This window comes from Tindallia texcoconensis (genome assembly GCF_055383815.1).
Map to the genome: position 1 here is coordinate 230,398 of NZ_AP042431.1, position 57,671 is coordinate 288,068.

Below are 57,671 nucleotides of genomic sequence, written 5' to 3' on the forward strand. Positions count from 1 at the left end.
CATAATCACTTCTTCCATCAATTCTATGGCACTTTTATGGTAGGATTGAAACGTTGGTTCTGGTAGTTCTGGACCTTCCAAACCACTTTCGCCATGAACCTCTGGTGCAATTTGAAGCTCCCTTACCAAAGGTTGACTGGCTCCAGGGGCTATAGGAATATGAGTAATGCCCGCATAACTAAGAATTCGCATAGCATTATTGAGAGTTTTTTCACTTGTTTGATTACCACCTACCGTTGTAATAGCCTTTACATCCAATTCATCACTGGCAAGGGCTAACAGTAGGGCTAACGCATCATCGTGTCCGGGATCACAGTCCATAATAATAGGTTTTTTCATACTCTATCCTCCGTCTTATGTCTTTTGGATGCATTAGATTGTCTAATTGCATATATAATTAAACCAATAATCGTAACAAGGTAAGGTAACATTTGAACAAATTCTGACGGAATTCTAAAACGTTGCAATGAGTTAGAAAGTGCATCCGCAGCTCCAAATAGGAGAGATGCTAACAACACTCCCATTGGTCTTCCCATGCCTAATGCTTCTGCTGCTAAAGCAATAAAACCTCTGCCAGCAGTCATATCTGTTGAAAACCTAGATACGTATCCCATAGACATATAGGCACCTCCAAATCCAGCAAAGGCACCACTCATAATCAGAGCAATATACTGTACTTTTCGAACGCTAATCCCTACAGATTCTGCCGCGTGAGCATTTTCTCCAACAGCTCTAATCCTAAGTCCTAAAGGCGTTTTATAGAGTAAAATGTACACAAATAATACGGATAGCAAGGATACATAGGTTAAAATATTGTGATTGGAGAAAATATCTCCTAGTACTGGAATGCTATCAACGATTGGAATAACCACTCTCGGCAACATTTGGCTATTAATAGAAGAAGAAATTCCTCTATCTCCAGAAATAACAAATAAAGCAAATACAGTACCTCCTGAAGCCATTAAATTAATAGCGATGGCTGCCAAAATAATATTAGTTTTAAGATTCAAAGCAAAATAAGCTAACATTAACCCAAGCAACATTCCAATCAATATAGCTCCAATTAATCCAACCAAGGCACTCCCAGTATAACCACTAATCACAACACCTGTCAGGGCAGCCGTTAGCATAGTCCCTTCCATGCTAATATTTACAACACCCGCCTTTATAGAAATCATCGCTCCTAAGGTTGCAAAAAGAATGGGGGTTGTTACTCTTAATACAGAATATCCAAAAGTTGTCGAAAAAATTAAATCAAAAATGCTAGCCATTTTGAACCCCTCCATCCTTCAGCTCTTCAAGCTTTATTTGCTCCTTGACGACTACTCGATGTTTCCATCCTGCTAATAAACGTTCCGCTGTTACAAGCATAATCATGATTCCTTGAATGATGGCGACCACTTCACTGGGAACATCCGAAAAACGAGCCATGACATCCGCTCCTATTCGAAGGTATCCTAGAAAAATAGCAAAAATAGGAATGAGTAACGGATTATTCCTCGCCATGATCGCAACAATAACACCATCCCAACCATATCCAGGAGACTGAAACCAGGAAAATCTACTGTACATACCTAGTAATTCAACAGCACCGCCGATTCCCGCTAAAAACCCACCAATAATTTGTGAATAAATAATAACAGCAGTCGTATTAATTCCTGAATACTCAGCAAACTTAATGTTTTGACCTGTCATCCGAAGGGCATAGCCCCATTTTGTGCGATATAAAAAGAGGTACACGAGAATGACAACTATAATCGCAATGATAAAACCAAAATGCAATCTAGTTCCAGGAAGAATTCTAAACAATCGAGCGTCAGGGTTTAATCTATGAGATGCCATAGCACCTGCCATCTCATCACGAAAAAAATTATTAATTAAAAAAATACCCAGCCAAAATAGAATGAAGTTTAACATCAAAGAGGAAACCAATTCACTAGCATTAAGCTTTGCTTTTAAAATAGCTGGAACTGTACTTCCCAACCCACCAGCTAATCCACCGGCTAAAATCGCAAAAAATGGCAACACTATTGGCGGCATTTCAAATGTAATAGCTACGGCTGTTGCTGCCACAGCACCAATAAAAAAACCACCTTCTGCTCCAAGATTAAACTGTTTTGCTGTAAACATAATCGACATGGCCAATCCAGTAAAAATTAACGGAACAGCCATTTCCAGAATGTTACCGATGTAGCGAGTAGTCGTTAAGGGGGCCACAATGAAGTGATACAGTGCAAAGCCAGGGTCTTCACTCACAGTAAAAATGATGATCAATGCCAGAAAAAATGCGACACCAATAGCCACTAAGGTTCTGGCTGTTTCAAACAAAATCCTTCTACTCACTCATCACACCCCCTAGCTCTTCATTTGACATCCGTTTTAATCCAAGCATATACATTCCCAGTTCCATTTCAGTAACATCTGAAGCATTTTGAAAAAAAGCTACTATTTCTCCTTCATACATGACCATCAGGCTATCACTAAGTTCCATCACTTCATTTAAATCTGCAGATACCAGAAGTACGGCTGTTCCCGCATCTCTTAATTTCACTAGCTGTTTTCGAATAAACTCCGTAGAGCCCACATCAATTCCTCTTGTTGGCTGATTTGCAATGATCAAGTCTGGATCAGATGAAAACTCTCTTGCGACAACCACTTTTTGTATATTACCCCCTGATAACATCTTGACTTGCTGCTTTTCTGATGCACATTTAATACTGTAATCCGATACAAGCTGCTTGGCTAATGCAGTAAGCTTTTTCACATTCATTAAACTACCAAGATTATATCTTTTCTCATCATACCGGTCAGAAATTAGATTTTCTTCAATGCTTCCATCACCGGAAACTCCATATATCATTCGATCTTCTGGAATATGAGATACTTTCATGTCTCTCACTTCTTTGACTGAAAAGTTTGTAGTCTCTTTCCCATTTATTAATATTTGACCAGTAGTAGCTTTTTTCATCCCCGTTAGCAAATCAACTAACTCACCCTGTCCATTGCCTTCCACCCCTGCTATTCCTAAAATCTGTCCTTCTTTAATTTGAAAATCAATTTCTTTTACCACTGGTGCTTTCTTGTCCTCGTAGTAGGATATTTTTTGGACGTTCAAGACAGTTTCTCCTACTGTAGGGGGTTCTTTCTCCACCTTCAGTAATACATCTCTGCCAACCATTAACCTGGAAATTTCTTGTTCACTTGTGTCTTTTGTTTCATGAATACCCATACTTCGACCATTTCTAAGGATAGTAAGTCGATCTGTAATTTGCTTTACTTCCTTTAATTTATGGGATATAAAAATAATCGTGAATCCTTGATTTTTAAGGCTCACTAACTCTTCAAATAGTTCCTTTGTTTCTTGAGGCGTTAAAACAGCAGTCGGCTCATCTAAAATCAAAATTTCTGCACCTCTAACCAAGGCTTTTAAAATTTCCAACTTCTGTTTTTTACCTACTGCTAATGTATCCACTATGGCTTTAGGGTCAATGGCCAAATTGTATTTTTGGGAGACTTCCTCTGTCATACGAACCGCTTTTTCATAATCAAAAAAAAGATTGTTTTTTTTTGGCTCAATACCCATAACTAAATTTTCCGCCACTGTTAAGCTGGGCACCAACATAAAATGCTGATGAACCATGCCAATGCCATAATGAATTGCAGCACTTGGAGAGGAGATATTGATTGTTTTTCCGTTTAACTTAATTACCCCTTCTTCAGGTTGCTCCATTCCGAACAGTATTTTCATCAGCGTCGATTTCCCAGCACCATTTTCTCCCATAATGGCATGAATTTCTCCTTTTCGCACAGCAAAATGGACATCTTTGTTTGCCATCACACCATTTGGATACACTTTTGTTATCCCTTCCATTTTTAACAATTCTTCCATAATTTCTGGGTACACCTCCACCCTTAAAACTCCCGTCACCATGGGCGGGAGTTCTATTAATAGTATGTAAAACCAAGGACAGGCAGAACATATTTCGGCCTGTCCTTGCTCTTCTTTAATTCATTTAATTTAAGTCTAGTTAGGACTAACTGAGTCTCTTATTTCATCAAGTTCATCCGTTGTCATTCCAAGGGCTGAACGTACTGTAATTTCTCCCGAATCAATCATATCTTCGATTTCCTTAATATAATCTCGTAAATCTTGATCTACGTTTTCTTGATAGAATTCGTTATTCGCCAACCCAACAGCCTCTTCCTTGATTCCTAAAGCTTCTGCCTCACCATAGGGAAGCGTTCCTTCTATATGCATCCCAACGGCACGAAGGATGGAGTTATCCACTCTCTTTAACATAGAGGTTAAAACAAAAGCTGCTTTTTCTGGATCTGATTCCGCAAATACCAAAGCTTGATCTGAATCCACACCAATAGCATATCTTCCCACTTCTGCTGCAGCATCAATTTGTCCAAGACCTGCTTGTCCAGCAACATTAAAGCCAATGTCTACACCATCGTTATATTGGGCTAAAGCCATTTCTTTTCCACGAGGAGAATCAGAAAAATCACCGATATAAGATACATAAACTTTTATATCTTCATCCTCGTACAAGGCTCCTTCAATGTATCCTACCAAGAAATCATTAATAACTGGTATGTCCATACCACCTAAAAATCCAATTAATTTCTGACTATCATCTGCTAATTCCATATCTGAATTGGTTACGTTTGCCGCTAACACTCCAGCCAAAAATGCACCTTCATTTTGTTTGTATTGAATGGAATAAACATTATCCAATCCACCTAGGCTATAATCAACAGAAGTGTCAAAAATAATGTATCGATTATCTGGGAATTCAGGCGCTATTTCCTCCAAATATTCCTGCATTTGCCAGGTTCCTAACACAATGATATCCCAATCCTGCTCAGACACATCCCAAAGGGTAGGTTCCCAACTTGTTTGATCATAGGACATTTCAATTGTTCTTACATTTGCTCCATATTCTTCTTCCACTAATTGCATTCCATTGTGGGATGAATCAAAGAAAGATCGATCACCTAAAGTACCATTGATTAACAACACAATATCAAGTTGATCATCACTCGGTTCAGCTTCTTCACCATTTTCAGTAGGCTCTTCTGTACCTGTTGGCTCTGCCGGCTCCTCTGGCTCATCAGGACCTCCACAACCTGTTGCTACCAATGCCAAAACAAGTAGAATCATCAATAAAATACTTCCATACTTTTTCAATTAAAACTCCCCCTCTTTCTTTGTTGTCAGACAAAGGACAACGTTTTTTTTCTACATATCAATATTACTCCATTTGCAAGTACTAGTCAATCTTTAAGATTCATAAATCACTCTTCTAATAAGGAAAAATTTATCTCTCTTTGCATCATATTGACATCATCTACTCTTACCTTAACACTATCACCAATGGTATAGGTTTTTTTAGTTCTTTCTCCCGTAAGTTTCAAATGGTCCGAATCATATTGGTAGTAATCATCATCCATATCGCTAAGTCGAACCAGCCCTTCAACCGAATTATCCAGTTCTATAAAGATACCAAATGAGGTAACGCTAGAGATCAGTCCTTTAAATTCCATCCCTATTCGATCTAACATAAAGATCGCTTTTTTCAAATCAATCGACTCTCTCTCCGCTTCTTCTGCGATACGTTCCACTTCTGAAGCATGTCTAGCCATTTCTTCCAGCCTAGAAATCATTTTCTTTTCCTCTGAGCTTTCCATAGATCTCTGATGAGATATATGATTTTTAATAATTCGATGAATTGCCAAATCTGGATATCTTCTAATCGGTGACGTGAAGTGACTATAGTAGGTGGCTGCTAATCCATAATGGCCCAAAGGTTCCGTTGTATAACGTGCTTTTTTAAGAGAACGAAGCATCATAGTATTAATTACTTTTACTTCTGGCTTTTCAGCTATTTCTTTAAGGAGCAATTGTAGGGTTTTAGGATGGATTTCACTTTGTTTTCCTTTAAGTGTATATCCAAAATTAAAAACAAACTGACTAAACTTCATCATTCTTTCAGGATCAGGATCTTCATGGACTCTATAAACAAACGGATGTTTGAGCCAATAAAAATGCTCAGCAACTGTTTCGTTGCAAACCAGCATAAATTCTTCAATGATTCGATTAGCAGTCCTCCGCTTTTCCGGTACGATGTCTACAGGATAACCATATTCATCAAGTAATACCTTGGACTCTGGAAAGTCAAAATCAATGGCTCCCCGCTCTTCTCGCTTTAATCGCAATAGATGGAACAGCTCTTTCATCTTAAAAAAGTCCTCCGCTAACTCTTGATACTTTTCTATTAATGCTTCATCATTATGCTCTACAATATCACTGACATCTTCATAAATCATTCGTGCATTAGTACATATTATAGACTCCACTATATCATGGTGGAGAACCTTTCCCTCCTTATTGATATCCATAAATACAGATAAAGCCAGTCGATCTACCCTTGGATTAAGACTGCAAATTCCATTGGAAATTTGAGGAGGAAGCATCGGTATCACCCTGTCCACCAAATAGACGCTTGTAGCTCTTTGATGAGCTTCCTTATCTAAATTGCTTCCATGCCGAACATAGTGAGCCACGTCTGCTATATGAACACCTAGGCGATATACCTCTTCCTTTAGGCTTTCTATAGAAACGGCATCGTCAAGATCTTTGGCATCGGCTCCATCAATGGTTACCATACGTAAATTTCTTAAATCTTTTCGACGATTCACTTCTTCTTCAGAAATATCTTGAGGAATGAGATCTGCTTCTTTCAATACTTTTTTGGGAAAAATCTCTGAAAGCTGATGTTTTTTAATGATGGCTTTCATATCGGTTTCAGGTTGTTGTGGATCTCCAAGAATTTCGATAATTTTCCCTTCTGGATTGCGTCGGTTTTCTGGCCATGAAGTTATTTTACACACTATTTTGTGACCATTATCAGCTTTGATACTCTGCTTACCAGGAATAAAAATGTCTGCATGAAACCGCTGATCATCTGGAACGCAAAAGCCATGTTTTTTACTTTTCTCATATGTTCCAACAATTTCCACCAAACCACGCTTCAGAATACGTACAATCTCACCCTCAGCTTTATGTTCTTCCGTTGGTTCGTATTTAACTTTCACTAACACAAAATCTCGATGTAGCGCTCCTTTCATCATGTTAGGCGATATAAAAACTGAGTTTATGTCTGCGTCCACTGAATCAACAAATCCATACCCTTTCCAATGACCAATTAGCGTCCCCGTCATATAACCCATTTTTTCTGGTATTCCATAACGCTTGTGCCGATTGCGCATAATTTGGCCACTAGTTTCCATTTCATCCATGACTTTTTTAAAGATTTTTTTTTGTTCCTTATGGATATTCAGTTCTTCCATTAATTCTTCTAATAATAACGGTTTGTAGGCTTTCTCTTTCATAAACAGTATAATTGTATCTTTAATAATTGCTCCCCCTTTTCGATTTGATATGATCAATTTACTTTATATTGATGGTGGTTCTATCTTTACTTTTACCACCATTCCTTGGCATAAAACAGAAGATCCGATATTACTGGCACAATTAAAAATCTGTGCAATAAGTATAGCATAGGCACCCCTATGTAAAACAAAGGTTTTTTTGTCTTATGCTTCCATATATACATTCCTATCAATACACCTACCCCACCGCCTAATACCGGTAATAGGAGTAGCTTTTTTTCAGGTATTCTCCAATAGTGTTTGACAGATTTCCTCTTATCCCAACCCATTAATACAAAAGCACACAGGTTTATAAAAAGATAATAAATAACTCCCATGCAGTTCACTCCATTTTATTGTGTTGTAAAACAAAGAAAACCCCCTTTAAAACTGCCTAAAAGGGGGTCTGTTCCATATGCTTTAGAAAAGATTCGTTAGGGCACCACCAAAAGCTATAAAAAGAGGTGCAAACACAACAGATACAATGGTCATCAATTTTATCAAAATGTTGATTGATGGTCCAGAAGTATCTTTAAAAGGGTCTCCTACTGTATCGCCAACAACAGCTGCTTTGTGGGGCTCACTTCCTTTACCCCCATGGTGACCTTCTTCAATATACTTTTTTGCATTATCCCATGCTCCACCTGCATTCGCCATCATAATCGCCAGCAACACACCAGCACCAAGGGCTCCAGCCAAAAGTCCTCCTACAGCTGCAGGACCTAATAACAGTCCCATCAAAATCGGTGCCAAGACAGCTAATAGTCCAGGAAAAACCATTTCTCTCAAAGCTGCCGCCGTACTAATATCAACACAATTTGCATAATCAGGCTTACCTGTGCCTTCCATAATACCATCTATGGTTTTAAATTGTCTTCTTACTTCTTCAATCATTTCGTTTGCTGCTTTGCCAACCGCTTCCATGGTTAAGGCTGAAAACAAGAATGGCAACATCGATCCGATCAACATTCCAGCAATCACAGTTGGCTCTGTCAAATCAATGGAAGAAAGACCTACTGCAGCAGTATAAGTAGCGAAAAGAGCCAATGCAGTCAATGCTGCAGATCCTATAGCAAACCCTTTCCCAATAGCTGCCGTAGTATTCCCAACCGCATCTAATTTGTCTGTGATTTTTCGAACACTGCTTGGTAGTTCGCACATTTCTGCAATACCACCAGCGTTATCAGCAATAGGTCCATAGGCATCTACGGCTATGGTCATACCCGCTGTAGCCAACATTCCTACCGCAGCCAGAGCGATTCCATATAAACCAGCTGATGCGTAAGCAACTAGAATTCCAACTACAATAAATAAGATTGGCCACACTGTTGAAAGCATACCTACAGCCAAACCACTAATAATGGTTGTCGCAGGTCCTGTCTCACATTGTTTTGCAATCCTTTTAACAGCTTCATAATCACCTGATGTGTATACTTCTGTTACTTTACCAATTAACATTCCCACAATCAGGCCAATAACAACTGCTAAAAATCCTCCCAAATCTCCCAATAAAGACCGGCTGAGTAGGAAAGCTGCCACTACTGTAATAGCACCACTCACATACGTGCCACGATGAAGTGCTTTTGCTGGATCTGAATCTTCATCACCTTTTACAAAAAATGTAGCAATAACAGACGCTATAATCCCAACAGCCGCAAGTACTAAGGGAAATAGAGCACCATTCATGCCATGTGCAATCAATCCCAGTGAAATAGCTGATATGATAGACCCCACATATGACTCAAAAAGATCTGCTCCCATACCAGCTACGTCCCCTACGTTATCGCCAACATTATCCGCAATAACTGCTGGATTTCTAGGGTCATCTTCAGGAATACCCGCTTCAACCTTTCCAACTAGATCTGCACCTACATCGGCGGCTTTCGTATAAATGCCACCACCAACACGTCCAAATAGAGCGATAGAAGATGCCCCTAAGGCAAAACCGGTAATAATGGACGCCGCTGATTCAGCACCTTCTGAAGCAGTGAGAAAAATAAACAATCCTCCCACACCGAGAAGACCAAGCCCAACTACTGACATCCCCATGACAGCACCCCCAGAGAAGGCAACCCCTAGAGCTTTGTTCATGCCACCTTCCATAGCAGCATTAGCTGTTCGAACATTGGCTTTTGTTGCCACTTTCATGCCAAAAAAACCAGCAAATCCAGAAAACAACGCTCCAAATAAGAAGCACACAGCCGTTAGAAAATTAATTCCTACAGCCAATACCACAGCTAGAACCACTACAAATATTACTAGGGTTTTATACTCCCTCTGTAAGAAAGTCATAGCCCCTTCATGTATGTAGGAAGCAATTTCTTTCATCCGATCTGTTCCAGCTTCCACTTTTTCTATTTTTTGTGACAACATAAATGCAAAAATTAGTGCAATGACACCTGCCACAGGTGCAAAATAAAAATAACCCATTTTTCTGTGTCCCTCCTATTTAGTTTTTACTCTATTACTGAATTGCAACAAGTATAATTGCAACAACAATAAACAGTATCGCACCTGCTGTAGTTACTTTTTTCAAAACACTTTCATAGCCTCTGCCTTCCTTTCCGAAAAGCTGCTCGGATCCACCAGCAATTGATCCTGATAAACCTGCGCTTTTACCAGACTGCAGTAATATACTTGCGATCAGTACAATTGATGCAATAACTTGTAAAATCATTAGAACGATTCTAAATCCACCCATGCTCACACCTCCTATGCTATGTCGTTAACAAAGATATTCTATCATAGAGGTACTTTAAAATCAACAATCTTTTAATTTCAATGTATTTATTCAATCCTCCTACCATCTCTATCCAAATACTTGTAAATAAAGACTGTTCTAAGGCAGTCTTCATATGGTCTTAGCTTGCCAAAGCCTAAGCCGAAGGAAATCTCCTTCGGCTTAGGTGATGAATTAAGCTATTCTTTATTTCAGATTGTAAAAAACATTTCCACCAAACTCAGCTGTATCGGCCAACATATCTTCGATACGCAGTAATTGATTGTATTTGGCTACCCGGTCTGTTCTTGCCGGTGCACCAGTTTTGATCTGTCCAGCATTCACTGCTACCGCAAAATCTGCAATGGTATTGTCTTCAGTTTCACCAGAACGATGAGAAATAACGCAGGTGAATCCAGCTCGCTTAGCCATTTCAATAGTATCAAGGGTTTCAGTAATACTGCCGATCTGATTTAGTTTTATCAAAATTGAATTAGCACTTTTTTCTTCAATCCCTCGTTTAAGGCGCTCTGTATTGGTAACGAAGATGTCATCCCCTACAATCTGAATACGATGCCCTAAACGTTTTGTCATTTCCTGCCATCCACTCCAGTCTTCTTCTGCTAGACCATCTTCAACGGAGATGATAGGGTATTTTTCCAACAAGCTTTCGTAATAGTCAACCATCTCACTGGCGGTTTTAATAACCCCTTCACCTGTCAGTTCATAAACACTTTTTTCCTCATTGTAAAAACTTGAGGCTGCAGCATCAATAGCAATTTTCAGATCCTCGCCAGGTTGATACCCAGCTTTTTCAATGGCTTCTATGATAACTTTTAATGCTTCTTCATTGGATTCTAGATTAGGTGCAAAACCACCTTCATCCCCTACACCTGTAGCTAGACCTCTTTCTTTCAAAACTTTTTTAAGATTATGATACACTTCTGTACACATACGTAAACCTTCTTTAAAGGTCTTTGCTCCTAGTGGCATCACCATGAATTCCTGGATATCAACGTTGTTATCTGCATGGGCACCGCCATTAAGAATGTTCATCATTGGAGTTGGAAGATGTTTGCTGTTCACGCCTCCCAAGTATTGAAATAACGGCAATTCCAAACTTTTTGCCGCAGCTCTAGCAGTTGCCATGGAGACTCCCAAAATTGCATTGGCTCCTAGTCTACTTTTATTTGACGTACCATCTAATGTCAACAAATTTTTATCTAAGCTAATTTGATCCGTGGCATCCATGCCTATGATTTCTGGAGCAATAGCACTATTTACGTTATCAACAGCTTGCATAACACCTTTGCCTAGATACCGGTCTGCATCTCCATCCCTCAGCTCTACAGCTTCAAAAATTCCGGTAGAAGCACCGGATGGAACAATGGCACTTCCCATGGTTCCATCTTCTAAATACACTTCTACTTCGATAGTAGGATTTCCCCTAGAGTCCAAAACTTCTCGTGCATAAACATCTGCAATTATTGACATTTCTTTCACTCCTCATTCCTTGTATTTATGATTTTAAAAGTGATTTACCAGTCATTTCTTTAGGTTTTTCCAATCCTAAGATTTCCAATAGCGTAGGCGCCAGATCACATAGTTTTCCATTACTTAACAATTCAACACCTTCCATTCCAACTGCTATTAAAGGAACTGGATTGGTTGTATGGGCTGTTAAGGTTTTACCTGTTATCTCCTCTACTAATTCTTCTGAATTCCCATGATCCGAGGTAATCAACATCGCACCATTTTGCTCAAGTACTTTAAAAACAATTCTTCCAAGGCATTCATCTACGGTTTCCAATGCTTTTACCACCGCATCCATTACTCCAGTATGGCCAACCATATCCGGGTTTGCAAAGTTTACGATAATTAAATCCAAATCATTACTTTCCATTCGACTTAGCAGTGCCTCCGTAACTTTAGCCGCACTCATTTCAGGTTGCAAATCATACGTAGCTACTTTGGGAGATGGAACGAGAATTCTCTCTTCTCCTTCATAAGCCACTTCTACTCCACCATTTAAAAAATATGTGACATGTGCATATTTTTCGGTTTCTGCAATCCTAAGCTGTTTTTTATTAGCTTTTGACAAAACCTCTCCCAGTGTATTGTGAAGACTTTGGGGTGCAAATGCAATTTCAGGACCAAGCATAGTCTTATCATACTGCGTCATCGTAACACAATAAAGAGGGATGTATCCTTTAGGTCTTTCAAAAAAAGAAAATTCTTCATCCACAAGGGCTCTTGTCATCTGACGTGCTCTGTCTGGTCGGAAATTGAAAAATATAACTGCATCATTGTCCTTGATTTGATATAGGTTTTCTTCCGCTCCCTTAATAACTGTAGGCTTAACAAATTCATCTGTCTCTCCACGATAGTAAGACTGGTTAATAGCATCCAGAGCCGATTCTGCAACTCTAGCTTCACCTGTTACCATTGCTTTATAGGCCATCTCAGTACGATCCCAGCGTTTATCCCGATCCATAGCATAGTATCTTCCAGAAATCGTTGCTATTTTTCCAATTTCTAAAGAAATCATTTTTTCTTCTAATGCTTCAATATAGTCAAGGGCGCTTTGCGGCGATGTATCCCGACCATCTAAAAAGCAGTGGACGGCAACTTGTTCTATTTCATGGAATTTAGCCATCTCCAGAAGTGCATAAAGATGATTGAGATGACTATGTACACCACCATCCGATACAAGACCCATTAAATGAAGTGTTTTACCCTCAGAAGCTGCATAGTGCATGGCGCTCCTTAAAACATCATTTTCAAAAAAATGCCCCTCTTCTATAGATTGACTAATACGGGTTAATTCCTGGTAAACAACACGTCCAGCTCCTATGTTTAAATGGCCAACTTCCGAGTTGCCCATTTGACCATCTGGTAAACCAACAGCAAATCCACTGGCCTGAAGCTGTGTTTTTGGATTTTCTGTTATTAGTTGTTTATAAACTGGCATTTTTGCTGCTTCTACAGCATTCCCTTTTGTATTCTTACCAATTCCCAATCCATCCAGTATCAATAATACAACAGGCTTTTTCATAAAAGTTCTTCCTCTCTGATGCTTAACTACTTTAGAAATTGATAATGCCAACAAACTCCTTAGCTTTTAGACTGGCACCACCAACCAATGCCCCATCAATATCTTTAGATTCCATAATTTCTGTTATATTGTCTGGTTTTACACTACCACCATATAGAATTCTTATTTGTTCAGAAAGATCGTCTCCATATTTTGTAGCCAACCACCGTCTTATAAATCCAGTTGCTTCTGCTGCCTGATCAGGCGTTGCAGTTTTCCCTGTTCCAATCGCCCAAAGCGGTTCATAAGCAACCACCATCTTAGCTGCTTCTGCCGCGGTAACGGTTTCTGTATCCTTTTGCAGTTGTGCGTGAAGCACCTCATTCATCCGTTCTGCTTCCCGTTCTTCAAGGGTTTCACCAATACAAAGAATTGGTATTAACTGTTTCTCAAATGCTTTTTTTAATTTCATTTGAATCTGATGGTCTGTCTCTCCAAAAATCTGACGACGTTCGGAATGACCTAAAATAACATAAGAAACCCCAGCTTCCTTCAACATATCCCCCGATATTTCTCCTGTAAAAGCACCAGTATTTTCCCAGTGCATATTTTGAGCACCAAGTTTTATACCCGTATTCTTCAACGCATCATGGAGACTATGCAATAGAGTGGCTGGACAACAAACTGCCACCTCAACATCCGTATTTCCCATCCCTTTTGAGATAGATTCCACTAATTCAATCCCTGATTGACGAGTCATATTCATTTTCCAATTCCCTGCAATAAACGGAATTCTCATAAAAATCTCCTTTCAAATGGATTTCATGGTTGACTAAATCCACTACTGTTTCTCAGCTATGGCTTTTATACCAGGCAATAATTTTCCTTCCAAAAATTCCAAAGAAGCACCACCACCAGTGGAAATATGTGTCATAGACTGAGCAAAACCCATTTCTTCAACAGCCGCCGCACTATCTCCTCCGCCTATAATTGTGATGGCTTTGGATTTAGCCATGGATTCCGCCACTGCTTTTGTCCCTTTCGCAAAGTTTTTTATTTCAAAAACACCCATTGGTCCATTCCAAATTACTGTACTTGCATTCACAATTCGCTCTTCAAAAAGACCTATGGTTTTAGGGCCTATATCTACGCCAATTCCATTTTCTGGTATTTGATGAATTTCAGCTATTTCATAGGGAGCGTTTTCCGACACCTCACTAGCAGAAACTACATCTACAGGCAATATAAAGGCTACTCCCTTTTTTTCTGCTTTAAATATTAAGTCCCGTGCCATTTCTATCTTATCTTCTTCCAAAAGCGATTGTCCAATTTCAAATCCTTCTGCCTTTAGAAAGGTAAAAGCCATCCCACCACCAATTAAAACAACGTCTACTTTATCCATTAAGTTTTCAATCACACCTATTTTATCAGACACTTTTGCCCCCCCTAAAACCGCTACAAATGGTTTTTTAGGTTTTTCAAGTGCTTTTCCCATAATGTCAACTTCTTTTTCAATAAGAAAACCCATGGCAGAAGGCAAAAAATCAGCCAATCCTGCAGTGGAGCAATGGGCACGATGTGCTGTTCCAAAAGCATCATTCACATAAACTGTTCCAAGTTTAGCCAGCTCTTTACTAAAGGAAGCATCGTTTTTTTCTTCTTCTTTTCGAAATCGCAAGTTTTGAATCAACATGATTTCACCTGGCTTTAAAGTCTCTGCTATTTGTTGTGTTTTTTTCCCCGTCACTAAATCGTCATCCACAAATCGAATCTTAATCTTTAGTAATTTTTCTAGCCTTGTGGCAATAGGTTCAAGTGTTAACCCTGGCTTCGCCTCTCCCTTCGGTCTTCCAAGATGGGACATTAAAATAATTGAGGCATTGGCCTTAAGAAGATATTCAATTGTTGGTAAAGACGCTCTAATACGACTGTCATCCGTAATGCTTCCTGATTTATCCATAGGTACGTTAAAATCACATCTCACTAGAACTTTTTCGCCTTCCAATTTCATGTCTTTCATTCTTCTTTTGTTTAAAATTGACATAGCTTTCCTCCTTCATTTAAGGACTAAATTCGATTTAATAATCTTTGCGAAATGGTTCATCACTGATATTGTGAACCTTGTGTGGATAGATACCCATATTCCCCAGTTCAAGAACAGTATTTTTACTGCAAAGATATTATTCACAACATCAATAAAAAAAGAACAGGTGCATTTACACTATGCACTGCTCTCATTATATGCGAAAAGATAAATCATTTTCAAGCTGTTACTATTTAATATCGTTTTCTTTTGGAAGAGGATGGAATTTTCATATCTTCCCGATATTTTGCGACGGTTCTTCTAGATATTTTAATACCTTTTGTCGCCAATATAGTAGCAATCCGATCATCGCTTAAGGGCTTTTTAGCGTCTTCTTCCTCAAGAATTTCACGAATATAGTTTTTAATGCTTTCAGATGCAAAACCATCACCAGCATCATTCGAAACGCCACTGGAAAAGAAATATTTAAGTTCAAAAGTGCCAACAGGTGTTTCCACATATTTTCCATTCGTTGCACGGCTGACTGTAGATTCATGCACATCAATTTCTTCAGCAATTTCTTTGAGAGTCATTGGTTTCAGATGTTTTTTTCCATATTCAAAAAAGCATCTTTGCTTTTCCACTACTTTTTCTACTACTTTATAGATGGTCTGCATTCGCTGTTCAATACTCTTAATAAGCCACATCGCGTTATTAAATTTATCATTCAAAAACTTAACCGCCTCATCATTCTCCACACCATTAGACAACATTTTTTTATAATCTTTCCGAATCGTTAATCGTGGTGTATTTCGATCATTAGGAACAATATAGTAATCATTTCCAATTTTCTTTACCACTACATCTGGTACCACATACCGATTGTCAATACTGGCATATTTCCTTCCAGGTTTAGGCTCAAGGGTTTTTAAGAAATCACAGATATTCTGTACTTGTTCCGTAGAAATGTTTAATTTTTTTGCAATCAGAGGGGATTTGTTGCTGGCAACTTCATCAAGACAAGAATCAATTATGGTGTAAACGTTTTCATCTTCAATGCCTAATTGACGGCATTGAATCATCAAACACTCACTAAGATCACGAGCTGCAACGCCATGTGGATCAAAGGTTTGAATAATGCCCAAAACACTTTCCACAGTACCTACTTCCTGATGCAAGTGTTCTGCAACTTCCTTGACAGATACTCGTAAATAACCATTGTCATCTAGACTATCAATAATGTACTCGCCTATTTCATGAAACTCCGCTTCTAAATAAGTCATATTAAATTGAAATAGCAAATGATCTTGTAACGTTGGGTTTTGAAAAATAATGTTTTCATAATTGAAATCATTATCACTATTATGATGAAAAGCCTCTTTGCAATATTCGTAATTATCAAAGTCCTCGGCGTACTCTTTCCAGTCAACTTTTTGTTCTTCTACTGGCTCTTCTTTAACCTTCTTATCTTCTTCACTGATTTCAATCATAGGATTATTTTCAATTTGTTGTTCAATGTATTCTTCAAGTTCCAAGGATGTGAATTGCAATATCTTAATGGCTTGACGTAACTGGGGCGTCATAACTAATTTTTGTGTCTGCTCCAGATTAAGGTTAAAGCCCATTTCCATATTCATCGCCTCCTGATTCGACCATACAAGCTATTTTCCGCTGTTGGCTTATCAAGAACATTATACCATTTTTTTGACAAATCATAAAGTCAAAAACAAAATTATTATCAATTTGGCATATTTTTTGCATATTCACCGATTGCTTCAACACTCTTTTTCTTGATAGACTAAATAGCCAGATTTTTTCAACTGTTCTATTCCTAGATCTAGATTTTTTTCACTCACCAACAGAACTGGTCCTGTACACCCCATGCCACTTTCAGCGTAAATTTCCTCTTTCCATAAAAGCTGCATAGCATGCTCTACATCCATGATATCAATGCCAGTAATTCCATGGGTCACTGGTTCCCCCAATGGTGTTATCACTGACTTTTCCTGTGTGTTGTTATTTTTAATCATCTGCATCCCATCAAGAATATCTGTTAAGCCTGCTCTTCGAGCACTTTGAAATTCTCTTTTTGCAACAGTTATTAGATCTCCCCTCACTAATTGGGCCGCAAAACGAATAGCATTTTCTATCACTTGTTCCCCTGACGTTCTGGAAATAACCATGATAATTTGATCATAAAACTCACCAATTCCTGGTCCATAACCAGCTCCAATAGTTTCAACGTGGCCACCACTCATAAATGAAGCACACATCTTCATGGTTATATTGCCAGTAAGAGAATCCTGTACCAATACATCGGGTGTACCAGCAATAATGTCATTTCCTCTCATAATGCACCCAGAATCTGATCTCATGGACTTTGCAAATTGGATAGAATACCCACGATCATTCATCTGAAGTAATGCTTTTTCCACTTGTCTGGCGCCTTCCACGTTCAAAATTCCCACTTTAGGTTTTCTGTTTCCCATGGTTTTTGCAACAATGATGCCATATAGTGCATTCAGGGTCATAGCAACTCCTCTATTAATCGCAGATGAACCAGATGTTGTTGCTAGGTACATCTGTTCACCCTTTCCCATGGTAGTCATTTTACCTACAGATGCAACTCCCATAGGGTATGTGTAATGCGTAGTGATACACGCATCAATAATTCCGTGTTTCAGCATCGTTTCCATTTTATGATGCGCCTGCTCTTCACTTAACGCTTCAAACTGTAGTAATTCAGTTTTTTGTTTAGGACCAATTAATACCACTTCAAAGTCACAACTTTGAGCCGTAGTAATTTCAGCAGCTTTTATCCAATTCTCAATGTCCGTTTCTCTTCCATGTGTTGTCAATCCGATTTTAATCTTGCCAGTTTTTTTACTCGTTTCTAACATATCTGCCATTTCATCAAGTAGGTGGCTCATAATGTTACGAGTATCCTTTTGTTCTGTCATTGATTTACACCTCAGTCTTCATTCGTTTCTTCCTCTAATAGTTCTTTAGCCATTCTTCTCATCATCTTAGCCATCATTTTTCGCATATCTTCTTCTGACATGGTCTTATCAGATCGATCTTCTATGTCACTTTTGTTTTTTTCAAGTACAAAGGAAATGCCATCAAACTGATTTGTGAGCCTTGCTAGAAATAAGCTTCCCTTTCCAATAATCATAGCTCGTGTAATATCTCCATTCAGAATGGCTTTCCGTGCGTGTCCAATATAGGGTATTCCAGATGGTATATGCCCTTGTGTAGGTGCCCATCCTGGAAATCCATGTTTTTCAGCAAAAGTAGAGACTTCTTTTTGATCCAATTCTTCTCGTTTAACTCCTAAGGCTGCAATCATTTTATAATTAGCTTCTGGAACATCTCCTGCCCCTGCCGGCCTTGTAATGTCAGGATTTTGCATTTCTACAGAATATCGATCAACATCTTTTAACTTGAGACCTCCCTTATCTAAAGGAGTTGTAATTAATGAAGTGATGACTGCTTGAGGGGATGATCCTGTAGATACGGTGTGTTTTCCCATAAGATCAGTTCGAATGATAGGATTCAAACCATCGTTCTCACCAATCAACACGGCAAACCCCGCCACCATATCTTCTAAAACTGGCATCCCTCTACGAATATGCTCTTTGGCGTTCATCGCAAGCTTTGCTGAAGTTCCGCCAGCAACCACCAATACATTTCGATGAATACCTGCCTGCACTAGGGCTGAAGCTTCCAGAATAGCATGCACAGGTGCTGCACAAAAAGCACGTGTATCCGATCCCGAAGCATTTACAGCTCCTATCCCCTCTGCCACAGCTTTCGCAAAGTTTCCGCCACCTCTTTGATTCATATCACCGGCAGCACTTTCAGAGCACTCAATAACATAATCTATTTCAGAAGCTTCAATTTGATTTCGATCCATGAGATTCCATGCGGTTAGCATCCCCGAAGCTTTTGTCACAATGTTCTCAAAAAATACTTCAGCTGTCAAGTTTGGATCAAACTCATGAGCTCGTTTCACACACCCAACTACTTGATCATCAATAATCAGAGGCATCGCCTTCATATTCTTGATATGATATACAATATTCTCTTCTGTTTCCCCTTCTTTTAAACGACGAAGTCTTGCTTCGTTAAATAGAGGATGTTGCATCAATTTTTTTCTTATTTTTGATACAAATCCCTTTTCTAATCGTATCAACTCAAATACATCCGCCATCTTTAATACTCCTACAAATTCATCTTGGCTCATAATTTCTCCATGAGCACCAAAACGTTCAGCATTTTCAGCCGGCTTATCATACCAAGGTAAATCATAATGCCTCAAATCTTCTGGAGACATTTCTCCAATATACACTTGATGAGGCATATATTCCACTACATCCTGAAAAGACCTTAATGATTTTGGTAGTTCAGCCAAAAAGGAAGAGTTTGTATCCACCCTTTTTTCCATAGACGCAAAGACACTGTTGTGCCTTACAAAATCAGGCACATGAACCAACGTATATCCTTCCCCACGGATCACTGCATATTTCACATAAATCCCTCCCATTTCTATAAATTATAACCCTTAGCTTCCTCCTCCCAACATTTCCTCCCCAAAACCCAGATCTCGATCCATGGTTTCCCTAGAGCATTTTGGGGAATCCCCACTGTCTTAATACTTCATAGGACATTAAAGCAACCGCATTAGAAAGATTTAAAGACCTTGCATCACGATGACTAATCATAGGTACTTTTGTTAGGTAATTCAAAAATCGATTTAAAATATCATCAGGTAAGCCTGCTGTTTCCTTTCCAAAAAGAAGGTACGTTGGCTTCGGATACACATAATCACTATACAGAGATTTGGCTTTCGTTGTTGCACAGTATATATTGCTGGATGGATGTACCGTTAAAAATTCTTCAAAACTTTCGTATTCATGCAAATCCAATAAGTGCCAATAGTCTAAGCCTGCACGTTTCACCTGTCTACTGTCCAAAGAAAAACCCATAGGTTTGATGATATGAAGACTCGCTCCCGTAAGAACGCATGTCCTTGCAATGTTTCCTGTGTTTTGTGGTATTTCTGGTTCATGTAATACAATATTTAGTGCCATATTTTCCTCCCGAAACGAATGTCGTAATGATTACACAGATTATACCATATTTCATTGCACCTGCAATCTGGCTTTATCTGTGAAATTTTCTTATTTTGGGGTATCCATATGTTAAACCTCTTATAGGAGTTGTTATCCCATGAAACCAATGACCAGTTCTATCACACATTTTTATCATAGTGGATTTTCAGTAGATACGATTAATCACTTCCTTGTATTCGACTATGTATTGCCACTCGATGAAAAAACACCGAATTCGACAGAAGGGTGGATCGATTCGAAATTATTGAAAGAAAAAGATAATGTTTATGTTTTTGTAAGCCATCACCATAGTGATCATTTTATGCCAGAAATACTCAGCTGGTCTCAACACCATTCAAATATTCACTATATCTTTAGCTCTGATGTACCTGTCGGTCAGCAACAAAATTTTCATTTTGTAAACCCTGGGGATTTTTTAAAAATTAATGAAGTAACCATTAAAAGCTATGGCTCCACTGATGAAGGAGTTTCTTTTCTTGTGAATGTTGATCAATTGTCTTTTTTTCATTCAGGAGACTTAAACTGGTGGCATTGGCAAGACTTCTCTTTAGAAAAACAGAAACAAGAAGAGCAAGAGTTTAAAAAAGAAATTGAATTGATCTATCACCAAAATATAGATGTAGCTTTCGTACCTGTAGATCCGCGACTAGGCGACTCCTATTACCTAGCCGGTCAGTATTTTTTTGAAAAAGTAAAGCCTAGTCTTCTTATCCCAATGCACTTTAGAGATGACTTTGGAATCACACAGGCTTTTTCCTCTAAAATGAACGTTCCAGAGAAATCTATTGCTACGCTTCATAAACGAATAGAAAAACTTTTTTTTAGTAAATCCTAAGGAAAGTCACACCAACGCTGGAATTTAAAGGAGGTTTTCGTTATAATATAATCGACATGCGTGATTATATCAAGGAGGCATAAATAATGCACAACATACGAATTATAACCGACAGTACTAGCGACTTACCTAAAAATGAATTGTTACAACGAAATATAGACGTTGTTCCTTTATATGTTCATTTTGATCAAGAAGTCTTTCGCGATACCATCGATATGGATCCAAAAATGCTTTACGAAAAAGTGAACCGAACGGGCATCTACCCTAAAACATCCAGTCCTTCTCCCAAGGATTTCATCGACTATTTTAAACCAATTGTTGATTCGGGTCAGCGGATTATATACATTGGCCTGTCTTCACAAATATCTTCAACTATACAGAATGCTAAAATAGCTGCTTCAGAGTTTCCAGATCATACAATTGAAATTATCGACTCATTGAATTTATCCGCTGGTATTGGGATATTGGTTTTAAAAGCTTCTGATCTTGTTATGAAAGGAAAAAGCATGGATGAAATCACCAAAAATCTTCGAGAAATGGTGCCAAAAGTCAAAACTTTTTTTGCTGTAGATACACTCCAGTATCTATACCAGGGCGGTAGATGCTCCTCTATGGAAAATATTGTTGGGAATATGCTTCGTATTCGACCGATCCTCCATGTGGTTAATGGTAAAATTATCGTACAAAAAAAAGTGAGAGGCAAGCGAGAAAAGTTGCTGGAGGAAATGATGGGCTTCACAGAAGTAGAGTCTCAGCCCATAGATACAGATCGAATAATTGTCAACCATTCCTTCTGTCCTGAAACCGCAAATCGTCTTTGGAGCCATTTAAATAAAACCCTCTCTCCAAAAGAACTAATGATCACAGAGGCCGGTTGTGTTATTTCAAGCCACTGCGGCTCCAACACCTTCAGCATTGTTTACAGCATTAAATAGTCTCGTGGGCTTTCTTTAGAGAATCAATTAATCGTTGGTTCTCTTCTTTATTTTTAATAGCAATCCGAAAACAATCCTTTGGTAGCCCTCTGAAATTTGAACAATCCCTGATCAGAATATGATCTTTCAACAATTGCTCCCATAACTTTTTAACAGACATCCTATCATTGCTTTCAATCCGAACCAAAAGAAAGTTAACAACTGACGGAAAGACGAAAAAATACTGCATCTTTTCAATTTCGTGAAATATCCTGTTTCGTTCATAATGAATGATATTTTTAACTTTTCCCACATACTCTTTTGCTTCCTTTTTATTAATAAATGATTTCATTGCATCTGCATATGCATTAATGCTCCAAGGAATCATTTTATCCCCATGGTTTTTCGCTTTATCTAAACAGCCATAGACACCATATCCTAGTCTTAAACCAGGAATTGCAAATATTTTCGTAAAAGCCCGTACGATCATCAAATTATCCCATTGTGTCACAAAGGAAAGCATTGAGTAGGTCCCTTCTTTTTCAACAAAATCCATGAACGCTTCATCAATTATCACTTGACATCCAATTTCACGGCAGTGTTTCAGAATTTTTAGAACCACCTCCCTTGGCAAAAGTGATCCAGTTGGATTATTGGGATTGCACAAGACAAGTAAATCAAAAGACTCATCTAAGGAACGAATCAAATCCATTTCATTTAAAGAAAACAATTGCTCTGAACAAGTATAAAAGTAATCAATCTGGCTGTTGGTAGTTCGTAATGCCGCTTCGTATTCACTAAAAGTCGGTGCCATTAACATGGCTTTGATCGGTTTTAAAAACCTAATAGCATCATGAATAATTTGAGCAGCTCCATTACCCGGGATAATTCTATCCTTATTAACGCCTGCATACCTTGCTATTGCACTACGTAGTTCCAAATACTCTGGATCTGGATAGACAGACATTGTTTGAAGAGTATCCGCTAAAATCGTTTTCAGTCCTTCTGGTATACCCAGAGGGCTAATGTTAGCACTGAAATCATCTAATTGAAAATGATTTATTCCATTATCTCTGCCAATTTTTAAAATATTACCGCCGTGTTCCATTCAAATCCTCCTATCCAGATCAAAAATGCTGTCATTATCATTACAATCATAAACGAAGCTACATTCATTAATTTTATGGTTTCTAGAATCATTCCTCTTTCAATCGCTCTTATTTGATCTCCCATAGTAGGTTTACTGATTCTTTTACCAAAATAAATATTATCTCCACCTAATTGGGTTTCCAGTGCTCCTGCTACCGCCGATTCCGGATACCCTGCATTTGGACTGCTATGCTGTTTTCTATCACGAAGCATCATTTTCCATGCTTGTTTCCAGTTAAGATCATTGACAAAAGCAGCAATCACCAAAAAAAGTGTAGAGATTCTCGCAGGAATAATGTTCACCAGGTCATCCAGTCTAGCTGCAAATCTACCAAAATAAAGATACCGTTGATTTTTATATCCAATCATCGAATCCATTGTATTAATAGCTTTGTATATAGTTGCTAACAACGGTCCTCCTAAAAACAAGTAGAGTAAAGGGGCTACTACACCATCAGAAAAATTTTCTGCGACAGTTTCAATGACTGCACGAGTTACTTCTGATTCGTCTAGATTATCAGTTTCCCTTCCCACAATCATCGAAAGGGATTTTCTAGCCCTTATGAGATCATCCTTTTCTAAATAATTATATATTTCAACAGAAGCCTGCTGTAAGTTTTTCACAGCCAAGGTGGTATACGCAAGGTATATCGAAAAAACCAGCCCTAAAATCCAGTGAAGCGATGCAAAAATTTTTTGAAACCCAATAATAATCAAAGTGGTACCCATCAAAACCAATACGGTTAGTAAAAAACCCCTTAAGAGAAGCGTGTTCTTTAATTGTGTTTTTTTTGGGTAAAGAATTTTTTCAAACATTTGAATCATTTTACCAATTAAACGGACAGGATGTGGCCATTTTTCCGGATCACCCAGTAATTGATCTAGCAAGTACGCCGTTACTATTATCATTGACTGGAGCCCTCCAAAATTTCATAAATTCGTTGCATATCAACTGACTCACGAACTGTTTCAGCCAAAAGTTTATACTGTTTTTCTTTATATTCTATAAAGGATTCTCGTTCAACCATCGCTTTACCTTTTTCTTGATCTGCAATGAATCCAAGTAATTCTCGATTAAATATTTCGTGGTCAAAAATTCCATGTAGATAGGTTCCCCATACCTTACCATCTTCAGAAACAGCACCATCCGCACGTATCGGAACACCGGTTTCGTCAATGATCATGGCAAAAGGATTCACATTACTATTAATTCTTGTTTTTCCCATATGAATTTCATATCCTCCAACTTGAATAGCTGGCATTCCATCATAAAAACAACCCGCTAGGACCTCTCCTTTAGCTTGAGTCGTAATTTTTTCTGGAAAAAAAGTGGTTTCTACATCCAGTAATCCTATTCCTTCCAACTCACCTATCTGACTTTCCACGCCCTCAGGATCCAATAGCTTTGTCCCCAACATTTGAAATCCTCCACATATACCAGCAATCATTGTACCTTGACACCTTACTTTAAGTATTTCCTCGACAATTCCTTTCTCTTTCAGAAAGGCTAAATCAGCCAGTGTATTTTTAGTACCAGGAATAATTAATAAATCAGGAGTTCCCACTTCTTCTGCTTTATCAATATAGGTGAGGCAGACAGATGGATGGGTTTCTAGCCAATGAAAGTCAGTAAAATTAGAAATCCTAGGTAAACGAAGTACCCTAATATCCAACGTTGTTTCCTTTTGCTCCACACGCTTTAGTCTTTCTGCTTCTCCATCTTCCTCTTCAATATCAAAACCACCATATGGAATAACCCCCAAAACCGGTAAACCCGTCAACTCTTCTAATTGTTTAAGTCCAGGCTTAAGAATTTCTAAGTCCCCTCGAAACTTATTAATTAAGATGCCTTTTATTCGTTTGCGTTCTTCTTCCTCCAAAAGCATAATAGTACCGTATATCGATGCAAAAACACCACCCCTATCAATATCACCAATCAAAAGAACTGGTGCATCTACCATAGCAGCCATCCCCATGTTTACTAAATCATTTTGTTTTAAGTTAATTTCAGCAGGACTTCCAGCACCTTCTATTACTACCACATCTGAGTCTTTTTGCACTTCTTGAAAAGCTTCGTAAATTGTGTCCTTTAGTTGTGGTTTAAAGGCATGATATTCTGCAGCGTTCATATTTCCATACACTTTTCCATTTACAATAACCTGTGCATTTTTTTCACCTGTTGGTTTGAGAAGAATTGGATTCATGCATGCCTTAGGCGTTATTCCAGCTGCTTCAGCCTGAAACACCTGAGCTCTCCCCATTTCCAGTCCTTCTTCTGTAATGAAAGAATTCAGAGCCATATTTTGAGATTTAAACGGTACAGACCTCCATCCATCTTCTTTAAAAATACGACAAAAAGCCGCTGTCAGAACAGATTTCCCCACAGAAGAAGCTGTCCCCTGTAGCATCAACGATTTATTCCCCATATAAGATTACCTCCATTTGTTTTATTAATTCATTCAGGTTATTATTTTCTATCATTCCTTTTGTTTTTAACACATCCATCCGCATAAGACCTTTCCCAGCCACAAAGTCTACAGATATTCCTTTAGGGTACTGATTCCAAAAAAGAAGTAGCCTTCCATTCTGAATTTGCCTTTCTGCCACTGTAAGATTTTCTACATTTCCCCTTCCAAAAGGAATCGATGTCAAAATAACTGCATCCGCTTCCCAAGCCGTAGTTAACGCCTGTTTTAAGACGCTTTCCGAGATATCTTCAAAGGCTTTTTCTTCGACAATTTTCAAATTTAGTTTTTTTGCCAACTCCCAATCGCTATCTCCTTGATTAACAACACCGACGGAAACTTGATATCCTTCCCGATATAACCTTTGAATGAGTTCTTTCCCAGCACCTCCACCACATATGATATGTATTCTCTTTGGCAGCCTAGCTTCTTTTTCTTTTTTTACAGCAATCGGACACACTTGCAAACTTCCAGTATATACGTTCCGATCTACAATCATTTCTACTCCATAGGCTTTTTGAAGATTCTCTGCTGTCATTACTTTTTCTGTTCTTCCTAAAGTTAACACATCCCCTTTGTAGAGCAAAAGAATTTCCTTGCTGTATCGAGCTGCCATATTTAAATCATGCAAAACAACGATGACGGAAATCCCTTTATTTTGATTCAGATTTTTTAATAATTCAAGAACTTCTATCTGATGATGGATATCAAGAGAAGAGGTGGGTTCATCTAACAATAGTACTTCAGGTTCTTGTGCTAAGGCTTTTGCTATCATAACCCGCTGTTTTTCTCCTCCACTTAATTCATTTATATATCTATCACGAAGCTCAAAAACATGTGTGTTTATCATGGCTTGATCTACAATTTTTATATCTTGATCTGTTTCTCGTGAAAATCGTTTTATATATGGATTCCTTCCCATCAACACCACATCATATACTCGAAAAGAATGACTAATGTCAGGATTTTGATGTACAGCCGCTAGTTTTCCTGCTAATTTTTTTGTAGGATAATCACTCAAGGGTTCATCATCCAAAATCACCTTTCCAAGAGTAGGAGAAAGATTGCGAGCAATGTTTTTCAACAAAGTAGTTTTTCCAGAACCATTTGGTCCAATAATACTTAAAAAGGTTCCTTCGGCAATGATAAAACTTAACGAGTTCAATATTTTTTCTTTATCATATAAAAAACTCAATTCACTTATTTCGATTTTTTTCCCCATAATAACCTTCCTATTCCCTATTCCATTTTTCTGGCTTTTTTAAGCAAATACACAAAAAACGGAGCTCCGGCTAAGGCAGTTAAAATGCCAACAGGTAACTCTGTCGGTGCAATGATGGTTCTTGAAAAAGTATCTGCCACTACCAGGAAAGCACCACCTAAAATACCACACGCAGGTATCAAGGTTTTATGGTCTGGACCCACCCATATTCGAGTAATATGAGGAATAATCAGACCAACAAAACCAATGATGCCACTAACAGAAACAACAAAAGCAGTCATCAATGTACTCACAAACAGAACAACCGTCTTTACTTTTTCTACTTCCACACCAGTGTTATGAGCTGTTTCTTCTCCAATTAGCAATAAATTAAGGTCTCTAGCATAAACCATCAGTACACCTGAACCAAAGAGCACAGGGATAATAATCAGCATCACATGGTGCCATCCTCGAGCCGAAAAACTCCCCATAGTCCAATAAACTATACTAGATATATCCTGTGATGCCATCACCATTACAAAGGATAAGATGGCACTAAAAAACTGACCGGTTGCTATTCCAGCCAGTAGTAATGTGGTCACCGGAACGCGACTTCCTGTTCGAGCTAATTGATAAACAATCCCTGTAGACAATAACGCTCCAAGGAAAGCCATCCCGGACACAGCACCAAAGCCTAGGAAGCTTTGATTTAACTTAAGAACAATCGCCACCGCTGCACCCAATGCAGCCCCTGATGATGTACCAATAATAAATGGATCCGCCATAGGATTTTTTAACACACCCTGCATGGCAGATCCCACCACAGAAAGTCCATATCCTACCAAAAACGCTAAGAAAATTCTTGGTAGCCTAATATAGAGGATAATTGAAACTGCAGAATCCGATATTTGATAAAGATCTATAAAAGAGTTGAAATAAGGGAACACTGACATAATAATCCTCAAAGCGTCCCTTGGCGTAATCGTTGCAGCTCCCATAGATGAAGCAATGATAATTATAAAAAAAGTTATAGGCACCATGATTGAAAAATACATCTTGGCAGAGAAGGTTTTCATAATTAAAACACCTCAGGATGAATGGCCTCTGCGAAAGCACGCAGGCCTTGTATAATCCGATAACCTGGTCTTGAGGCAATGTTAGGTTCTAGTAACTCAATTCGATCATTCTGAATCGCTTTAATCTGATCATAGCCTGGTCGTTGTCGTATTTCATCGCGAAAAGACTCTTTCATTTCTTTTGTCATATCCCCATAATCACTGACATGAGGCGGCATAAAATATATTTCTGGGTTGTTTTCTACTAACGCCTCAACGCTATACATTGGGTAAGCGCCTTCGGCATTTTTTGCAATGTTTTCACCTCCAGCTAGTGTTATTAATTCATGAATAAAAGAGTCTGGCCCAGCCGTCTGCAAGGGCTCATCCCATACTTGATAAAACACTGGTACCGGTGTTTTTCCTTTAACTTTATCAACAATTTGTTGTTTTTCAGCATCTAACTCCTCTACCAATGCCTTTGCTTCCTGCGATGTCCCAGTCAGCTCTCCTGTTAAAAGAATTGATTGAAACACATCTTCCAATGATTCTGGTTCAATATTGATGACTTGAATACTCAACGCACGCATTTGTTCCAATGCTTCTTGATGAGATTCTCCATATACAAAAACCATGTCTGGCATCATTTCAACGATTCGTTCAAGGTTTACAGTCCATGAGCTTCCCATTTTTTCGATTTGAAGCGCTGCTTCTGGATAATCACAGTAATCTGAAACACCAATAATAGTATCTTCCAACCCTAATTTAAACAAATTTTCTGTTTGGCTTGGAGAAAGAGAAATAATTCGGAGCTGATCAGAGAGTTCAATCTCTTGTGTATTTCCTTCTGTAAACTCACATCCTACTAGCATGACACTCATGAAACTTAATACTAAGACTATAGAGCATATATTTTTTCGGTATTTTATCATTAAGATTCCTCCTGTTCCTTAAAATGACAGGTATCATTCAGTATTTGAATATAAGGATAGTTTAAGGCATTATCAATTATGCTAACGCTACAGTGCTCTACCAAAAATCGCCAGTGGCCATCCGTATTTCCAACTATCCAATGTGCGAGCATACAGCGAATAGTTCCAGAATGGGCAACAACAAGAATCGTTTCATCTGTTTTTCTCCGTTTCAAATAAGCATTCATGGTATCCACCACACGGTGATGAAAGTCAAATAAATTTTCGCCATCAGGAAAAGTATACTCCATCCCTTCCCTATGAATATTTTCATACTCCTGCGGGAACAAGGTTTTTATTTCTTTCATCGATAATTGTTCCAACGCACCAAAATGCATTTCTCTTAGTCCCATCAGTTTTTCATGAAAGACTGAATCAGATTGATGCTGTCCAATAATCTCTGCCGTTTTAACAGCACGTTTCAAGTCACTCGAGAGGATCCGCTGAATAGCCATACCTTTTAGTCTCTGGGCAATTAAATGTGCTTGGCGAATACCCTTAAGATTCAACTCTGTATCCGTCCAACCACTCAACTTTTGATTTGTATTATCATCGGTTTCTCCATGTCTCACTAAAACTATTCGCATTTTAACTCCCCCCAAATCCTATAACCATCCACAATAAAAACAGTGTTTCCGTCAATTCCATTAATGCTCCTAATGTATCTCCTGTCATCCCACCAATTTTTTTATGCATGATATGTGTATACCAAAGGACAAAAATAGGCATACATATGAAATAACTCCATGCCAAAGGAAGTTGAATGGTTCCTATCAGTGCTATGCAGGAAGCTATCAAGACTTCTCTAATTGTAATTTTTCCTATGTAAAAATTCCCTAATCCCTTTGGCCTGGCATAATTCGTACGGTAAGATCCGAAGACCAGCGCCAAACGACCAAATACCGGCATCATGATAAGAACCCACCATCGTAGTGATGGTAGTAACGCTATCAACAAAGCAAACTTTAGCAAATAAACAAGTATTAAAGCCATTACACCGTGGGTCCCCAACCTACTGTCTTTCATGGCAAGAAGAATACCTTCACAGCTTTTTCCAGAAAAAAAACCATCGGCTGTATCCGCAAGACCATCTGCATGAATACCACCAGTCAAAAAAAAAGAAACCGCTAACAATAGCACAGCTAAAACATGAATGGGAACAAGTGAAAAAAGCAAGTAATCCACTGTTGCTAAAATAAGTCCAATTAAAAATCCAGCCAATGGATAAAAAGCCATATGACGATAGTCGTTTTCTTGCCATAACCCAGTGTCTGGGAAAGGTAACGTTGTAAGAAATTGTAAGGCCTGTATTATATGTCTCATTCTATTCCTCCGTTGCAAGGCATTTTTCCTTCTCTACTACTAAGATTTTATTTTGACAGGAATTCCTGACACTACCCAATAAACTTCCTGTGATGCATGCGCTATCTGTTGGTTAATTCTCCCTGCAATATCACGAAATTCACGAGCCATCCGATTTTGGGGGACAATTCCATTTCCTACTTCATTGGTTATTATGATAGCTGGCATATTTAGTTTCATAAGTCCTGTTATAAGTCCATCCACTTCATTCATTATGTTCTTTTCCACTTTGTTTACCGCTTCTGATGAAATAGACTCCCAATCATCTTTCCAAAAATCCATCATAAGGCGTGTTACCATTAACGTAATACAGTCCACAAAAACTCCTTCCACTTTACCTTGATAAGTTGAAAGATGTTTATCAAAGAATTTATATGCCTCTAAGGTTAACCACCCTTCTAGTCGATCCTCACGATGCTTACGAACTCGTTCTTTCATTTCATCATCTAGGATTTCCGCTGTGGCAATGTAGAGTACTTTTTGACACTTTTCACCCATTAAAGTTTCTCCAAAGCTGCTTTTCCCACTTCTCGCACCTCCGGTAACAAGGGTCAATTTATTTTCTGAAGCCATGATTTCCCCTCCGTTATCTTCATGGAATTAATAGAATGTCCTTCCAATTCCAATAGCATTTGTTTAGTATTCAGTCCTCCTCCAAAGCCTGTTAAGTGACCACTTTTTCCGATAATCCGATGACAAGGAATCAAGATGGGCAATGGGTTTTTTTGATTGGCCATCCCCACTGCTCTTAATGCTTTTGGATTCCCTATGTGGCTTGCGATCATAGCATAGGAAGTCACTTTTCCATACGGAATCTTCCTTAATGCATTCCACACGTCTTTTTGAAATAAAGTTCCCTTTAAAGATAACGGGATATTAAAATAAGTTCTTTCTTGATTAAAGTACTCCGAAAGCTCTTGCAAAGCTTCGTTTATAATCTGCCTAGCCTTCTTTTGTTCTATCGTTTGGTTTTCTACTAACGGAGCACTCAACTCTTTTTCAAAGGGTATAAATTCAAGGTTTGTTAGCCCTTCTGAAGAAGCTATTAGCTTGAAATGATAGTTCTTGATGCGTTTAGTTGATATGACATACTCAATCATCGGCACTTTTCTCCTTTTGCTTTTTATACGCATCTCTGGCTAATTGCCACTGGTCTCTGGCTTTTATTTGGATCATTCGATTGTATTTTATATCTGGATGATCTAGTGTTCTCCCAAACCAAAATATTGCATTTTTAGGCTCCCCTGTTTTTCTCTTTAGTTCTCCAATTAAATAAGACAGTGGTACCTCCTCTAAACCTGCAATAGGAAAAGACTCATGCGTATAAGCATCCTCGAGATGCTCCAATGCACGTTTTAAATACACCTCTTCCTGCTCCCTATTCTCTTCCTCCCGGTACAACCAGGCAAGTCGAAGGCAAAGGCTTCCCAAGTATCCTTTAGATTTGTTTAGAAGTTGTGCCACTAACAACGCTAACTTATGAGTCTCAAAAGCCATTCCTACTGTACGAGTTCCACCAAAATCTCTTTTATTCCATTTCACGCTAATACTCTTCAAAATAATTTTCTTTTCATCCGTTGTAACTTTATTAAATTCACTTTCCGTTGCGCTAAATCCACAGTTGGGACACACCCACACATTATAATAAACTGGATTCACAGCTTTATACCAAATATGAAAATCCGAGTCCTTCTTTTCTACTGGAAGTTTTCGCAATCTCGGTTTTTTTGTCACAAAATGATTAGCACAAACAGGACAATCCAACTCTTTATCGAACAAGTATTGATCCATCAATTACCACCCATCCTTATATTCTTCAATACTTAAAACCCTTCTAAAGCTTGGGTTTCATTCTCTTCCTGATCATCATTCCAGAAAGAAGGCTCCTCCCATTCATCAAAAAGTGATTTTGGTTTTGTTCCAACTAATGTTATCCCATGAACTGGTTGATAATAGTCTCTTGATAGTTCTTCCCTATTCACTTCCTGACCATTTTCATAATAAATTTTGTAGGTAATGACCCGATACCCCTTTTTAGCCTCACGTTCTATTACAGTCTCTCCTTCATATAATTCCGGGTCTTCTTTTTCTTCTGTTTCTGGCTCAATCACTTGCGTCACATGAGAAGCCATGCTTACAGTTTGCTTTACTTCATTACTATTTCCAAATATTTGAACGTAGAGTTTATTTCCATTAATAAAGCTATCAATAAAAACAGGGCTCTGATAATTGTTTTTAAATTTTAAATCAATGGCCCCATATGCAACAGTAGCATCATGGCCTAAATTAACATAAGCAACAGGCAAAGAGTGATTTCTACGTTCTACTACATCCAGATTAGCTCTAACGACTGCATTGTAAAGAGTCGTAGACACTTGACAAATACCCCCTCCAATACCTGGCACAAATTCACCATGCAAAATAACAGGCGCTTCACGATAACCAGCTGAAGCAACTCTAGGCCCGGTAGTTTCGTTGAAAGAAAATTCTTCTCCTGGCAATAATAATGTCCCTTGAAGACTATTAGCTCCTTTTTGTAAATTAAAAGTTCTTCCTACATTCCCGGCATTAAATCTGGTGTTAAACTCACCAATGACACCATCTATGGATTTTAACTGAGCTTCCGTCGGATGCACTGGTCGTACTTCTGTTACAAGATCAACAGGTCTACCTCTTTCTCCATACAAAACTTTAAGAATGGACCCTTTTGTTTCTTCTCGTTCAAGCACTCGTCCTTCTTGCTCTGAAGTGATAACAAAGCTTCCTGCTTCTTTTTTTATGGTTGCTGGAACACCTTCTCTTGCCACTTCTTCTTGCAATATATCTAAAATATTCTCTATAAGAGCATCATCATAAGAGTTTTTTAGTTCAATATGATGAGCTCGTTCCCGCATTCTGTAAATTTCAAGTGCATTCTGTAACATATTCCCCTGACGACCCAAGTCAAGTGCTTTATCTACGGCAGCATTATAATCATACTTAAATCCAAATGATTCATAGGGAAATCTCCATTTTTCATCCCCGAGTCTCAAAACTAATTCTTTTTCTTGCAATTTAGACTCCATTTTTTTCTGCAACGTCAGAATAGCTTCTTCTTTTGTTTGTCCACTCACATTTATTGAATCAATATAAACAGACGGATGAATTTCCGGTTGATTAACCAGCCAATAAGCGTACCCAGTGAGAGATGCTACAGTAATCAGCAGAGCCACCCCAGCGCCAATTAAAGATCCCATTAGAACTTTTCTTTTGTTTTTTGTCAGGTTCATGTCTCTTAACTCCTCGTCTTTCTAAAATAGCCTTCACTATACCTATCTCCAATACACCCAAATATCATCTTCTGGATGTATCGGTGCCATATACTCTGCAGGTTTACTATTATGAAGCAATACCAGCTCACCTTGCACAGCAGATCTATCAAAATCAATGTAATCAAATATATCTACAAAAATTAACGACTCTTTGTTTGTTTCGATTGTAAAAGGCTTCCCGTTGTACTGTATTTCTATCCTTCTTTTACATAACTCTTCAAGGTTTTTACTTGTTTCCTCCTCTTTTTTTCTCTCAAGTTTAGGTTGGGATATCTTTTCCTCTATCACTTGATCTTCTTTTCGTTTGAATGTAATCTCATCTCCATCTCTCAGTAATCGATTGTCTGAAACAATTTTATCATTTAATAATACTGTTTCCACTTTTTCTATTTCTGACATCAAATCAGATATTTTTACATGTGCTGTTCGTCCTATAGTTGCAGAATGAATCATAATTCGATCTCCATTCTGTATCTCACTTTCAAGATTGGCTGTTTCATTATTCTTTGTAATCACTGCTGGTTTGCCATATTCCCCACCAACTTTTTTTCTTTCACCATTAACCATAATTGTTATTCCTTTTCCACGACGTGGTATTAAATGCTGTGGGTCATATCGAAGCGCCGCCAACCCATCACGCAAGCATAGTTTTCTCGTTTGAAATAGTTTAACTGGTTGGCCATTAATGGTTATTTCAATAAAATCATTGTGTCGATTCAACAGCGCCTTTTTCAGTATTCCTATGGGGGTTACACCCTCTGGTCCCATACTAACTTCTGGACAATAGGTTAAGCGTGTGATGTTCGACAGGTTTCTGACGGAAACACGTTCCAAGGGTAATTCTATGCATTGACTAATTATTTCTGGGAGGGCTTTCATTTGACTACCACCACCAATTAAAAAAACAGCACTTGGCTTCTTGCCGTTATGCTTCAAAATAGATTCACAGATTTGTTCCGCCACCATTTTTAAAGAAGGTCGAATTACTTCAAGCAATTCATCTGAAGTATCTTCGTGTAAAATACCTAAAATATCCGTATATTCTAAATGATCCATTTCAGATATCTTGCATTTCAATGATTCCGCACAGTCAAAATCCAACATTTTTGCCTGGGCTAGTTGTTCCGTCAATTCATCTCCTGCAACATCTGTCATGGCATAGGCATGAATCGTTCCCTCTTTTGTAATGGCGATATCAGAAGTGCCCGCTCCAATATCCACTAAAGCAATATTCAACAATCGAGCGTTTTCTGGAACAGCCACTTCAATGGCTGCAATAGGCTCTAATGTCATGTAGTTAACGTCCAGACCCGCTCCTGTAACAGAGGCGTAAAGGCTATCCACTACCAACTTCGGTAAGAAGGTTGCAATTAAATGAACCGATAAAACAGACCCTCTATGATTTAAAGGATTTTTGATGATTCCTCCATCAAGATAATATTGTATCACGGAATGACCTACACAAAAATAACGCAAATTCCCCGCTTGATCAGACTCTAATTGTTTTTCTGCCTTCTGCAATGCCTTTAGTTCAATTTGCTGAACATGACTCCGCTGAATGCTTTGAAGAGGGTCAAGCATCAAATCCACGGTTATAGCTTGAGTTTGAAGTGCTCTACCAGCAGCAGCTATCGTAGCCTCTTTCAGTTTTTGGCCCGAATCTTCCTCCAATTTCTTTTTAACTTCTTCAATGGCACGGGATACTTCTTCAATATCATGAATCTGACCATCAAACATAGCACGATTTTCATGAAATACAATGGCCGTGTGACGAACAACCAAGTTTTGTCCTTCTAAAGATCCTAGCAGTCCTACCACGCTTCTAGTACCAATATCCAGCGCCAGCATCAATTCCTTGGTATCTGTTTTTTTATTCATAGAACATCACCCTTCAGAAACTCTTGATAATATTGGCACCATTCTTCGAGGACACATTCTCCACAGGAAGGTTTTCGAGCTTTACACACTCTCCTTCCATGAAGAATTAACCAATGATGTGCTTCAGACCAGCTGCTTTCTGGAATTACTTTCATTAACTGCTTTTCTGTTTCTATTGGATCTTGTGCTTTTGCCAGACCTAATCGATTCGAAACGCGATTGACGTGAGTATCCACGGCAATCGCTGGCTTTCCAAAAGCATTGCTTAACACTACATTGGCTGTTTTTCGTCCAACACCCGGTAAAGCCATCAATGCTTCCAATTCATCTGGTACCTGTCCGTCATATTTATCAATTAGAATTTGACATGTGTGTATAATATGTTTGCTTTTATTTTTGTAATAATTACAGCTCTTAATTTTTTCTTCTAGTTCTTCGTATTTTAGTCCTACATAGTCCTCTGGTCTTTTAAATTCCGTAAACAATTCTTTTGTGACCATGTTTACTCGTTTATCCGTGCACTGCGCGGAAAGGATGGTTGCAATAAGACACTCCATGGGATTTCTAAAATTCAGTTCACTTTCAGCTGAAGGATAAGTTTGGGAGAGTATCTGAAGAATCATTTTACGGTGTGTCGGTGTTAATTTCTTGTTGACAGACTTTTTCAATTGATCCCACTCCTTTTAAACAATCTCTGTTTCAATGTCCATGATCTCCATTCTCCCATCTGACTCCACAAACTTTAATACTTCTTGAATAGTACGTTCCACATGTAATTTATCATTACTGACACACGAAAATCCAATAGTTGCCAATCTCCACTGCTTATGATCCGCGACTTCTGCTACGGAAACATTATATCGACTCTTTATACGTTGAGTCACACTTTTTACCACCATTCGTTTTTCTTTTAATGATCCCCCTTCATACATGATCATCCTAAAGGAACAGATTCCCACTCTCATTTATTTGCCTCCAGCGATTTAATTTGCTTCAAAGCCCATTCTGCCGTCCATCGAATTTCATCTCGTTGATCTTTTAAAAACCCCTCGATAAATGGAATTGCCTCCACTTTTCCTAAGTTCCCTAAAGATTTCAATGCATTTCGCTGCATAACTCTACGCCCCATCCAACCAAAAGGCCTAGAACTAAAGCGTCGAGTAAACTCTCGATTTGAAAGTTGTAGTAATTCAGGTAGGTTCAACCATATATCCTCTTGTCGATATTCAAATAAAAATTCTGGTGTTGAAGGAACTCCAGTATTTTTAGGACACACATCTTGGCAAATGTCACATCCATACATCATAACCCCAGTTTCTTTCAGTGTGTCTTCTCGCATCATTCCCTTTTGTTGCAATCGATAAGATAAACAGCGATTATGATCAATCTGAAAAGGCGAATCTAGGGCTTTAACAGGACAAAACCTTTGACATTTACCACATTCACTACACTTTTTATAGGAATAATTTCCATACAAATTTTCATCAAATTCATGATTAGTCAACGCATATCCTATCACAATAAAGGAACCAAATCTGGGATGAATAAAACAATTGTTTCTTCCAAAATAACCAAGTCCTGCCGTAGCCGCTAAATGCCGATCTACCAAAGGCCCTGTATCAACATAAATCTTCCAGTCCAAATCTGGTTCGAAACCCGCTATTTTCTCCATCATCTCTGACATTCTGCTACGAACAATTTGATGATAATCTGCTCCCCAGGCAAATCGAGCTAACGTTCCAAATAAAGAGGGTTTTTGGAAATCGTTGACTTTCTGTAGATTATTATAAGACATTAATGCTACAATGATAGATTTAACAGATGGCATCAGCAAAGTAGGATCGAGTCGTTTTTCTATTTGTTGCTCTTCAAATTCTGTCCTACGATGATCCCTGTGCCTTTTCAAAAGAATTTTTTCAAGATGGGCAGACTTTTCTGGTCTGATGATCCCTATATCAATGATATTGGTAGTTAAGGCCACCTGTCTCAGCTCTTGTATTGTCCACTTCATTAAAAAGCTCCATTACCAATAAACTCACGAAGAATTGATGTTTTAGGAATATCATCTTCATTTTCCAAGACAACAAAATAATTTAAGAATTTCAGAAGTCGCTTTGCTTCTGGAAAATGAGGGTTTTCATTATCAATCTGCCTTAATAATGGTTCCGCATATTTTTTCAATACACTTAATTCATAGAACATGGCAGAGTTAAACATCACATCTGCATCTTCCTGAAAGGGAAATATATACCGTTCTTCTCCCCTTCTCACCGAAGGCCACATTGCCATGGTTTTCAATGCATCATTGCCTCTAAACTGGTGATCCCTTACCATCCTTCGAAGTAAACGTGTATCAGTGGTTGGGATTCGGTTGTGTTCGTCTATATTCAACTGTGTTAAACAGCTGATATAAATTTTGAATTTTCTATCTCGATGAACACTATGTGTCAATCGATCATTAAGTGCATGGATCCCCTCTAGAATAAGTGGTTGATCTGCATCAATCTTAATGGTATTCCCCCGGTATTCACGCTTTCCAGTTTTAAAATTAAAGGTTGGTGTTTCAACTCTTTCCCCATCTAATATTTTTCTTAAATCACTATTAAATAGCTTTAAGTCAATGGCTTCAATGGCTTCAAAATTAAACTCACCATTTTCATCCAGAGGAGTCTTTTCACGATCAACAAAATAATTGTCTAAGGAAATTGATTTTGGTTTCAGGCCGTTGACACGCAATTGAATCATCAACCGTCTCGCTAAACTTGTCTTTCCAGAAGAAGATGGACCCGCAATGAGTATTAATCTTCTATGATTCAAATCTTCAGCAATATAATCGGCCATCTGAGCAATCTTCTTTTCGTGAAGGGCTTCAGCAATACGAATGTATTCATCTTCTTTTTGAGCCACCATTAAATCATTCAAACTGGCTACATAATCAATTTCAAGTATTTCTGCCCATTTTTCTGATTCTTGAAAAACTTTGAATATTTTAGGATTATCTACAAACTCTGGAATCTTACCCCCATCTTCAATTCTTGGATATTGAAGAATCAGTCCTTGACCATAGAATTTCAGATTAAATGTTTTTAGATAGCCTGTAGATGGTACCATGTACCCATAAAAATAATTTTTTAGCCAACCACACTGATATAGTTTTATATACGGCTTTTCTCTGTACTTTAGTAACCTCACTTTATTTGTCTGGCCATAGTCTCTAAAAATATCAATGGCTTCTTCAACAGGTATTCGGTTTTTTTTCAATGGTACATCTTCTTCGATTATTTCTTTCATCCGATCATATATTCGTTTTGCATCCGATTCTTCAAGAGGCTTTTTATAATAAACTTCACAATACAAACCCTTGCTTATAGAGTGTTCTACATTTACCTGGCAGCCCGAAAAAAGCTCCATACACGCTCTCACCAAAACGAAAGTTAAACTGCGCTTATAAATCCTTGACCCTATAGAAGAACAGGCATCCACCCATTTAATATCACAATCTTCATCTACTGTATAAGAGAGTTCTTTCAACTCATTCCCAAGTACTGCTGCTATGATGGGCGTACAGCTTTCACCCTGATACTCCTGACTTATCTCTTCCAATGTTGTGCCTTTAGGATATTTCCTTTTTTCTGTCTTATTAATCATTACTTCCACACTGCTGTCTCGCTTACTCGCTACCATAAATGATTCCTCCCTTATTTGACCTATCATCCATTTAAAGGCTGCAGTCTATCAATCAGTTCCTTTAACTCTTTCTTTGAGAAAGGCGTTTTTAAGATTTCTGTTACTTCACTCAATCTCTGTTTTTCTAGCAATTTCTCATGACTACTTGATGTCAGCACATATTTGCCACTATAGTGAACTTTTTTAAGTTGGCGTATTAACTGATCGCCATTGGTTTCTTTCATATGTAAGTTCACAAAAATGATATCTGGTCTTCCGTCTTTTATCATGTCCATCGCAGAATACTCATCTCCACTTTTGGAATCAAGACCCAATTCTTTTATGTTAGTCTCCAAAACCATTTTTTCAAAGTTAGAGTCATTAATGATAAGAACCTTCATATAATTCTCATTCCTCTCCTTTGTTATTTCAGAAATCCAAACCGTTGAAGTGGATATAATCGAAAAAATGCTTTTCCTACAATATCTTCTTCTTCCACAAGTCCCAATACGCTATCTCTACTATCTAGGCTATTGCTTCTATTGTCCCCCATAACAAATATTTTCCCCTCTGGTATGATCAATTGAATATCGCCAATCGTAAACCCATCTCGAATATAATCTTCTTTCAAACATTCGCCGTTAACGAATACATCTCCATTCTGAATCTTCAAATCGTCTCCTGGCAACGCAATAATTCTTTTGATCAACAATTTTTCATCACCGTCATCCGTTAAAAGAGGGGATTGAAATACGATAATATCCCTTTCTTGCGGATCTTTTCTTTGATAAAAAAAACGATTAATCATCAAAAAATCATTTTCTTCCAAAGTGTGTGTCATAGAGTAATTTTTCACGATGGTTGGTTTTACAAAAGTAGTGATTAAGAGTGCAATGATAATGGAAAATATAATGGTCTTTAACCATTCGAGAATTTCTTTTTTCATTCCAATCCTCCTATTTCACCTTAGGTGTTGAAACTACAATTATTTTACCATTTGAGCATGTTGAAAGCAATCTTAGCCGCAGACTTGCGTCGAATAGTTGTCTGAACTATCCATCTGTGTTATTCTGAATACAATATAAACTTAAGGATGTGAGCTCTTTGGAGAAGCTAAAAGACTTAATTCATGACTATTCCGACTTATTGCTAGCAATCATTATAACCTCCGCAATGGTTGTTGTCGTTTTTTGGAATTTAAACACCATTTTTGAAGAACCTGCTGTCTCGTCCGCTATCACTCCACCAAGTGCACAAAAAAATGATTCCGAGGAAAGAACCAATGAAGATTCAACATTCGTTACCATCGATCTTTCAGAAGAAGAATTTTCAAATGATGAAACAGGAGATACAGAAGAAACAGTTGAAGCAGAGGACGTGGATGAAAGCACTCCAGATACAGAAAGCACTGTTACAGTCGTTATTCCCAGTGGCACTCCCGGCATGGGAATCGCCACTATATTAGTTGAACAGGGCCTCCTCCCAGAGCCAGGGGTTTTTGTCCAAGCCGCCGAGGAATTAAACCTTTCACTTAATCTTAAATCTGGAACCTATGACATCCCTAAAGACTCTTCTCCAGAAGAAATGGTACGCATTATCGCTGGTCAAGAATAAAAACGCCAGTCAGAATTGTTTTAATGCTTTCTGACTGGCTGGTAATTCCCCATATTGATACTATTCTAAGTTTAGCATTACGGATTCTTATTATTATCGATTTAGGTCTTCAAGCGCTTGAGCCCTCTCATGGGCACGTTTTATCAACGCATCTTTATTAACTAAATAACGCTCTTGTTTCCCTTTTGCAATTTCACCAATTTCGTCGTAACAGGATACTTCAAAAAACAATGCAGCACCCTCCATTCTTTCCAACTTCGCCTTTACTGTAACCTGCATACCTTGTAGCGTAGGCTTCTCGTGGATCACTTCAATTTTTTTACCAACAGTGATAAACCCTTCTGGTACATTTTTACCCACTAACTCAACTGCTGCTTCAATCATCATTCCCACCAAAGCAGTTGTGGAAAAAAGCGTCTCTATCCCCGCTCTTCCAAAACTAACCGTGGTGTCTTCGTAGGCGACTCGTTTCTGCACACAATATTCCAGTCCTTCACTCAGAGTAAAATTTTCATGCATGGTCAACCCCCCTTTTTTATTATTGTACCCTCTCTCCAGTAAAAATACACTCATAAAATACTTAGCAAATTAAATTCCTTAATACAGGTTATTCTAAAGTAACATTTTTTAACACTTCAATTTTTTGTTGAATAATGATAGAATAAGACTCAAACAGGATCATTAGATCAAGGAGGGTTGAATATGGCAAAAGCTGTTGTCCTGGAAAAATATTGCAAAAGTTGTAGCTTATGCGTGGAAATTTGCCCAATGAAGATTATGACCATCAGCGAAAAATCTAATGAAAGAGGCTATTTTGTAGCCACTTGCATCGACCAAGAAAAATGCACTGGCTGTGCCTTATGTGCAACTGTCTGTCCAGATGTTGCTATTGAAGTATACAAGTAACTAATAAAGGAGTGTGTACTACGTGGAGAAGGTATTATTAAAAGGGAATGAAATTATTGGTGAAGCAGCAATACGATCAGGATGTAAGCTTTTTTTTGGCTATCCAATTACCCCTTCTACTGAGGTTATTGAATATTTATCTGCTAATCTTCCACCTCAGGGTGGAACAGTACTTCAAGCTGAAGATGAAATCGGAGCTATTAATATGTGTTATGGTGCCGCCTGTACTGGCAACCGCGTTATGACGGCATCTTCTAGTCCTGGTATCAGCTTAAAGCAAGAAGGTATTTCTTATGCAGCAGCTGTAGAACTTCCAATGGTATTAGTGAATGTTAATCGCTGTGGACCTGGACTTGGAGGTCTCGGCCCTGCACAGTCCGACTATTTTCAATCTACAAAAGGTGGTGGACACGGTGATTACCGCCTCATCGTATTAGCCCCATCCAAAGCCCAAGAATTGTATGATTACACGATGGAAGCCTTCGATTTAGCAGACCAGTATCGTAACCCAGTAATGGTTCATACAGATGGATTTCTTGGTCAAACAATGGAACCAATCCTCTTAAAAGAGCGTCCTAAAGATTCTAATGTTGATAAAAACTGGACTGTAACCGGTTGTAAAGGAAGAGAAAAGCGTATCCTTGCTAGCTATTCCTTAACAAACGAAATTGGCGAAGAGCATAACCTACACTGGGAAAAAAAATACAAAGAAATAGAAGAAAAAGAACAACGTTGGGAATCCTTTTATGCCGATGATGCAGAATTCCTGCTAGTCAGCTACGGTACCACGGGCCGAATTTGTAAAAGCACCGTCTTAAACGCAAGAAAGAAAGGAATTAAGCTAGGATTAATTCGCCCTATCACCCTATGGCCTTTTCCAGCCAATGGAATCAAGCCACTGGTGAATCAACTTAAAGGCATTGTAACAGTAGAATTAAATACCGGACAAATGATTGAAGATGTAAAGCTAGCAGCAGAATGCAAAGTTCCTATTCATTTATTTCGTCGTCAAGGCGGGATGCTCCCAACGGAAGAGGAAATACTAACCTACTTAGAAGACATTTTTCAACTAAAATCCGGGGAGGTGCATGCATAATGAAAAAAGTGTTTGAACGAACAAGTGGTTTATCAGATGCCCACTTCACCTTCTGTCCTGGCTGTACCCATGGAACCATCATGAGGCTTATTGCTGAGGTCATGGAGGAACTCAATATTATTGAAGAAACGATCGGTGTATCCCCCGTAGGCTGTGCAGGTTTTTGTCAGGACTTTTTCACTTGTGACTTTGTTGGAGCGGCTCACGGAAGAGCACAAGCTGTTGGTACTGGCATTAAGCGGTCACTCCCAGATAAAACAGTCTTTACTTATCAAGGGGATGGAGATATCGCCGCCATTGGTACACAGCATGCTATTCACTGTGCAGCTAGAGGTGAAAGAATTACATCTATTATGGTCAACAATGCAATTTATGGTATGACCGGTGGTCAGATGGCTCCAACCACCCTAGAAGGAATGAAGACAACCACAAGCCCCTTTGGTCGTGATCCAGTCAGCGTTGGAATGCCAATGGATTTCCCGAAAATCATTGCAAATATTCCAGGTGCGGTTTATGTAGCCTCTGTCTCAGTAGATTCACCTAAGAATATTAACAAAGCTAAGAAAGCGGTAAAAAAGGCTTTTCAGGTTCAACAAGCTGGTCTAGGCTTTGCTCTTGTCAGCATTCTCTCTACCTGCCCTACCAACTGGGGAATGTCTCCAGTAGACAGCCTAGATTGGTTAAGAGAAAATATGCTCCCAATATACGAACTAGGTGTGCTGAAAGAAACAGAGGAGGTAAAAAGCTTATGATGGATAAAGTTATCATGGCTGGCTTTGGCGGACAAGGCATCATGTTTCTTGGTAAAGTATTGGCTTACGCTGGTATGACCACGGATCTAGAGTTATGCTGGATTCCTTCCTATGGACCAGAAATGAGAGGTGGCACTGCTAACTGTTCCGTCATTCTCTCAGATGAAGAAATACACTCGCCTGTGGTTGAGCAGGCTGATGCTGTCATTGTTATGAATCAACCAGCTTACGAACGTTTTAAATCTAAAGTAAAACCTGGTGGAGTCTTAGTTGTCAATTCTTCACTAGCTCATGTACATGATAAACCTACAAACATCACTATTATAGAAATCCCTGCTTCTTCCATCGCTAATAAACTTGGGAATGCCAGCATCGCCAACATGGTATGCCTAGGAGCACTTCTCCCAGCCATGAATTTAGTAACCTGGGACACTGTCGAAAAATCTATGGAAAAGCTAACTATTAAACGTCCTCAGTTCCTCCAAGGCAATCTTGATGCCATTCAAGAAGGAATGACTTTCGTCAAATAATCTTTTTGTTTTTTTATATAAAGAAACAAGCAAAATCATAACATCAGATCTTGCTTGTTTCTTAATAAAACAAATACTTATAACGCTACCCAACCAAACACAAAGCTTCTTTATAGGTAGCATTTTTATTTTATAAATGGGTTTCTGATTAAATGAATATAGTTCAAGACCTGAACCATTTCTTCTTTAGTAAAAGTGCAAATAGAACCAATCACATTCTGAACATTTTTATCAAAAAGAATCTCTCTCATTTCTGGTGTAATAGCCCCAATCATCTCTTCTACTTCTTCTTGCTCTAATATTAAATAGCAAATTGAAATGCCTAATGCTTCGCTAATTTTCTCTATGGAATCCAAGGATGCTTGAACCTTTCCGTTTTCTAAATGCGTTATCATTGCTGTAGATAAACCCGTGATTTCTGCCAATTCCTTTTGAGTCATTCCACGATTCTGTCTTGCATTTTTAAGTTTATCTCCCACTACGCTTTGTTTACGCTTGTTCCCAATAAACAAACTTATAGGAACCAAAAAAACCTCTGTGATGGCCCTCAAAGCTGAAAATGAAGCTACTTTATCTCCTCTTTCCAATTCGCTAATATAGGTAGGTGATAATCCTGTTAAAGTACCCAACTCTTCCAAGCTAAACCCTTTACTTTTTCTAAGGGCTCGGATTTTATCGCCTGTAGATCCAACAGCGATGTGCCTCCAGCAACTTAGATCATCATCTGTGATTTCCAGCTCCTCCACTAGCCTAGCAAAAATTTTCGGTGTAATTTCTCTTTGATCATTTTCTATCTCCTGTAGCTGTTTCATTGGGATACGTATATTATTGGCCAGCTTTTCTAGGCTTATATTCTTCTTTTCTCTTAATGATTTTATACTATCACCCTTAATCAATTTTTTCATCCTCTCAATTTCAAGTCATTAATATTACAGATTTAAGATATTGTCTATATTTTATCATATTTAAGTCATTTACAATATATCTACTGCATTAAACTTTATTTTTTATTAACATTTGTTTTTATCTTTCTCCATTCTGCATAAACATGCTGTCTTTTAAAGAGATCGTTTCCGAATAAACCCCAGTTTCAAAACGAAAGCACCTATTAAAAAGGTGCTTTCGTTTTGAAACTGGGGTTGTTATTTTCGTATCATTCGCTTTAACCAAAAGGCTGCCGCTTCTGTTCGATTTGTTACCTCGATTTTTTTCATGATTTTTGTTATTAAATTTCGTACAGTTTTTTCTGCCAAAAATAGCGTTTCTCCTATTTCTTTGTTCGTCTTTCCTTGACTAACTAAAGCCAATACCGTCTGTTCTCTTTCTTCCAATTCAGCAAGTATTGGATCCTCTAAGGTTTTACGACTCATGATGACCTGTACTTTTTGATCCATTACAGTTAATCCGTGGAGCACATTATGAATCGCTTGAACAATGGCTTTTCCATCCACATTTTTCAACAAATATCCATCAGCACCATTTTTTAAGCTTTCCTGCACCATAAATTCTTCTGCAAATGCAGTTAAAATCAAAACACGAATCTCTGAATTGTAATGCTTTATTTCTTTTACGCCTTGAGTTCCATCGCCATCGGGTAATTGCATGTCTAAAAGAATAATATCTGGATTTGCATCACCCAACTTTTCATAGAGTTCTTGAAGAGAAGCCGCCTCAGCGCATATATGCAACCCTTTGTCCTTTTCTATCAACCCTCTTAATCCCAATCGAACAATTTTATGGTCATCAACCAACATAACTCGTTTTTTAGATGATTCTTCAATCATCCAGCTCACTCCTCCCAAGGAATTCGAATCATTAGTTTAGTTCCTTCTCTACTGCTTTTAAGATGAATATTCCCGTTTATCTTCTTAGTTCGATCTTTTATATTACGCAGGCCATATCCTTCTTCATTTTGCTCCTTCATAGAAAACCCTATCCCGTTGTCTTCAATTTCCGCAATGATTTCCTTTAAATTGGCATAAATGCGTACCCAAACATGTTCTGCTTGTGCATGTTTCTGTATATTCATTAACGCTTCTTGAATAATATAATAAAGCTCAGTATTCATCTCTTTAGAAATTTTGCCTAACACCATATCCGGCACCAAATATTTATAGTCAAGGTTTATGTTATTGTTCCTACGAAACCTTTCCACAAGATTGAATAAGTTTTCCTGAAAATCTTCTATTCCCATATAGGTAGATGTAAAGGTCTTTAAAAACTCTCTTGCTTCCAAGATCGTTTCATTTAAATCCTTTCGTAAAACATCTAATTTTTCATAATGAATATCATTATCCACGGTTTCCATCAATGACTCTACCATCATTCCAGAACCAAACAACCGTTGTATAACTTGATCATGTACCATCTGAATTGTCATTTTTCGCTCTATCATCAATGCCTGCTGTTGTTCATATTCATTTAATCTTCTCTGAATTTCCCAACTAAAGGAGTCAAATATTTGAATTGTTAATACTGTAATTCCGATGGCAGCAAATGCTCTAATTACTTCTATGGGTGTATTTGTAATATTCATAAAAACATCCCTATTGATCATGTTTGCTGGAAAAATATTTAATGGTGCGATAACAAGTCCAGAGGATACTCCGTACACAATAAACAAAATGCCCGATCCAAAATACATGTTAGAGTATTTTTTCAATTTCAAAGATTTAAGATGAAGTCCGTTCTGAAGATAGGATATTCCCGCCATTAAAGCGCCTGGGAATCCCATAAAATATCGCGCTATATTATTAAAAAAAGTTATCTGCCAGTTTAAATCTTCTGGTACAGAAAAAATTCGCCCCAAGAAAAAAAAAGACCATAAAGTAAAAATCAACAGCGGAACCCAAATATGTACTTTTATATTTTTAGCTGTTTCTTTCAAAGTCATTGAAAACCCAAATATAAGTAAAAAAAGAAAAGAAAGTCCCATTAGGAAGGTTTCAGCAGTATATAAATTACAGCTTACAGACTGATATACCCCTACGATTCTAAGCATAGCTATCCATTCAGCCAGGCCATGCAGTACCCCAAAGACCCCAAGGAGTTGAACAGACGTTAATAAAGGAAATTCACTGTTATGTCGAAAGCGTTGTTGAAGAGCTGAAGTTCCCATGACAAAAAACGAAAGCCCATAGAAAAAGAATAACCAGGTATAGGAATCTACTTGTAACTGTAACACATATATCACTCCAATAAAAATTGTGATGTCATGAAGCTTCGACTCATCAGTAATCTTGCATTGTATCTATTACCATAACGGAATCAAAGACACCAGATAAATCCAGTGTCTCTCAAGAAATAAACATTCTCATGAATACCATTAGGTTTCCATCATTTTGTTAACGCGTTGTTCGCTGCGGTATAAAATTGGTGCCGACGAAAAAAATGTACCATTTTGAAATGCTTGTCGTTCCATTTGAATTAATTCTTGAGTTATATGACTTATATTTCTTTGCATATCCGAACTCATGATTTCTTCTATTTCTTCCTTAGTAGCTTTTTTATAGTAAACATAGCTTTTCCATAATCCTTCCTTAATACGTTTTACTGTAGATGGTTTGCGAAGTATCTGTAAAATTTGCTTTTTCAAATCTACGACATAACTTGGTGTAAACCCTTTTGATAAAGAAGCTAGTTGACTACCAATACTCCGAGCCGTTGGTTCATCAAGTTCTTGACATAAAAACTTAACCGTGTACCACAGATTATAAAGATCTTGCTTCGTTTGAATATCTTGTTCTTTTACCCATGCATATGCATGAAGTCTTCGCCTCCAATCCCACCACTTTAATGGGCTATCTAAATCTATTGCTGGAATTAGGAAGAATCCTTCTTGAAACAAAAGCGATCCAAAAAGCCCAGGCGGTTGGCCTAAACGCTTGTTTCTGAGTGTCGTTCTGTAAACACCACAGGTTGGACTTCCTTCCATATATACATAGCCAGAGGCATTAACAGAATTGAGGATTTTCAGAGTGTTCTGGCATGATTCTTTAAGACTATCTGTCACATCCTGCCCCCGTCTGTTTTTGATGCGAGCATTTCCTGCCCACACATCATCTCCATTCCCTCCTACAATACGTATGGGATCTCTCGGAACCCCAAGACCTGCACTCACTTCTGGACAAACTGGTTGCCAAATAAAATCTGCATGTTCCCGTCCAATGGCTTTAATGCGATCCCAACCTTTACGGTTATATCGAAATGGTGCCCCGAAATTACAGGCGCTTACTCCAAGCACAACTTTTTCACGAATTAAGTGCTCCATATTATCCTCTCCGTTTCCGGCTTAATCTTCACTCTGAAAATATTATACCCATTCGAAAGAATCATAAGCAAGAATGACCAAAAGCATCATTCTTTGCTTTTGGTCATTCAGCAGAAATTAAAACCACTTTTTCTTTTTAGCCCCACTAGAAAATAGGCTTTGTATCATCAATAGAATTTTAAAAATGTCTTTGACTGGTTCTACCACTTCTTCATTGATGCCATGCACCACATCTGTTACATACTCTGTCATTTCAGTCACATGCTCAACAGTCGATTGAACATGCTCCATACTTTGATTGACATGCGACGTTATCCCTTCAACATTTTCTAAAACCCTCGGAATCCTTTCTAGGGATTCATCAATGTGTTTTTCATTTTTGTATACGACAGCTTGAATGTTTTTAAGCGCATCATTAATTTTAATAAGCGCCATTAGCAAGTACAAAAGAGCTCCAAGGCCTAGAACTCCAAGAAGCGCAACCAGTAGCTCTCCTACCGTAATCGTTGCTCCCATATCATCCCACCTTTATTGTTCAATCTACGAATTACTATAGTGCATCTTACTTGTCCATCTCTGTTGATAGTTTCTCCGCTTCCTTCGACGTTCTATCTGCAGCATTTTTTACTTCTGTTTTCGCTTTATCTGTTATTTCCTTTTTCTTTGATTCCGCTTGTTCCTGTATTTCTTCTTTTTTTGTTTCAAAAGATTCTTGCGTATCCTTCAAATCCTCTTCAAGGCTATCTTTTTCAGATTTAATTCTTTCTTTGATCGTATCCATTTTTTCCTCTACAACTTCTCTTGTCTCTTCATAAAAAGTGTTCATTTTTTCTTTGCTTTCTTCCAGGTTTTCACTTACCTTAGCCCTGGTTTCATTCAGCTCTTCTTCAATTTTTTCTTTGGCTTTCGCTAGTTCTTCCTTTGTCTTTTTACGCGTATTTTCTCCTTTGTCAGGCGCAAAAAATATGCCTGTTAAGCCACCTAACAATGCTCCTGCTGCCAATCCTTTTGCCATCCCTTTACGTTTTTCCGCTTTTTTCTCTTTTTTTAATCTGTTGGGATCCATAGTTTCTTTGATTAGCTGCAATTTGTCGCTAAAATTCTTTAAACTCATAAACACACTCCCCTTTTTTATCATTTGATGTCGTTAATACCCGCAATTTCGGCCTCTAATCATCAAACACAATGAATTGAGCCTTTGTAAGAATTATAGATCAATTCCCATTCACTTCTTCCATCAAATTACGTCTATATTCCAAATACAGTTTTTTCAACATCCCAATCTGTTCCGCAATAATTAACTGCAACTTAGATACCTCGTCATATTTTTCTTCATAAACCGCTTCTCTCCATTGTGTTAATAAAGATTTCCTTTCCAAACTATCTTTCATTAGTCCATTACGCAAACTACTGATTTTTTCCCAATGAACAACATCTAAGTCCGTTACATACTCTAATCCATGAAGTTTTTTACAGCTTCGAATGGTTTTAGTGTGCTGATGAATTATTCTGCCAACAATCTCTTGAACCCACTGATCCGTCGTCGCTATTTTATATGAGTTAACAATTTCTTTCGTAAACACCTGTCCTTGATATAATTTTTCCTTTTTCTCAGGGTGATTGTCAAATATACATATATTTTCCCATACCGTAGCAGGTGGTTTGCCAAAAAGATAGTTCCTTTCTTCTTCAGAGTAATCATCAAAAACATCCTGCTCACTTCTAAATAACCTCTCTTTATCCAAGTAAAACTTCGTTTCTCCTGCAGGCTTAGAAAACTCAGCTTCCAGTGTTTTTGAATTCATGCCAGATTTGGCAACTTCAATAATTCCATCCAACATCATCAAATAGGAAGCTGCTGTATAGAGATACGTGTTTGAAGTCGGGTTTGGTGACCTTAATTCAAACCGTGTCGCAAGGGGATTAAGCATATCTCTTACTAAAGCTATTAAAATGGTTCGATTTCTCGAGGGTTTATTCGCTTCGTGTCCAATAGATCCTACGGTGCACACCGGGGCTTCAAATCCTGGTCTTAATCGATTTAATGCATCATTAGTCGATGTTACAAACGGATTAATCGCTTCATAATTCTGTAGTATTCCCATTAAAGATCCCCAACCAGCTGGGCTAAGAAACTCTTTTTCTCTATTTTTAGGAGCCATTAAGTTTACCATGCGGCCATCTCTCGTTTTTATGTTGACACCCATATGCGTATGCTTACCACAACCTGCCACTCCTTCAACAGGCTTAGCCATGAAGGTTACCTCTAAACCATATCTTTCAAATATTTCTTCAACTAATACACGTACAAAGGCTTCATTATCCGCTGTTTCCATAGGTGTGTTATATTTCCAGTCAATCTCTAGCTGCTCCATTACATGATTTAGTTTACCTGTGTTGCTTATTTTTGCTGTAACCCCACCGACTTCTTTATGGCCCATCTCAGGTTCAAGACCATATGCGTGAAGCATCATCATCGACTCTTCTAATGCCGATCGAACGCTGCCTTTTGTTCTTTTCCAATATTGCTCTTTCAGGATTTGAGAAGTGGATAATTTTTCTTCGTCTGCTTTATCCTGTGGTGTACGCACCCAAAATTCCAGCTCTGTTGCTGCCGTCATGCAAATTTCCTCAATATCATCCGATGATCTAATTTCATATTCTGACAAAAGTTCAGGATACTCATTAAATAACTCGATCAATCGCTTTTCAAAGTATTTTTCCATTCTTGCCAGTACTCCTCTAGACCCAACATGTTTTCCTTCATGTCTTAGGAATGCCGGGATTCTAAGAGATCCTACAGGTAATCCCGTCTCTTCGTGCATATGTTCAAAGTTATAGTCAACATACCAATTCACATCAATATCTGGCACCAAATCTACTTTTGCATTATTCAAAGTTGCAATCTCATGTAGCATAACACTAGAGCCATCTGTTTGAACACCCACTTTTAAAAATGACTCTACATCCTCTAACAAAATGGAAATCGGTATTTTTTCGTCCGTATTATTCCCACGCAAGTCTACTCCTACCAAGGAAACAAATTGTATCGATGGGTATTTTTTCAATAACGATACCAATATTTCTTTTTCATGTGTCCACACAGGAAGGCTATAAAGCAATTTTTGCGACATTAACTTCTCTAAGTCTTTTTCCATTAAAACTCCTCCTAACTATTTGTTGAATCAATTCAATAAATAAATAAAATTCATTATATCATTTTCAGCTATTTTGTAAAGAAAAGCTGTTAAAACAACAAAAGACTCTCCAGTATATCCTAAAGAGTCTTTTAAAAAAACACATCTATATTACACACATTAATAATGCCATGTATTGCCAGTACTTTCTGTTTGTTCATCCTCGACTTTTTCATCTTCTGCAAAGTCTTCATCGGTATCATCTTTTGTAATCATTACTTTCTCTATGACACCATCTCTTACTTTCACTACTTTTATATTTAAACCGCCAGACTCAAATACTGCTCCTTCTGCTACTGGAACACAAGCTTCCTCTGCCAAATTGCACACAAGTCCTCCCAAAGTATGACCTCTGGAACTCGGTATTTTAGCGCCTGTTTTTTCTATGATTTCTTCAAGACTCGTCGAAGCTGAATACACCCGATGATCTCGTGTTACAAAGTCTTTTTTAGGCTCCAGGTATTTTTGGATAGCAAACACACCTGCAATAGCAACGGTCCCCAGCACAAGATCCAACATGGTGTCACCATAAATCAACATTTTTCTGGCAATTACGTACAACACTAATTCCAAAATAGCACTTGTAGAATGAGAAAGAAGCATCAACATCAATTCAATTCCTACCACTAGCAATAAGGTATGCCCCAAAAAATTTTTAAACACAGCATAAGAACCTTCTGCATCCGTATTAAATATAAGCACAAAATATTTGATAATATCAAGCAGTCCAATGATAATGGCAATGGCCAAAAATAATTTCCAGATAATAGGCTGACTTTTCTAATTTCTTCATAATTAGCAATTCTTTCACCATGCCATCCCCTTTAATAAAATCAACACAAACTCTGTTTGTTTTTAGCATACGCCCTCATTATAGGCCTTAATCCAAAATAAAGCAACCGAAGCTTTTAAATCAAACATTTTCTATTCTATATCAGTGGCTCCCATAACATTTCCACCAGTGTCAAATCATCTTTTAGCTCTTTTTGTCGGTCGGCTAACTTCTTAAAGGACATAGTGAGGGGCCGTTGAGTATTGCTACATTGATAGTTTTTGACATTTTGGATCATTCTATCATAATCCATAATATGATGATTTTCATCTTCCAACTCCAATAAGCCATCCGAATAGATTAGCAGTCTATCCCCCGCTTTTAACTGAACGGTTTCTTCTTCATGCTCCTGTGAAAACTCAAATCCTATTGGTGTTCCGTAAGCATTTAATGTTTCAAGACTCCCGTCTTTTCTCAATAATAATGGTTCTGGATGTGCCCCTCGACAATAACGAAGCAGTCCAGTATACGTATTCAGTACCATGTAAAAAACAGTGAAGTAATGCTGATACTTTGAAAACGAAAAACGTTTATTAAGAAATTGCACTACATTTCCAGGAGTTACTATTTCATAATAAGGTGGATATTTAATCTCTTTTTTCAAGGGTGTTCCTCTGCTAACATCTGGAACCATAAGCTCAGACAAAGCCACAGCAATCATTGATGAAGCAACACCATGGCCCATTACATCCACCATATACAGGCCTACATGCTCTTGATCCAACATAAAAATATCATAAATATCTCCGCCCACTTTCCCAGATGGTTGAAAATGAGAATAAAAAGAGCAGTTAGGGACTTGAATTATATTTTGAGGAATAAGTGACTCTTGAATCCGGGCAGCCAGTGTTAAATGGTGATCTATTTCAGATTTTTGTCGATTAATTTTCTGAATACTCTCTTCTAATGCTTGATGACTTTGTTTAAGACGTTCTTTTAGTTGTACCTTATCTAACCAAGTCATCACTTTGGTTTTTAATTCAGCATACACTACAGGAGAAGGAATGCAATCATCAATACCTTCCTGGTAAAGAAACTCTCTATTTTGTTGATAGTCTTCCTGAGAAAGCTGTACTATCATAGGTATGTTTTGAATACGTGAAATAGACTTTAAGGCTTGGCAGCAAGCAAACACATCACTAAAAACACTTGATTGTGCCTGTATAATAATCATATCAGGTTTCTCTGCAATAATATGGTAGTAGGTGTTATGATGATACACATATTGAACCACTTCATGCCCCCAACTTCTAAAACGTTGCTTATTCAATTGTGTCGTGTCCTTAACAATTTCAAGCATCAGTATTTTTCCAGTTTTCATCGACTGACCCTTTCTCTGGTAGAGTTTACTTTATCTACATCCATTTAAGTTTACCTTTAATAAATGATTTCTGCAATGAAGTTTTTCTTTTGCTTTTATCGAAAGTAGGTATACTCATATCAAAGTATTTAATATAAGAAGCGAAAGGGGTTGTTCAATTAGAAGTACAATTTCTTGGTTCCGACTACGCTTCAGGGAAGATGATCCTATTCTAGGCTCGGCCATTTTAGAACCCAGGATTATCAAAGGAAACAAAACAGAGATTCTTTCCATCGGTATTTTATTAGGGGATTAACCCATTAGCATTCCCTTTGCTTTTTTTACAGCCTGGACTGCATCTGGAGCATATTGAGCACCTATGCTTTCGGCATATGCTTCAGTTAATACCGCACCACCTACCAGTAACGGAATCGAAGGCTCCAATCCACGTATTTTCTCAGCCACCACTGCCATCTGCTGCATAGTAGTAGTCATTAAGGCACTTAATCCAATTATATCAGCCGACTCTTCTAAGGCTGTACGAATAATCAAATCTGAATCTACATCTTTTCCTAGATCAATCACACGAAATCCATGATTTTCTAACATAACGGATACAATGTTTTTCCCAATATCATGAATATCCCCTTTGACAGTAGCTAAAACAATCGTCCCTGCATGTGATGAAGCTGATTGGGGTAGTTTTTCTTTGAGAATTCCAAAGGCTTTTTGTGCTGCTTCAGATGACATCAACAATTGAGGCAGAAAAAAAGATCCATCCTCGTATAAAGACCCAACTTTTTCTAAAGCCGGCGTAATGCTATGATTGATTATCTTAAGACTATCCATTCCTTCCAGCAGCAACGCTTCGATCTGGGATTGGATCCCATCCGTATCACCGTGTAGAATTTGATTTTTTAAAGATGCAAAACACGCTTCTGTTGTCTTTTTGTTTTTATGATGACTTTCTGGTATCTCTTCTCTCTTCTTTTTCTGATTTTCATAAATATACCGCTTTGCATTTTTGTCTTTACCAGTTAAAACATCTGCACCACAACTTATAATTTGAAAAAGCGGTTCCCTTGGATTGATAATTGGCATATCAAGACCAGCCCCCAATGCCATAGCTAAAAAACTTGCTGTTAGCCCTTTGCGCTCTGGGAGGCCATGAGAGATATTACTGATCCCTAATACAGTCCTTACGCCAAGTCTTTCTTTAATCATTTGAACCGCTTTAATGGATTCCATAACCAAATTTTGTTGAGCACCCGCCGTTAACGTTAGTGGATCCACCCAAATATCTCTTCGATCTAACCCTTGTTCCAAAGCATAGTTTACCATAGTCTCTGCAATATTAAATCGTTCTTCTGCTGTTTCGGGGATGCCACTTCCATCCAAGGTTAAACATAACAATGCCGCTCCATAAGTCTTTGCCAACTTAACCATTTTTTCCATCTTCTCTATTTCTGCTGTTGTCGAATTTAGCAAAGGTTTTCCGCGAACCGCCTTTAATCCAGCCTCTGTCACTCGCTCATCACTGCTATCAATAGAGATGGGAACATTAATATTTTTTTGTACGGCTTCAATAGTCAGAGGCATAACAATTTCTTGATCAACACCTGAAGCTCCCGTATTGATATCGATAACAGAAGCTCCTGCCAAAACTTGAGCTTCTGCTTCTTCCACTGCTAGTCGAGTATTTTTATTTCGAAAACCATCCGCTAAATTTTTTCTAGCAGTAGGATTGATATTCTCTCCAATAATGGGAGTTTGATATCCTTCTCCAATATAAATAGTTTGAGTCGTTCCCGTCAGTTTAGAAAAATCAATTCTATTGACTTTTCTCGGCTTTAGCATCTTCAACTCTGAATAAAAAGCACCGATATGTTCTGGAGTAGTACCACAACAACCACCCAACATAGAAGCGCCGACTTCAATTAAATGAGGGATGTATCCCTTCATAAGATCTGGTGTCATATCATAGGTCGTTTGATTTCCTACCAACCTTGGTAAACCAGCATTCGCTTGGGCCATCAAAGGAATATCTGAAACATTTCGCATACGTCTTATAATTGACACCATCAAATCAGGCCCAACACCACAATTCGCTCCTACCACATCTGCATCCAAAGCTTCTAGAGCGGTGACGACGGTTTCTGGATCTGCACCGGTCAAAGTACGTTGTTGCAAATCGAAAGTCATGGTACAAACAACTGGAAGATCTGCTGCTTTTTTCGCACCGATAACAGCTGCTTTTGCCTCTTGTAAATCAGCCATTGTTTCAATAAGGAATATATCGCATCCACCCTGAGCCAAGGCCTTTGCCTGTTCCTCGAAAACATCGACGGCCTCCTCAAAGGTTAATCCTCCCATGGGCGCCATCAATTTACCTGTTGGCCCAATATTCCCTGCTACCAAAACGTGTTCACCCGCTGCTTTTTTTGCAATAGAGGCCGCTTTTCTATTGATGACCATCACATCATCAGCCAAGCCATATGCATTTAACTTTATTCGAGTTCCTCCGAAGGAATTGGTTTGAATCATTCTACTACCAGCCTGAATATAGGCACCATGAATTGATTCTATGATGCTCTCATGAGAAATATTAACAGCTTCTGGACACGTAACATCAGGTACTCGTTGATTTAAAATAGTCCCCATAGCACCATCGCCCAACAGGACATTGTTTTTCAAATAATTTAGCAATTGATTCATTTCATTACACTCCCAATCTCAGCAATCATCTATGTTCTTTCACTCCAAAATGAAGGCGTCAATAGAATAAACACTGTAAACAGTTCCAGTCTTCCCATTAACATAAATAAAGATAAAACTCCTTTAGCTAAATAGCTAAACTCGCTATAGGTTTGCGTCGGTCCAACAAACCCAAAACCTGGACCAATGTTACCTAGAGTTGCTGCTGCTGCACTAATCGCACTAATTAAATCCAATCCTTCTATACTTAAAATCATAGTCCCCCCCATGAGAATAAGTGCATATAAAAAGAAAAAACTAGTAACACTTGCAATTGTATCCGCTTGAAGCATTCGACCTTGTATCTGAATAGGAACCATGGCTCTAGGGTGTAGCACTTTTAAGATTTGTCTTTTTACCAGTTTAAACAAAACGAGAATCCGAATTACTTTGATGCACCCACCCGTTGAACCGGCACAACCACCCACAAACATCAAAAAGAAAATGATACTTTGAGCAAAAGGAGTCCACATCTCATAATCTACAGTTGTATAACCAGTAGTAGTCATGATAGAAGCTACCTGAAAAGCAGTGTGACGAAAAGTATCTGTCCACGCACCAGATTGCTGCAGTTGTAGATTGATAAATAAAGCCAGCATGGCAGCAGATAATAAGAGCATATATAAACGAAGTTCTGCGTTTTCTAAAACATTCCCCATTTTCTTTTTATATAGCTCATAGTAAAGCGCAAAATTTATACCTGCTGCAATCATAAAAATAGTAATCACCCATTGAACATAAGCACTTTCATAAGCACCGACACTATTATTATAAATAGAAAAACCACCAGTACCAACAGTGCCAAAGGTATGAATCAAGGATTCGTATAAACCAAGACCTCCCAGCATCAACAAAACCGTTTGTAATAATGTCATTCCGAAATAAGCAGTATATAGAATAGTTGCTGTTTGTTGCATTTTAGGAACTAACTTATCAGACACAGGTCCTGGGCTTTCTGCTTTAAAAATTTGAAAACCACCAACGCCTATTGCAGGCAGAACAGCCAATGTTAGAACAAGAATCCCCATACCCCCTAACCAATGGGTAAAAGATCTCCAAAATAGTATTCCCCTAGGAAGCACTTCAATATCTTCTAAAATAGTGGCTCCAGTGGTAGTCAATCCTGATACTGTTTCAAAAAATGCATCCATGATGTGTGGAATGCTTCCCGAAAAATAAAAAGGAAGTGCACCAAAAAACGAGACTACTATCCATCCCCCAGCAACAATAATTAATGCTTCCTTTGCTTTAATTTTTTTAGAGGA

At 38.1% G+C, this 57,671-nt stretch carries 56 protein-coding genes (2 of these 56 only partly in view); 7 read left to right on the plus strand and 49 right to left on the minus strand.

Annotated elements, in window-relative coordinates; all coding sequences use genetic code 11:
• The 17 genes from rihA to ACZ47N_RS01240 all read right to left on the minus strand — a co-directional run.
• On the minus strand, positions 1-339 hold the 5' end (the start) of the coding sequence (gene rihA, locus ACZ47N_RS01160) for a pyrimidine-specific ribonucleoside hydrolase RihA (protein WP_464887309.1). It extends 591 nt beyond the left edge of the window; 339 of the gene's 930 nt are visible here — the first part of the coding sequence; the start codon lies at positions 337-339; its stop codon lies off the left edge, out of view.
• A complete protein-coding gene (locus ACZ47N_RS01165) occupies positions 336-1,271 on the minus strand; it encodes an ABC transporter permease (protein WP_464887310.1) in 936 nt (311 codons plus the stop codon). Before ACZ47N_RS01165 ends, rihA begins: the two co-directional genes overlap by 4 nt.
• Positions 1,264-2,343, minus strand: coding sequence for an ABC transporter permease (locus tag ACZ47N_RS01170; RefSeq protein WP_464887311.1), 1,080 nt, complete (start codon positions 2,341-2,343; stop codon positions 1,264-1,266). Before ACZ47N_RS01170 ends, ACZ47N_RS01165 begins: the two co-directional genes overlap by 8 nt.
• On the minus strand, positions 2,336-3,910 hold the full coding sequence (locus ACZ47N_RS01175; protein WP_464887312.1) for an ABC transporter ATP-binding protein: 1,575 nt from the start codon (positions 3,908-3,910) through the stop codon (positions 2,336-2,338). The genes ACZ47N_RS01170 and ACZ47N_RS01175 overlap by 8 nt, the downstream gene beginning before the upstream one ends.
• 114 nt (positions 3,911-4,024) lie before the next feature.
• A complete protein-coding gene (locus ACZ47N_RS01180; protein WP_464887313.1) occupies positions 4,025-5,194 on the minus strand; it encodes a BMP family ABC transporter substrate-binding protein in 1,170 nt (389 codons plus the stop codon).
• A gap of 107 nt (positions 5,195-5,301) precedes the next feature.
• The gene (rnr, locus tag ACZ47N_RS01185; RefSeq protein ID WP_464887314.1) at positions 5,302-7,398 is read right to left on the minus strand and encodes a ribonuclease R; all 2,097 of its coding nucleotides are present in this window, start codon (positions 7,396-7,398) and stop codon (positions 5,302-5,304) included.
• A gap of 92 nt (positions 7,399-7,490) precedes the next feature.
• Positions 7,491-7,775 (minus strand): DUF1294 domain-containing protein, encoded by a 285-nt coding sequence (locus ACZ47N_RS01190; RefSeq protein ID WP_464887315.1) that lies wholly within the window; start codon positions 7,773-7,775, stop codon positions 7,491-7,493.
• A gap of 82 nt (positions 7,776-7,857) precedes the next feature.
• The gene (locus ACZ47N_RS01195; protein ID WP_464887316.1) at positions 7,858-9,867 is read right to left on the minus strand and encodes a sodium-translocating pyrophosphatase; all 2,010 of its coding nucleotides are present in this window, start codon (positions 9,865-9,867) and stop codon (positions 7,858-7,860) included.
• Positions 9,868-9,901: 34 nt separating this feature from the next.
• Positions 9,902-10,138: a preprotein translocase subunit SecG gene (gene secG / locus ACZ47N_RS01200; RefSeq protein WP_464887317.1), complete on the minus strand. Its 237-nt coding sequence runs from the start codon at positions 10,136-10,138 to the stop codon at positions 9,902-9,904.
• 225 nt (positions 10,139-10,363) lie between these two features.
• Complete coding sequence (eno, locus tag ACZ47N_RS01205; RefSeq protein WP_464887318.1) at positions 10,364-11,650, minus strand: phosphopyruvate hydratase; 1,287 nt, start codon at positions 11,648-11,650, stop codon at positions 10,364-10,366.
• A gap of 25 nt (positions 11,651-11,675) precedes the next feature.
• Positions 11,676-13,211 (minus strand): 2,3-bisphosphoglycerate-independent phosphoglycerate mutase, encoded by a 1,536-nt coding sequence (gene gpmI / locus ACZ47N_RS01210; protein ID WP_464887319.1) that lies wholly within the window; start codon positions 13,209-13,211, stop codon positions 11,676-11,678.
• Positions 13,212-13,242: 31 nt separating this feature from the next.
• Positions 13,243-13,989 carry a triose-phosphate isomerase gene (tpiA, locus tag ACZ47N_RS01215; RefSeq protein ID WP_464887320.1) on the minus strand — a complete coding sequence of 249 codons (747 nt, stop codon included), beginning with the start codon at positions 13,987-13,989 and terminating at the stop codon, positions 13,243-13,245.
• A gap of 42 nt (positions 13,990-14,031) precedes the next feature.
• Positions 14,032-15,234: a phosphoglycerate kinase gene (locus ACZ47N_RS01220; RefSeq protein WP_464887321.1), complete on the minus strand. Its 1,203-nt coding sequence runs from the start codon at positions 15,232-15,234 to the stop codon at positions 14,032-14,034.
• Between the two features lie 233 nt (positions 15,235-15,467).
• Complete coding sequence (gene rpoN, locus ACZ47N_RS01225; protein ID WP_464887322.1) at positions 15,468-16,844, minus strand: RNA polymerase factor sigma-54; 1,377 nt, start codon at positions 16,842-16,844, stop codon at positions 15,468-15,470.
• 144 nt (positions 16,845-16,988) lie between these two features.
• Entirely contained in the window at positions 16,989-18,173 is a 1,185-nt protein-coding gene (gene grdD, locus ACZ47N_RS01230) for a glycine/sarcosine/betaine reductase complex component C subunit alpha (protein ID WP_464887323.1), read from the minus strand.
• An 11-nt stretch (positions 18,174-18,184) separates the two neighbouring features.
• Complete coding sequence (gene grdC / locus ACZ47N_RS01235; RefSeq protein WP_464887324.1) at positions 18,185-19,744, minus strand: glycine/sarcosine/betaine reductase complex component C subunit beta; 1,560 nt, start codon at positions 19,742-19,744, stop codon at positions 18,185-18,187.
• 91 nt (positions 19,745-19,835) lie between these two features.
• Positions 19,836-20,306 carry a tRNA (cytidine(34)-2'-O)-methyltransferase gene (locus ACZ47N_RS01240; RefSeq protein WP_464887325.1) on the minus strand — a complete coding sequence of 157 codons (471 nt, stop codon included), beginning with the start codon at positions 20,304-20,306 and terminating at the stop codon, positions 19,836-19,838.
• Between the two features lie 139 nt (positions 20,307-20,445).
• Between ACZ47N_RS01240 and ACZ47N_RS01245 the strand changes: the two genes are divergently transcribed.
• Both ACZ47N_RS01245 and ACZ47N_RS01250 read left to right on the plus strand, forming a co-directional pair.
• A complete protein-coding gene (locus ACZ47N_RS01245; RefSeq protein WP_464887326.1) occupies positions 20,446-21,183 on the plus strand; it encodes an MBL fold metallo-hydrolase in 738 nt (245 codons plus the stop codon).
• An 86-nt stretch (positions 21,184-21,269) separates the two neighbouring features.
• Positions 21,270-22,118 (plus strand): DegV family protein, encoded by an 849-nt coding sequence (locus ACZ47N_RS01250; protein WP_464887327.1) that lies wholly within the window; start codon positions 21,270-21,272, stop codon positions 22,116-22,118.
• Here the strand turns inward: ACZ47N_RS01250 and ACZ47N_RS01255 are convergent.
• The 19 genes from ACZ47N_RS01255 to lepB are packed head-to-tail and all read right to left on the minus strand — an operon-like array spanning position 22,111 to position 40,101.
• On the minus strand, positions 22,111-23,205 hold the full coding sequence (locus ACZ47N_RS01255; protein WP_464887328.1) for a pyridoxal phosphate-dependent aminotransferase: 1,095 nt from the start codon (positions 23,203-23,205) through the stop codon (positions 22,111-22,113). The genes ACZ47N_RS01250 and ACZ47N_RS01255 overlap by 8 nt on opposite strands.
• Positions 23,181-24,155 carry an adenosylcobinamide-phosphate synthase CbiB gene (cbiB, locus tag ACZ47N_RS01260; RefSeq protein WP_464887329.1) on the minus strand — a complete coding sequence of 325 codons (975 nt, stop codon included), beginning with the start codon at positions 24,153-24,155 and terminating at the stop codon, positions 23,181-23,183. Before cbiB ends, ACZ47N_RS01255 begins: the two co-directional genes overlap by 25 nt.
• Complete coding sequence (locus tag ACZ47N_RS01265) at positions 24,152-25,672, minus strand: cobyric acid synthase (RefSeq protein ID WP_464887330.1); 1,521 nt, start codon at positions 25,670-25,672, stop codon at positions 24,152-24,154. Before ACZ47N_RS01265 ends, cbiB begins: the two co-directional genes overlap by 4 nt.
• Positions 25,662-26,933, minus strand: a complete 1,272-nt coding sequence (locus tag ACZ47N_RS01270; RefSeq protein WP_464887331.1) for an ATP-binding cassette domain-containing protein — start codon at positions 26,931-26,933, stop codon at positions 25,662-25,664. Before ACZ47N_RS01270 ends, ACZ47N_RS01265 begins: the two co-directional genes overlap by 11 nt.
• A 17-nt stretch (positions 26,934-26,950) precedes the next feature.
• Positions 26,951-27,988 (minus strand): FecCD family ABC transporter permease, encoded by a 1,038-nt coding sequence (locus tag ACZ47N_RS01275; protein ID WP_464887332.1) that lies wholly within the window; start codon positions 27,986-27,988, stop codon positions 26,951-26,953.
• 2 nt (positions 27,989-27,990) lie between these two features.
• On the minus strand, positions 27,991-28,899 hold the full coding sequence (locus tag ACZ47N_RS01280; protein WP_464887333.1) for an ABC transporter substrate-binding protein: 909 nt from the start codon (positions 28,897-28,899) through the stop codon (positions 27,991-27,993).
• Positions 28,899-29,525, minus strand: coding sequence for a histidine phosphatase family protein (locus ACZ47N_RS01285; protein ID WP_464887334.1), 627 nt, complete (start codon positions 29,523-29,525; stop codon positions 28,899-28,901). Before ACZ47N_RS01285 ends, ACZ47N_RS01280 begins: the two co-directional genes overlap by 1 nt.
• Position 29,526: 1 nt before the next feature.
• Positions 29,527-30,261, minus strand: coding sequence for an adenosylcobinamide-GDP ribazoletransferase (cobS, locus tag ACZ47N_RS01290; RefSeq protein WP_464887335.1), 735 nt, complete (start codon positions 30,259-30,261; stop codon positions 29,527-29,529).
• 39 nt (positions 30,262-30,300) lie between these two features.
• On the minus strand, positions 30,301-30,873 hold the full coding sequence (gene cobU / locus ACZ47N_RS01295) for a bifunctional adenosylcobinamide kinase/adenosylcobinamide-phosphate guanylyltransferase (RefSeq protein WP_464887336.1): 573 nt from the start codon (positions 30,871-30,873) through the stop codon (positions 30,301-30,303).
• A complete protein-coding gene (locus ACZ47N_RS01300) occupies positions 30,852-31,400 on the minus strand; it encodes a methylated-DNA--[protein]-cysteine S-methyltransferase (protein ID WP_464887337.1) in 549 nt (182 codons plus the stop codon). Before ACZ47N_RS01300 ends, cobU begins: the two co-directional genes overlap by 22 nt.
• Positions 31,393-32,091 (minus strand): DUF2225 domain-containing protein, encoded by a 699-nt coding sequence (locus tag ACZ47N_RS01305; protein ID WP_464887338.1) that lies wholly within the window; start codon positions 32,089-32,091, stop codon positions 31,393-31,395. The genes ACZ47N_RS01300 and ACZ47N_RS01305 overlap by 8 nt, the downstream gene beginning before the upstream one ends.
• 32 nt (positions 32,092-32,123) lie before the next feature.
• A complete protein-coding gene (locus ACZ47N_RS01310; protein ID WP_464887339.1) occupies positions 32,124-33,569 on the minus strand; it encodes a VanW family protein in 1,446 nt (481 codons plus the stop codon).
• A 42-nt stretch (positions 33,570-33,611) separates the two neighbouring features.
• On the minus strand, positions 33,612-35,489 hold the full coding sequence (locus tag ACZ47N_RS01315) for a cell division protein FtsA (RefSeq protein ID WP_464887340.1): 1,878 nt from the start codon (positions 35,487-35,489) through the stop codon (positions 33,612-33,614).
• Positions 35,486-36,157, minus strand: coding sequence for an endonuclease III (gene nth, locus ACZ47N_RS01320; protein ID WP_464887341.1), 672 nt, complete (start codon positions 36,155-36,157; stop codon positions 35,486-35,488). The genes ACZ47N_RS01315 and nth overlap by 4 nt, the downstream gene beginning before the upstream one ends.
• Positions 36,158-36,172: 15 nt before the next feature.
• Entirely contained in the window at positions 36,173-36,454 is a 282-nt protein-coding gene (locus ACZ47N_RS01325; protein ID WP_464887342.1) for a DUF503 domain-containing protein, read from the minus strand.
• Complete coding sequence (queG, locus tag ACZ47N_RS01330) at positions 36,451-37,500, minus strand: tRNA epoxyqueuosine(34) reductase QueG (protein WP_464887343.1); 1,050 nt, start codon at positions 37,498-37,500, stop codon at positions 36,451-36,453. The genes ACZ47N_RS01325 and queG overlap by 4 nt, the downstream gene beginning before the upstream one ends.
• Positions 37,500-39,173: a uridine kinase family protein gene (locus ACZ47N_RS01335; RefSeq protein ID WP_464887344.1), complete on the minus strand. Its 1,674-nt coding sequence runs from the start codon at positions 39,171-39,173 to the stop codon at positions 37,500-37,502. Before ACZ47N_RS01335 ends, queG begins: the two co-directional genes overlap by 1 nt.
• Positions 39,174-39,199: 26 nt before the next feature.
• Positions 39,200-39,556 carry a response regulator gene (locus tag ACZ47N_RS01340; protein ID WP_464887345.1) on the minus strand — a complete coding sequence of 119 codons (357 nt, stop codon included), beginning with the start codon at positions 39,554-39,556 and terminating at the stop codon, positions 39,200-39,202.
• A 23-nt stretch (positions 39,557-39,579) separates the two neighbouring features.
• A complete protein-coding gene (gene lepB, locus ACZ47N_RS01345) occupies positions 39,580-40,101 on the minus strand; it encodes a signal peptidase I (RefSeq protein WP_464887346.1) in 522 nt (173 codons plus the stop codon).
• Between the two features lie 158 nt (positions 40,102-40,259).
• Here lepB and ACZ47N_RS01350 point away from each other — a divergent pair, with 158 nt between their 5' ends.
• Complete coding sequence (locus ACZ47N_RS01350) at positions 40,260-40,769, plus strand: hypothetical protein (RefSeq protein WP_464887347.1); 510 nt, start codon at positions 40,260-40,262, stop codon at positions 40,767-40,769.
• 93 nt (positions 40,770-40,862) lie between these two features.
• Here ACZ47N_RS01350 and ACZ47N_RS01355 read toward each other — a convergent pair whose 3' ends face one another.
• Positions 40,863-41,288, minus strand: coding sequence for a thioesterase family protein (locus tag ACZ47N_RS01355; RefSeq protein WP_464887348.1), 426 nt, complete (start codon positions 41,286-41,288; stop codon positions 40,863-40,865).
• A 183-nt stretch (positions 41,289-41,471) separates the two neighbouring features.
• On the opposite strand from ACZ47N_RS01355, the gene ACZ47N_RS01360 reads away from it, so the two are divergent.
• From ACZ47N_RS01360 to ACZ47N_RS01375, 4 genes are read left to right on the plus strand one after another with little or no spacing between them, the layout of a single operon-like run.
• Positions 41,472-41,675, plus strand: a complete 204-nt coding sequence (locus tag ACZ47N_RS01360) for a 4Fe-4S dicluster domain-containing protein (protein WP_464887349.1) — start codon at positions 41,472-41,474, stop codon at positions 41,673-41,675.
• A gap of 22 nt (positions 41,676-41,697) precedes the next feature.
• The gene (gene vorB, locus ACZ47N_RS01365; protein ID WP_464887350.1) at positions 41,698-42,771 is read left to right on the plus strand and encodes a 3-methyl-2-oxobutanoate dehydrogenase subunit VorB; all 1,074 of its coding nucleotides are present in this window, start codon (positions 41,698-41,700) and stop codon (positions 42,769-42,771) included.
• Positions 42,771-43,523: a thiamine pyrophosphate-dependent enzyme gene (locus tag ACZ47N_RS01370; RefSeq protein ID WP_464887351.1), complete on the plus strand. Its 753-nt coding sequence runs from the start codon at positions 42,771-42,773 to the stop codon at positions 43,521-43,523. The genes vorB and ACZ47N_RS01370 overlap by 1 nt, the downstream gene beginning before the upstream one ends.
• Positions 43,520-44,053 (plus strand): 2-oxoacid:acceptor oxidoreductase family protein, encoded by a 534-nt coding sequence (locus ACZ47N_RS01375; RefSeq protein ID WP_464887352.1) that lies wholly within the window; start codon positions 43,520-43,522, stop codon positions 44,051-44,053. Before ACZ47N_RS01370 ends, ACZ47N_RS01375 begins: the two co-directional genes overlap by 4 nt.
• A gap of 125 nt (positions 44,054-44,178) precedes the next feature.
• On the opposite strand, the gene ACZ47N_RS01380 is transcribed toward ACZ47N_RS01375, so the two are convergent.
• The 12 genes from ACZ47N_RS01380 to ACZ47N_RS01435 all read right to left on the minus strand — a co-directional run.
• Positions 44,179-44,949, minus strand: a complete 771-nt coding sequence (locus ACZ47N_RS01380; protein WP_464887353.1) for a helix-turn-helix transcriptional regulator — start codon at positions 44,947-44,949, stop codon at positions 44,179-44,181.
• Positions 44,950-45,195: 246 nt separating this feature from the next.
• Positions 45,196-45,837, minus strand: coding sequence for a response regulator (locus tag ACZ47N_RS01385; RefSeq protein WP_464887354.1), 642 nt, complete (start codon positions 45,835-45,837; stop codon positions 45,196-45,198).
• Positions 45,838-45,842: 5 nt separating this feature from the next.
• Positions 45,843-47,237 (minus strand): sensor histidine kinase, encoded by a 1,395-nt coding sequence (locus tag ACZ47N_RS01390; RefSeq protein WP_464887355.1) that lies wholly within the window; start codon positions 47,235-47,237, stop codon positions 45,843-45,845.
• Between the two features lie 141 nt (positions 47,238-47,378).
• Positions 47,379-48,323 (minus strand): 2-thiouracil desulfurase family protein, encoded by a 945-nt coding sequence (locus ACZ47N_RS01395; protein ID WP_464887356.1) that lies wholly within the window; start codon positions 48,321-48,323, stop codon positions 47,379-47,381.
• Positions 48,324-48,440: 117 nt separating this feature from the next.
• Positions 48,441-48,839, minus strand: a complete 399-nt coding sequence (locus ACZ47N_RS01400) for a hypothetical protein (protein ID WP_464887357.1) — start codon at positions 48,837-48,839, stop codon at positions 48,441-48,443.
• A gap of 46 nt (positions 48,840-48,885) precedes the next feature.
• A complete protein-coding gene (locus ACZ47N_RS01405) occupies positions 48,886-49,437 on the minus strand; it encodes a YtxH domain-containing protein (protein ID WP_464887358.1) in 552 nt (183 codons plus the stop codon).
• Positions 49,438-49,537: 100 nt separating this feature from the next.
• Positions 49,538-51,481 (minus strand): type I glutamate--ammonia ligase, encoded by a 1,944-nt coding sequence (locus tag ACZ47N_RS01410; protein WP_464887359.1) that lies wholly within the window; start codon positions 51,479-51,481, stop codon positions 49,538-49,540.
• 159 nt (positions 51,482-51,640) lie between these two features.
• Positions 51,641-52,270, minus strand: a complete 630-nt coding sequence (locus ACZ47N_RS01415) for a transporter associated domain-containing protein (RefSeq protein ID WP_464887360.1) — start codon at positions 52,268-52,270, stop codon at positions 51,641-51,643.
• Positions 52,239-52,382, minus strand: coding sequence for a hypothetical protein (locus tag ACZ47N_RS01420; protein WP_464887361.1), 144 nt, complete (start codon positions 52,380-52,382; stop codon positions 52,239-52,241). The genes ACZ47N_RS01415 and ACZ47N_RS01420 overlap by 32 nt, the downstream gene beginning before the upstream one ends.
• A 67-nt stretch (positions 52,383-52,449) precedes the next feature.
• Entirely contained in the window at positions 52,450-53,673 is a 1,224-nt protein-coding gene (locus ACZ47N_RS01425; protein ID WP_464887362.1) for a SpoIIE family protein phosphatase, read from the minus strand.
• A 291-nt stretch (positions 53,674-53,964) separates the two neighbouring features.
• On the minus strand, positions 53,965-56,367 hold the full coding sequence (locus ACZ47N_RS01430) for a homocysteine S-methyltransferase family protein (RefSeq protein ID WP_464887363.1): 2,403 nt from the start codon (positions 56,365-56,367) through the stop codon (positions 53,965-53,967).
• A 29-nt stretch (positions 56,368-56,396) separates the two neighbouring features.
• Positions 56,397-57,671: the 3' portion of a TrkH family potassium uptake protein gene (locus ACZ47N_RS01435; protein ID WP_464887364.1), read on the minus strand. Its footprint extends 174 nt past the window's final position; 1,275 of the gene's 1,449 nt are visible here — the last part of the coding sequence; its start codon lies off the right edge, out of view; its stop codon occupies positions 56,397-56,399.

Excerpts from the sequence above, each read along its gene's own strand:
- ACZ47N_RS01165 (WP_464887310.1), bottom strand. The coding sequence starts at position 1,271 with ATGGCTAGCATTTTTGATTTAATTTTTTCGACAACTTTTGGATATTCT.
- rnr (WP_464887314.1), bottom strand. The coding sequence starts at position 7,398 with ATGAAAGAGAAAGCCTACAAACCGTTATTATTAGAAGAATTAATGGAA.
- ACZ47N_RS01190 (WP_464887315.1), bottom strand. The coding sequence starts at position 7,775 with ATGGGAGTTATTTATTATCTTTTTATAAACCTGTGTGCTTTTGTATTA.
- ACZ47N_RS01195 (WP_464887316.1), bottom strand. The coding sequence starts at position 9,867 with ATGGGTTATTTTTATTTTGCACCTGTGGCAGGTGTCATTGCACTAATT.
- secG (WP_464887317.1), bottom strand. The coding sequence starts at position 10,138 with ATGGGTGGATTTAGAATCGTTCTAATGATTTTACAAGTTATTGCATCA.
- eno (WP_464887318.1), bottom strand. The coding sequence starts at position 11,650 with ATGTCAATAATTGCAGATGTTTATGCACGAGAAGTTTTGGACTCTAGG.
- gpmI (WP_464887319.1), bottom strand. The coding sequence starts at position 13,211 with ATGAAAAAGCCTGTTGTATTATTGATACTGGATGGATTGGGAATTGGT.
- tpiA (WP_464887320.1), bottom strand. The coding sequence starts at position 13,989 with ATGAGAATTCCGTTTATTGCAGGGAATTGGAAAATGAATATGACTCGT.
- ACZ47N_RS01220 (WP_464887321.1), bottom strand. The coding sequence starts at position 15,234 with ATGTCAATTTTAAACAAAAGAAGAATGAAAGACATGAAATTGGAAGGC.
- rpoN (WP_464887322.1), bottom strand. The coding sequence starts at position 16,844 with ATGGAAATGGGCTTTAACCTTAATCTGGAGCAGACACAAAAATTAGTT.
- grdD (WP_464887323.1), bottom strand. The coding sequence starts at position 18,173 with ATGACAGAACAAAAGGATACTCGTAACATTATGAGCCACCTACTTGAT.
- ACZ47N_RS01240 (WP_464887325.1), bottom strand. The coding sequence starts at position 20,306 with ATGGCACTAAATATTGTATTACATGAACCAGAAATACCACAAAACACA.
- ACZ47N_RS01245 (WP_464887326.1), top strand. The coding sequence starts at position 20,446 with ATGAAACCAATGACCAGTTCTATCACACATTTTTATCATAGTGGATTT.
- ACZ47N_RS01250 (WP_464887327.1), top strand. The coding sequence starts at position 21,270 with ATGCACAACATACGAATTATAACCGACAGTACTAGCGACTTACCTAAA.
- ACZ47N_RS01255 (WP_464887328.1), bottom strand. The coding sequence starts at position 23,205 with ATGGAACACGGCGGTAATATTTTAAAAATTGGCAGAGATAATGGAATA.
- cbiB (WP_464887329.1), bottom strand. The coding sequence starts at position 24,155 with ATGATAATAGTAACGGCGTACTTGCTAGATCAATTACTGGGTGATCCG.
- ACZ47N_RS01265 (WP_464887330.1), bottom strand. The coding sequence starts at position 25,672 with ATGGGGAATAAATCGTTGATGCTACAGGGGACAGCTTCTTCTGTGGGG.
- ACZ47N_RS01270 (WP_464887331.1), bottom strand. The coding sequence starts at position 26,933 with ATGGGGAAAAAAATCGAAATAAGTGAATTGAGTTTTTTATATGATAAA.
- ACZ47N_RS01275 (WP_464887332.1), bottom strand. The coding sequence starts at position 27,988 with ATGAAAACCTTCTCTGCCAAGATGTATTTTTCAATCATGGTGCCTATA.
- ACZ47N_RS01280 (WP_464887333.1), bottom strand. The coding sequence starts at position 28,899 with ATGATAAAATACCGAAAAAATATATGCTCTATAGTCTTAGTATTAAGT.
- ACZ47N_RS01285 (WP_464887334.1), bottom strand. The coding sequence starts at position 29,525 with ATGCGAATAGTTTTAGTGAGACATGGAGAAACCGATGATAATACAAAT.
- cobS (WP_464887335.1), bottom strand. The coding sequence starts at position 30,261 with ATGAGACATATAATACAGGCCTTACAATTTCTTACAACGTTACCTTTC.
- cobU (WP_464887336.1), bottom strand. The coding sequence starts at position 30,873 with ATGGCTTCAGAAAATAAATTGACCCTTGTTACCGGAGGTGCGAGAAGT.
- ACZ47N_RS01300 (WP_464887337.1), bottom strand. The coding sequence starts at position 31,400 with ATGATTGAGTATGTCATATCAACTAAACGCATCAAGAACTATCATTTC.
- ACZ47N_RS01305 (WP_464887338.1), bottom strand. The coding sequence starts at position 32,091 with ATGGATCAATACTTGTTCGATAAAGAGTTGGATTGTCCTGTTTGTGCT.
- ACZ47N_RS01310 (WP_464887339.1), bottom strand. The coding sequence starts at position 33,569 with ATGAACCTGACAAAAAACAAAAGAAAAGTTCTAATGGGATCTTTAATT.
- ACZ47N_RS01315 (WP_464887340.1), bottom strand. The coding sequence starts at position 35,489 with ATGAATAAAAAAACAGATACCAAGGAATTGATGCTGGCGCTGGATATT.
- ACZ47N_RS01325 (WP_464887342.1), bottom strand. The coding sequence starts at position 36,454 with ATGAGAGTGGGAATCTGTTCCTTTAGGATGATCATGTATGAAGGGGGA.
- queG (WP_464887343.1), bottom strand. The coding sequence starts at position 37,500 with ATGAAGTGGACAATACAAGAGCTGAGACAGGTGGCCTTAACTACCAAT.
- ACZ47N_RS01335 (WP_464887344.1), bottom strand. The coding sequence starts at position 39,173 with ATGGTAGCGAGTAAGCGAGACAGCAGTGTGGAAGTAATGATTAATAAG.
- ACZ47N_RS01340 (WP_464887345.1), bottom strand. The coding sequence starts at position 39,556 with ATGAAGGTTCTTATCATTAATGACTCTAACTTTGAAAAAATGGTTTTG.
- lepB (WP_464887346.1), bottom strand. The coding sequence starts at position 40,101 with ATGAAAAAAGAAATTCTCGAATGGTTAAAGACCATTATATTTTCCATT.
- ACZ47N_RS01355 (WP_464887348.1), bottom strand. The coding sequence starts at position 41,288 with ATGCATGAAAATTTTACTCTGAGTGAAGGACTGGAATATTGTGTGCAG.
- ACZ47N_RS01360 (WP_464887349.1), top strand. The coding sequence starts at position 41,472 with ATGGCAAAAGCTGTTGTCCTGGAAAAATATTGCAAAAGTTGTAGCTTA.
- ACZ47N_RS01370 (WP_464887351.1), top strand. The coding sequence starts at position 42,771 with ATGAAAAAAGTGTTTGAACGAACAAGTGGTTTATCAGATGCCCACTTC.
- ACZ47N_RS01375 (WP_464887352.1), top strand. The coding sequence starts at position 43,520 with ATGATGGATAAAGTTATCATGGCTGGCTTTGGCGGACAAGGCATCATG.
- ACZ47N_RS01385 (WP_464887354.1), bottom strand. The coding sequence starts at position 45,837 with ATGATTGAAGAATCATCTAAAAAACGAGTTATGTTGGTTGATGACCAT.
- ACZ47N_RS01395 (WP_464887356.1), bottom strand. The coding sequence starts at position 48,323 with ATGGAGCACTTAATTCGTGAAAAAGTTGTGCTTGGAGTAAGCGCCTGT.
- ACZ47N_RS01400 (WP_464887357.1), bottom strand. The coding sequence starts at position 48,839 with ATGGGAGCAACGATTACGGTAGGAGAGCTACTGGTTGCGCTTCTTGGA.
- ACZ47N_RS01405 (WP_464887358.1), bottom strand. The coding sequence starts at position 49,437 with ATGAGTTTAAAGAATTTTAGCGACAAATTGCAGCTAATCAAAGAAACT.
- ACZ47N_RS01410 (WP_464887359.1), bottom strand. The coding sequence starts at position 51,481 with ATGGAAAAAGACTTAGAGAAGTTAATGTCGCAAAAATTGCTTTATAGC.
- ACZ47N_RS01420 (WP_464887361.1), bottom strand. The coding sequence starts at position 52,382 with ATGCTAAAAACAAACAGAGTTTGTGTTGATTTTATTAAAGGGGATGGC.
- ACZ47N_RS01425 (WP_464887362.1), bottom strand. The coding sequence starts at position 53,673 with ATGAAAACTGGAAAAATACTGATGCTTGAAATTGTTAAGGACACGACA.
- ACZ47N_RS01430 (WP_464887363.1), bottom strand. The coding sequence starts at position 56,367 with ATGAATCAATTGCTAAATTATTTGAAAAACAATGTCCTGTTGGGCGAT.